Genomic DNA, 57671 nt, shown 5'->3' on the forward strand with positions numbered 1-57671 from the left:
ACCTCTGTTCGCTCGAAACACTGAACCCTTTTCTCAAGCCCACGGGTTGACGCATCGGCCAGCCGCGCCATCTTCCCGACCATCGGTTATCGTGGAGGAGATCCGAAATGCCCTATGTCGATGGTTTCATCGTTGCCGTCCCGAAGGACAATATCGAGGCCTACAAGGATATGGCCCGCACGGCGGGCGCGGTCTGGAAGGAACATGGCGCGCTGTCCTATGTCGAATGCATTGGCGACGACGTGCCCTATGGCGAGCTCACCTCCTTCCCGCGCGCCGTCAAGGCGACGGACGACGAACTGGTGATCTTTTCCTGGATCACCTATCCCTCCCGCGAGGAACGCGACGCGATCAACGCCAAGGTCATGGCCGATCCGCGCCTCAGCATGGACAACTGGGCCATGCCCTTCGATGGCAAGCGGATGATCTATGGAGGCTTCAAAAGCTTCCTCGAATTGTGACATGGTTGGGCGGCATAAATCGCTGAAGGAACCCCATGCCCCAGACGATCATCAACCTGTCCACCCGTGGTGCCGGCATCTATGAATTCACCGATCAGGCCGCGCATTTCGTCGCCAGAACCGGCATGGAGGAGGGGCTCTTGACGGTCTTCGTGCGCCACACGTCCTGTTCGCTGCTCATTCAGGAAAATGCCGATCCGGATGTAAAGCGCGATCTCGACCAGTTCTTCAAGCGCCTGGTGCCGCACTCGGACGATCCGTCGATGCGCTGGATCGTCCATACGGCGGAGGGGCCGGACGACATGCCCGCCCATATCAAGGCGGCGCTGACGCAGGTCTCGATCGGCATTCCCGTCGGCGAGGGCCGCCTGATGCTCGGCACCTGGCAGGGGCTCTATCTGTTCGAGCATCGCGACCGCCCGCATCGCCGCGAGATCGTCCTGCATCTCGGAGGCTGAGCCATCGGCAAAACCTTTGCTCTGGACAAGCGGGCATTGCGGGGTGCAGTCTCGTCGAGGTTGAACTGCGCCAGCGCTTCGACCGTCATTCGGGGAACAAAATCAGAGCTTTGGCGTTATGGTTCACCGGTGCGCTTGGTTGCCGGTTCGACAGGCAGGGGGGAAGATCATTGACCGACGCGCAGACCATTGCCAGCCGCTTCATCGAAGCTCTGAACGAGCGGGATTTCGAGACGATCGGCTCGTTTCTCGACGAGGACGTGGCGCTTGATACGCTGACCGGCCAGCGGACCATCGGCGCCGGCCCGTTGCGCATGAACGTCATGAGCTATTTCCGCCATTTCGACGAACGCTTCAGCGACATGGTGCTGATGCACGACGCCTTTGGCCAGCGGGTCGCCGTCGATGTCACCGCGCGCGGCCATTACCGCGAGACCATGCCGGGATTCCCGGAAGCGAGCGGCCAATCCTATTCGATCCCCAGCATCTTCGTCTTCGAGTTCGAAAACGGCTCCGTCACAAGGCTCAGCCACTACCGCAACATCCGCGTCTTCGAAAAGGCGCTCGCTCCCTGAAGCGATTCCGGATCGCCGTGAACCTCGGATGAACGACGGATTCCGTTTCCGTTCAGCCACCCGGATCTAGTGTGATCTCAATGCCCGGCAGACTTGAACGGGCGGATGCTGAGATCAACGGGAGAAACAGTCATGAGACATATCCTTTCAAAACTGATGCTGGCCGGTTTCATCGGCCTCACGGGCTTTGGCGCCACGCTGGCACCGGCCGCCGCCGACACGCTGACCTTCGGCATCCATTCCGGTGGTCTGGTCGATGTCCAGTACCGCGACGGCAAGCGCTACGGCGACGAACGCGACTGGAACCGCGAACGCCATTACAATTCCGGTCGTCGCCACGGCGGTTGGGGCCATGAACGTCGCGGCCGCTGCGATCCCTGGCTCGCCCAGGACAAAGCCCGCGCCCATGGTCTGCGCCGCGCCCGTGTCGTCGATGTCTCGCCGCGTCGCGTCGTCGTCGAAGGCCGCCGCTGGGGTGACTACCGCCGGGTCGTCTTCGCCAATGCACGCGGCTGCCCGCTGATTGGCCGCTGATCCGGTTTCGTCATCCGGAATACCTTCCGTCTTGTCTCCCCCGGCCGACGGAAAGTGTCGCCCCTCGTGATCCTGTCGCGGGGGGCGTTTCGTATGTCGTGGATGGATGGAGCGCTGTGTTACCGTCTCCCGACAAAAGAAAACCCGCCGAAGCGGGTTTCAATTTTTCATTCCGCAGCATCCACGGCGATCCGTGGTGCGCTATTATTGCTTGATCGCGAAGGTCACGTTGACGGTGACGTTATAGCTGTTCTCTCCCGTCGCGATCGGTACGGCATCGGCGGCATATTCCTTGGCCATGCTGCGCATCATCGGCATCGGTTCCGGCCGGGATGAGTTCTCTGAAATTTCGACGATACGGCCGAGCGAAACGCCGGCGGCTTCCGAAAGCACCTTGGCCTTGGCGACGGCATCGGTCACCGCCGACTTGCGGGCCTCGGTGATGACAGCTTCGGGCTTGTCGTTGGTAAACTGGATGGAGCCACCCTGGTTGACGCCGAGTGTCACCGACTGGTCGATGATGTCGCCGAGCCTGGCAAGGTCGCGAACGGTGATCGTCAGCGAATTGGCGACCTGGTAGCCGGTCAGCACGGCCGGACGATTGCCGCCGTCGCTGTTGTCCGGATACTGGTATTGCGGATTGACCGCAAAGCCGGACGTTTGAAGGTCGCGGTCGGCGATGCCACCGCTCTTCAGCGCGTTCAGCACGTCCGCCATGGCCTTGTTGTTGGCATCGAGCGCTTCCCTGGCGGTCTTGGCATCCTTGACGACGCTGAAGGACAGGATCGCCATGTCGGGCGCGATGCTGGAACGGCCTTCGCCCGAGACGGTGATCACGGCTTCACGCGGCGCATTGTCCTGCGCCAGCGCCGAAGCACCGGCCATACCCGCAAAAGCAGCCGCAAGAACGGCGGTCCTGAGGCTGCGGGGAAAGGAGTAGGATATCATGGATTAAGTTCTCTCCGGTTGTGTTCTGTCCCTGGCTCTCTTCTTGGGCATTGATTGTGTAGGGATTGCGGCGGTGTCTTGTGGGAAAAACAGTTTTCCGCTAGAGCCAATCCACCCGCCGTCTGCCATTGGCCGGCGGGCACCGGACATGTTCCGTTGCGGGCCTGTAGCTCAATGGTTAGAGCCGGCGGCTCATAACCGCTTGGTTGGGGGTTCGAGTCCCTCCGGGCCCACCACTCACTTTTTATCCGCTTGATTTCAATGAGTTTTTCGTCTTATTTCCCTCACCGGAAATTAGGTGCGGGGAAAATTTAGTCCTGATTTGTTCCTCGACAAGTCGCGAAGACGCCTTCCCGAGGACCTCCCTATCGGCTCCCTTGGTGTAGACTTCGGCTTGCTTAACATTGACCCAGCCGAACTGCGCCATGAGCTGGTGGCTCGTTGCACCTGCTTCTGCCGCGAGTGTGGCGCTAAATTTTCGCAGTCCATGGGCACTTTTTTCGACTCCGGCGGCTCGGCAAGTGTCGCGAAACCAGTTCCCAAAGGACTCCTTTGTCAGGGGAAGGCCTTTCTTACCAACAATGAACGCAAAATCCCCAGTTTGGGTCTGCTCAATTAGGTCCAGAATTCGTGGTGAGAACTCGACCGTCACCTGAGTGTTCGTTTTCTGCGTTTTGATCTTCAAGACGTCGTCGGTCAGATGCTGACGGCCGGCGCGGACGGCGTCGGATCGCCGTAGACCCGACGCCACGATAAGCTCGAATGCCAAACGCTCACGGGTTCCCAACGGCCAGTGCTTCGTGAAATTATTGATGTCTTCGAGTGTCCAAATGGGAAAGCCGTCGGTGTTTAGCGTTTTCAGCCGCTTCACACCCGCCGTGGGGTCAACGCTAACGTGGCTGTGATCCATGCCCCATTTGAACAGAGCCGACAGCGACTTCTTGAAATTGTTTGCGAGTGCTGGCGTCGACTTCCTTCGTTCCATGGCATTCTGAACGTCGGCCTTTGTGACCGCCCTGCAATCCACTTTTCCACTGGCGTCAGTAACTTGTCTGTAGAAGAGACCGCGCTGCTTCCGAGTGGCAACACTCAGCCCACTCCACTCGGCGCTCTCCATGTACTGCTGAACGAGCCATTGTAGTGACCGGGCGATGGTCGTCGTCTCGACGTGTTCGATCCTCTGGCCGATCAGAGCTGCCTGATATGCCTTCTTAAATTCCTTAGAACCGGGAATTCCGGGCAGCCGAATACGCTCGCCCTTTCCGATTCGGAAATAGAAGACGATCTTGCCGTGCCTTGTGACTTCTTTAGCGACATGGAGAGGTAGTTTTCTGGGCATGGATACGCTCATAGCACAACTCCTCCGCGTCTGGTATGCAAAACACCACCATAGTCGCCCAGCGGCATCGGAGACACTCGAACAATACGTCCGCCGAACTCCATCTCCACCACGACCTGCTCACGCTTCGCAATATCTGCCAGACGTGCAATGTCGGCCTTGCTGATCTGGTTTCGCGCCCCCCCGGGACGGGACGAGTTCTTGCCAGTCCCCGTGTCTTCATTTTTTATCGAGTCAATTTCCATGTTCTCTGCCGCCATGCGGGTTCATGAGAAAATGGTGAGTCCAAAGCCAGTGTGTTGCAACAAATAATTCATTGAAAAATCAAAAACTTAAAAATCAGCAGGAGATTACTGACGCACTTTACTACGACTAGGAGGTAACCATAGGAAACTGTGGTCACCGTTCTAGTGAACAACGCACTGTCAGCCGGCGCGGCACCTTACTCACGGCCGCTTGGCGGACACGGGGTCTGTAAATTGCTCCGGTGATGTCCACCTTCCCAGCTTCATTTCCGCGACCGACATGAGATGAGCGACACCCTTGTCGGCCAACGCCGGGTCTTCGCTGATCATGGTTCGAATTCGGTCGATGCGCTCTAGGATTTCACGAGCGCTATTATGCCTCCGGCTCACAACTCGGACCTGCTCGGCATGAAGCTCCTTGGCCCGCGTTTCTTCTCGGTTTAGCGCTGACTCCCTTCCTGAGACGCTTATTTGCAGCCGCTGCTTTTCCTTCTCGGCGACGACCAATGCCCGTTCGAGGTCTTGTATTCTCCGGCGGCGGCGGGCCGCCAATCCGATGGCATAACACCACCATTGCACACGGGGCGCTTTCGAGAGCTGTTCGTGGATGTCCCAACGACGGTCCCGTGTAGCCTTCAGCTTCCCGTTCGCATCTCTAAGTTCTTCCTTTATCCGTTTAACCGCCGGCGTAGGTTTGAAAACCGGAAACGACGTCAATAGGTCATTAGATGCCTTGTTTTCCATAACGGTGAGTTCCTCTGCTATTTGGGCAAACGAGGACCTCGCACTGGCAGGCCGCTCAGGCTGCGCCGGATGCAGCGGAACAATGAAATTTAGAGCCCTGCTTTCTTTGAGTTCCTGTGAAATCGAATGGTCCTTGCTGGTCGGCGGCTTCTGGACCGGCAAAGTCGAAACATCGGGTTCCATCAGCATATTGACCTCTGACTTCCGTCGGCTTGCCAGCCTATGCAGTGCGCCTACCAGGATGCCGTCGGCAGTGTTTACGACGATCCAAGTTCCCGGCTTGTCCCCTGGCTTGACCTCCAATCCCGCAGCCGATAGCGCCTCTACAAGACCGGCTCGCGAAGTCGCGTCACTCACAGCGTCTCTTACGATCTGACGCAGTGCGGGCAGGTCTAATCCAAGACGCTTTTTCTCCTGATGTTGAGCATGAGTGAACGCCTCCGCTTGGATAGGGGGCATTAGAAGCAATGTCCGCTCCAGAGCATCGGCAGCACAAGTCATTCCTCGCTTGCGTAGACCCTTGATGACCGTATGGGTGTGTTTGCCTGCGAGGAACGGATGGCCAAATGCATATTCGCTCGCTCTTGCCACCAGCTCGTGCACCACCCGATCAAACGAAGATTTCAGGACACAACTGGTCACCGGGTCCACTTCGCCGACGAGCACATGCCAATGAAGGTCGGTAGCGTCTTGGGTGGAGCGTCTCTTGCGATGTTCAACCACGACAGCACGGTCTACGTCGAACTCGAACTCCTTGGCGATCATATCGAGGACTTGTCGCATCTGCGGCCTGTCGATGGTCGTGTGCGGCGCAACAATCCAGTGCCGCACGGAATAGGCCGCCCCCTTGGCGAGGGCGTCGCTGTGCATGTCCTGAATATCCGACGCAGTGCCTCGGAGAAACGCGATCGACTCGTTGTCGTCGCCATTCCTGAGGTGCCGAATAAGGCGATTGATGCCCGATTTTGAACGAATGCGCAGCCCTTTGATTATCATTTGCATTGGACCAGCTCTTGCGCTGCTGTCCGTAAAGCCGCGACTTCGCCACGGAGATGGCGAACATCGATCGGCGTTGAATTCATGACGTCGAGCAGACGATTCGCGGAACGGCGGACATCAGCGCAGGCTCGTCGAAGTCTGTTGCCCGGGACCTCGCCGCGAACGGCGTCGGCTGCAGCTCGGCGCAGAATTTCAGAAACAGGACTGCCGATCCGTTGACTTAATTCTTCAATGCGGCCCTTCTCTGCCTCCGAAATCCTGAACCGTATCGATGAATCTTTCATCGCTGTGCCTCTCCTGGGGGTTCCACAGGGGGCCTCGCCCCCTTGGCCTGCTGCGCGTGTTCACACGCGCATGGCTGGCAACCGAAGGTCACTCGGAATTAAGTGACTACAAGAGAAGAGTTGAGCCGAATTTCACCGGCGGCAAGTCTGTAGTAGTGCCTACCAGTCATCGCCTGCATTCACCGGTCCCGCTTGTGCGAAGCGTTGCTGATGACGCTCTTTCCAATGAGACTGAAATTGGGGTCCCTTCGAATCCGGCGGTGATTTGGGGCGTAGAATGCGCAATGGCAAAGGTGTGGGCAAATCCGGGCCGATGATGATCGCTTCGCCGGGAGCTAGCATTGGAATGAACTGAGTGGCGGCACGGTCGAGGTCGCCACAGGCATGTTCGACTGTGCTGCGGTCCTGTTCGTTCGTCAGGCGATGAACGATCAGCGTGCCGAGCTGGCTCAATACATCTTGGGGAATGTCGCGCGGGCGCTGCGTGGCCAGCACGGTTGTCAGGCCATATTTGCGCCCCTCTTTGGCGATCAAGCCAAATGAATCGAGACGGACGCTCCCGTACTCATCGCCGATCGTCCGGCCAAGGAATTGATGCGCTTCGTCCAGAAAAACGATGATCGGGGTATCCCTAAAGCGGCCTTCGCGAGCGAGGCCGAGAAGATATCGCCCAATAATGTTTAACAGCAGTTCGCGCGTACTGTGCTCGAACCTGACTTCCTTAAACGATATCAGGGCGACATCGCGTTCGTTGTCATCCAGAAAGCTATCGACTTCATCGACAAGTGAGGTGCCATGCGTTTGGAACAGGCATTCCAGCTCACGAGAATTGATCAGCGTCGCTATACGAGAGGAAAGCGATTCACAGTAGCTGGCGGCGTTGTTGTCTGTCCCGCCAAAGTTCGCCGGATTGTTCGTGGCATTGCCCCACACGCACTCCTGCTTGATCTGCTCGGACAAATTCGTGATGTCAAAATCGCATTTCGTAGTGTGGAGAGCGGCGGCGTTGGCCTGGAGTGCGCCGAAGAATGGGCCACGCGGCCGATTGGCCTTCTCCAGAACGCCATTCTGGACATGCAATCCGGCGGGAATTGCATGTTCGACAGCACGTACGAGTTTCAGACTCTTAATGGCGTCGCGGAGCTTCGGCCCTTGGCTCTGCCCTGACGGTCGAAATAACGAAAAAAGGTCGTCCTCGGTGGTTTCGGTATAGGGGAAATGAACATGCTGCGTGTGAGGGACATCGGCTTCGAACGCGAAGACCGTGTCTACACTCGCCATGTCGCAAAACTCGCCGGTCGGATCAAAGATGATCGCTTTCCCGCTCTGTGCCTTAATCTGCTCTATAAGGCCGGCGATCGTCCAACTCTTTCCACCGCCTGTGGCACCGAAGATGCCACAGTGACGACCGAATAGTTTTTCCGGTGGCAATTCGATTGTGACTCCTTGGCCACCGGCCTCGATCATGCCGACAGGAACGTTGATTTCACCCGCTTTGGTGGCGCTCTTACCGATCATTTGTGCGAGAATGTCGGCACTCGCGAGGAAGACCCCGTCTCCAATCTTGGGATAGGTGTTGATGCCGCGCGCAAGCTTTGTATCGCCATCGGTAACAGTTGAGAGCAACTGAATGCGTCCGATAGGATTTGGCGTGACCGGAGCGCCGAGGCGGGGTTCGACAGACAGGCGCTCGGCGTCTGGAATTCTAACTTCCGTAATCCGCCCCAATAGTTTGACACGTTCGCAATCGATGAACACGAAATCGCCGACTGCTCCCCGAGAAAGAGCGCGTCTTTCTGGCTGGGCACTTGCAAGAGGAAGATTGGCCTGGACCTGGCTGGCATTTACCAGAGTGACAGTGCCTATGTATTTGTCAGGATCAACTGGGCTCCTCGTTACCATTGTCATAGCCCCGGATCGCGTAGCGCCTTGACGCGCTCTGCGTGCCGCTCTCTATCGGTCTCTCCAATCAGGTCTGGCATCGCTGCCGCGAGGTCTTCAAATCGTCCGTTGATGAGGTGGACGCGGGGGTCGCCGCTAACGGCAAGCGACATAATCTTCGACAAGAACGAATTGCTATGGGGATCACCGGTCGGAATGGCACGAGTCGGGCCTTCGGGACGTGCCCCACGTAGATCGGCCTCAGAGAGAATGAAGCCAGGATCGCAAATGATCAGTCGCAGCGACAGATTGGATTCGAGGGCGGAAAGGATGGGGCGGCTGATGTGGTCATCGTTGAAACCAAAGCCTGCAACCACGAGCGCGGTGTCGGGTTCGCGCAGCGCTGTCTGAAAGGCACCCATCATGTCGAGATAGGGCGGCTCGAATGCCTCTTGGTATTTGCTGGATCGCGGGTAGATGAGGACCGGCCTGCCTTTGGTATTGTCTCGGGATCGCAAAACCTCGACGTCGACGCGACGCCAGTCTGTCGAACCGTGTAGCTTGTAAAGTTGGAAGACGTTGGGAATGTAGTCGGGGGCGTCCTTGGTCGCGTCGCGCCGAACAATGTCCAGTTCAAAGTGCTGCCGATCATAGACCTGGTCCAGTGAATGCGAGAAGCCGTCTATGATGGTGAAGCGCAGCCGGCGCGCCGCCTCCTCAATTGTCAGGTCATAATTTGTCGTAAAGAGCTTCGCCCGGGTCTTGCGAAAGCCACGACGACCGATCTTCCTGACGTAGGCTTCATGCGCTACCAAAGTGGTGCTCTGGCTGACGAAATCGACTTTCTCAAGAATGCAAGACTCCGCTTGAGCAACGAAGTCCTTGACTGCGGTGACGTCCTGATTGTTGTCGTCCGCAGCATCATTGAGTTCCAGATAAACCTTGCAAAGGCTCAGGAGCTTCTCGATATTCTGACCGATGGTGGCATTCGGAAATCGCGCACAGACGGCGGCAAATACCAGCTGTCCCACGGCCGCCTCGACTGCGTCCCACAAATCTCGCATCGAAGGAGCCTGTGGCTGCCCGGCAGCGTTGCGCGCGCACAGAGAAGCACCTGCTCCGGTCAACGTGGAGAAATTTGACGCAGATAAGGCATTGATGAGTGCGCTGTCTATTCCTTCCTTGCTGCCGCGTTCAACGACCTTTCCATCGTTATCCTCGCGATTTCCATAGGTAACCCATCCCCTACCGGGAACCAGTAGCCGGAGATTGTCTTTCGCTGCAGCGGTCTCATTCCAATAATCCCAAACGGTCACTTGGCATCCCCCCGGTCCCCTGACCAGGTCGAGCGACCTATAGGGTCAACAGTTTCGGCGTACCCGAGCTTACCTTTGTTCAAATCGAAGTCTTTCATTTAGTTCTTCTCACTTCCGAGTTCTTCACCCGGTACGGTGTGTCTTTGTCAGGCGATAGAAAGACGGGCCGCGATTATAGGCTCAACCCTTAGACGTTGCCCGTCGTCAGTCAGCCAGACCAGATCATTTCCCTTCGACAGGATTGCATCGTGCCGAAAGATGTAAGCCTTCGGCTTCACCGACAGGGCCTCGGGAACGACGTAGATAATGTAGTCCATCCGGTGTTCAGGCGAGCGCATTTTCGCGTACTCGTTCGGCGTCAGCTCGACGATGAGGTCTTTCCCAGAAAGTCCTTTGACCTCGACTTTGAGGCAGCCTCCGCCTTCAGCGAATGCTTCAAGGTCCCAACCGACGCCGTCTTTCTCGACGGAATCCACCCGATGAGCGCCTCCTTCGTCTGACTCGAAGTACGCGATCGCATGGTTGATCGCGGCCTGCTCCACCTTGCGGCGTAACTCGGGGTCTGTCTGCCTTGGGGATTTGGCCGGTCGTTTAGCACGTCGCCCGCCTCGGGCGATGTATTCAGCGACGTCCGCGTTGAAGGCCTCTCCTTTGCCGTACCAGACCGGGCTTTGCCCCAAGTTACCAGGCTCTTTCGCCGTCGGAATGACGTATGCTCTGGCGTCGATTGGCAACAGTACCGCGTCGGCAGCTGGCGCTTCTATCTGATACCCGACTTCGAAGCCCGACGAGCGTTCGAGACGACGATGCTCGGCGTTCCGGTGGATACGCGCGTTCCGATACCATCCGATGATGACTGTCTTCTTGGTGCGGGGGTTGCGAGCAATCCAGACCACAGTGACGCCGTCGATCGCAGCTTCGCTTCTTTGCGCTCCAAGTCTCGAAATCTCGATCTCGGCAGAACGAGGGACATAACCATAGACCTTGCCCTTGATCGGATCGAAGTTCCAAGACTCGTGCGCGATGTCATTCGTCTTTAGGAAACCGAAGTTCCCTTCGGCCTTGTCTCCCTTCGGTCCCCGGTATTGGGTCATCCAGGCGTGGTTTATGTAGATCAGTCTCTCGGTCGCCATTGTCCCCCCTTGTCGCGTCTGCTGGATTTGTCCGCTTAGATTTCCAGCTTCGGAAGCGCTCGGACTGTCTTCATGGTTTCCAGGCTCACGGTAATGACGCGTTGGAACAGGTTCAGCGGATACGCCGGGTCGCCGACCGTCTCGATGGCATAGCGGTTGGCGTCATTGACGATATCACTCCCTCGCTTCGTTTCCGGGTTGTGGCGATCCACACTCACGCTCTGTCGCTCCATCACCCATTCAAGCGCCGGCCTGCCATTGACGATGTAATCGTATGCCTCGATCGGAATGCCGGTTATCGTAATGTTGCTATTGTAAATGACCGTTGTCTTGTCGATGTGCGGGCGTTTGCTGCCAAATTTCATCTTGTCTACGCGGTAAAATTTGTGAGGATCATCGATCGTCGCAAGCTCCAGGCTGCCCTGCTTGAATGTCACCGGATACGGCTCGACCTGCTCATAGTCACAGTGAAGATTCCCCAAAGCCCGACCAGCCTCGACAAAACGCCAGAAATCGGCTGCTCTCTTTACCGCCGGAATGCGCGGCAACTGCTTGGAAAGGTTGTCTGCAAAGCGGCTGACGTATTCGTCAGAATGAAAGAGCCCGTAAACATAGTAGAACAGGTCGTCTTTGGTGATGATTTCTCCTGGGTACGCAGCTTGGAAATGGGTCAGCCCCTCATCGGTGATCGCGTCACGACGCCGCTGCCCGCCCCCGCCAGTTGTGCTGACCATCAGGAGGTCACCTTGATCGCTGTCGGTCGAATCCTGTTCGTCATCGAAACAGTAGCGAGGGAAACACTGGGTTCCCGCCTTTGCAGCCATCATTGATAAATCAACAACTGTGCTGGACATTAAAGGGGAGAAAGCCGTTACGTTGCCCGGTGCAGGAATACAGATCACCCTATTTTCCGCCAACCTATCTCCCATCGGGAAGATGCGCGGCATTTGGTAGACCATTTCATTGAATGTCCGGCTGTAATAGAGCCATTGCCGGGTAAAGGGACGATAGAGATTTCTGGTGATGCAGGCATCGTCATAGAGGAACCGTTTGCCTTTGACCAAGTCACCTTTCAACGCTCGCGTCCAACTGATCTTCCGTGGGTCTGTATTAATGTTCTGGTCTACAGAAGCGTAACGCGCCTTGCGGTCGACATTTACATGGCAATCGTCGAAGCGATCAGCCTCATAGTTGTAGAAGTCGATCATGCGGCGCATGTTCAGCGCAAGCTCGGCGCTACTGGCGTTGTACGCCCATGCATCGCGGTTCGTCCCTATGCCAAGCGAAAAGGTTTCGAACAACTTTCTTTCCGAACCTCTCTTGTCACCTATAGCAATGAATGCCTCAAAACTACTGTCGCGTTGTGTGAGCCAATCGCCATGGTCATCTGGAAGAATCGTTCTCCAGCCTGTCGCGCTCCCGATTCCAGCAATGCTGCCGAGCTGCGACACAGACGCTAGCTTCTCCTTTTGGGTTAGGTAATCACCGACGTCGTGAAAGAATATTTTCCCATACGTGTCCGCGTTAGGGTTTTTCACCATCACCGTGATAGCTACGGGCGTGCGAGTACCTTGACCGAAGACGTTGTCTTTTTCCTTGCGGCGTCTCTCACCCAACGTGTTTGCGTTGCCACGCAAATGGAAGACGTGCATGGTCGCGAACTCTTCGGCCAAACATTTTCTCAGTCCATCGGCTGAATTGCTGTCAAGCCAGCCCGCATTTGAAACATAGGCGATGACCCCAGCGTCCCCAATGCGGTCACTTGCCCACCGGATGGCGCGGATATAACTATTGTACAATCCTTTCATCAGCTTGGCATTTGATCTGGCGGCATAGGTGGAACGAATTCGACCATCCAGCTTGGGGTAGATCAGGTTATCTGCATTGTCGTTTTCACTCTTCTGTCCTTCTGAATAGGGCGGGTTGCCAACGATAACGCGGATGTCCAATTGCTTTTGTCGAGTTCGGCGACTGCTGTTGTCTGCCATCAGATCGCTAATTAGGTCGCGTTCCTGCTCGTAAAGCTGAAAGGTATCGGTAAGGCAGATGCCCTCGAAAGGGACATAGTCACCGCCAGCCAGAGCGTGATAAGTGGCTTCGATATTGATGGCTGCGATATAGTAGGCGAGCAGCACAATCTCGTTGGCATGAATTTCGTTCCGATACTTGTGTTCAAGCTCGTCCGGCTTGATCAGGCCGGATTGCAAAAGCCGGGTGATGAACGTGCCCGTTCCAGTGAAAGGATCAAGGATATGGACGCCCCGACTGCCAAGGGTCTGGCCGAACTCTGATTGCAGGACTTCGTTGACCGAGTGAATGATGAAGTCCACCACTTCGACCGGTGTATAGACAATCCCAAGCCGCTCCGTCATTTTGGGGAATGCGTTCCGGAAAAACTTGTCGTATAGCTCGACTACGATCTTCTGTTTGCCTTCGGCGTTGTTAACTCCGGATGCTCGGATTTTGACGTCCGCATAGAATTTCTGGAGGCTTGTGGATTCCTTTTCCAGATTGTGTTCGTGCAAGGCGTCCAGAACGCCCTGCATAGCGCGGGAAACCGGATTTTCCTTGGTGAAGTTGTATCCCTCGAACAGTGCCTCGAAAACCGGCCGGGTGATGAGGTGCTGCGCCAGCATCTCGACCGCCTCGTCTTCGGTAATGCTATCGTTGAGATCATCGCGGAGTTCTGACAGGAATTCTTCGAAAGCTTTTCTCTCGCCACTATCAGGTTGCTCCACCAACGCCTTGATCCGGGTGATATGGGTTTGGGCCACCTTTGCGATATCGGTTGCCCAATCCTCCCAATAGGAACGACGTCCACATTTCTTCACGATTTTCGCCAGTATCGCCTTCGAGATTTCATCGAACACGAAGGATTTTTGGACCGGTTCAGATATGATTGCGCCGGTGAAGTCTTCCCGCTCGTCGGCACTGCCGCCCTGACCAATGCCTAGCCCGGTTCTTTCGGGTTTGTCCCTCGTTGGCAAATCTGTGCTGACTGCGACGATCTCGATGTGGCTCGAGACGTCAACGCCCAAATCCATCTTGTTGATGGTGGCGTCAAATCGGTCATCGTGAGCGCGAAGCGCGTTCAAGATTTGCCAGACGACCCGATATTTTTCGTTGTTGTTCAGCGCTTCCTCGGGCTCGACTCCGGCCGGAATACCGACGGGCAGGATGACATAACCCATCTTCTTGCCTGGAGCGCGGCGCATGACGCGACCGACCGATTGAACAACATCGATCTGGGACTTGCGCGGGTGAAGGAACATGATGGCGTCCAGCGCCGGGACGTCGACACCTTCCGACAGGCAGCGAGCATTGCTCAGGATGCGGCAGGTGCTCTCATCGGTCTCTTCCTTCAGCCATATGAGTCGCTCGTTCCGGGACTTCGCGTTGAACGTACCGTCAACGTGCTCAAGCTCACATTGAAGTCTGTATTGTTCGGCCGGGAACCCATCCATGACATTGCCGCCGGTGAGATATTCGTCGATCACCTTGCCGAATTCGTTTGTGATCAGCTTCGAGCTGCGGATGTCTTTGCAAAATGCCAATGCCCTCTTCATCGGCAAAATGTCGGTGGCAACGTCCTGCTTGAGGTCTTCCTTTGTCAGTGCCTTGTAGCAGCCAATAATCTTCGTGGCGTCGTCAAGAACCAGTTCACTGTGTTCATCGGCAAGTCTACGCTGGACGCCAGCCGAAACGACGGCTTCATCCACGGCAAGCACGATAACCTTGTAATCGGTCAGCAGTCCGTTCTGGACGGCCCATGAGAACCCACGCTGGAACAAGACTTCACCGTAAAGCGAGACGTCATCCATGGAGCAAAGTTCGACTGAGGCTTCGCTGGCCTTCGTCTTGACGCCGTCGCCGTAGATGCGCGGCGTCGCTGTCATGTACAGGCGCTTCTTTCCTTGAATGAAGTCCTGACTGTGGACTTTGATGAAATTCGACTCTTCCTCATCCTCGAATCTGGCACCGGTCGTCCGGTGGGCCTCGTCGCAGATGATGAGATCGAATTCCGGCAGGCCGAACTTCCTCTGAGCGTCAGATATGGTCTGGATGGATTGGTAGGTTGAGAATACCACCGTCATCCTGAGATCAGCGTGCGAAGTGACTTTGGCAGCCAGCACCTTCGCGTCTGTTGTTGCAGGGTACGCAAGGTCGTGAATATCGATATCGCCGAGATCGTCGCCGCTCTTGCGTTTGCCGACCTGGACGTCGGAACAGACGGCGAAGCAGCGTAGTGGCGTTTCAGTGTCTATGGACCACTCGCGTACTGACTGAGACATGAGCGCGAGCGACGGAACGAGATAAAGGACCATTTTGCCGACGCCCGCGTAGTCTTCCGCGATCTTCAGACTTGTGAAGGTCTTACCTGTTCCACAGGCCATGATCAGCTTGCCGCGGTCCGCACTAGCGAAGCCGTCCTTCACGGCAACAAGCGCTTCCTTCTGGTGAGGTCTGAGTTCTTTCTTTTGGGCGAGGACAACTTTCGAGTCCTTGATATAGGTCGTCCAGTCGATTGGGCTTTGCTCGATGTCGGAAAGGCCGATCCGCTGCGTGCCGATGTTCTGGTCCCGCAACGCGCCTTCGGCGTGTTCGCTCCAATTGGTATTCGTGGTGTCGATGATCAGTCGCTCGGTGAACGGCTTCTTGCCCGACGCTGTGAAGAAGGAGTCGATGTCGCTCTTCTGGATGCGGTGACCTTCGCGGTAGAACTTGCACTGGATGGCACAGAAGCCGCCATCCTCATGCACCCGGGCTACCAGATCGATGCCTGTATCCTGACCGCTTATGCTTCTTTCAGACGCGAATTCCGCATAGGTCCAGACCTTGTCAAAGCGCTGCGCATATTGCGGATCATTCTCGAAGAAAACCTTGGCGAGATTTTCGAAATACGTTCCCTTCTCACGTTCGCTCTTGGAACCGTTACGGTAGCGGTCGAAAAGTTCTTTGAGTGCACTGGACATCGAATCTCTCGAAATACGGGAACTTGCGGCGTCTTGTATCGCATTGGGATTTCATGGTGTCCATGAAGTCCTCACTTCCTGCTATTGCAGGCCACAGAAAGAGTTGATGAGCATATCGGAGCCGGGAGCATAGCGCCCCGACAGGACCCGGCGGGAATTCGCGCATGTGAAATCGGAAACAAAGGTAGCCGTAGGAGCGACAGATGTCGCGGGACCGACTGCCGCCGATTTGGCATTCCTTAATCTGTCGGTCTGCTTGGGCGGTCGGAGTTTAGTGCGGCATCACTACGAACCGTCATCGCGCTACCGGAGCTTGCATTGAGGTGACAACAATGCTCTGTGTACAATTATATCAACCTAAGAGCGTCAGCATGACATGTCTCTGACTGGCATTTTCAGATCATCCCATCAGCGCCGATTGTTCTTATTAACATCGGCACTCATTATAGCAATTTCCGTCGTCGTTATATGGGCGATATACTATTTCGCACCTGACACGAGGGGTTGGAACACTCTCAACAGCCTTCTGGTTTCAGTTGTTGCGAGCGCCGTTTTCGCAGTCGTATCTGCTCTCTACCTTTCGTATTTTTTCATAGACACCGAGCATGTGGAGGCACGGACGAGGCTGATCCCTCAGGATATTGGTGGCGCGCTTCGCAGCATTGCATCTGAAGCGACTGACTATAAAATCTTTGTCCGTACCGGCCGCCATTTCAGAGCGGAGATACTCCCAATATTGCGAGAGAACGCGGTCCGAAGGCGGCGTGCTATCAATGTCGAAGTAGTCCTTTTGGATTTTCGGGACGACGAAGTCTGTGAAAAATATGCCAATTACCGACGCACTGCCTCATTTGACCGCATACTTTGGGACACCAGCTACGTTCGCAAGGAAGTAATGGCGACTATTCTCGATCTCGCCGCAGCCTCCTCAGAATATAAGAGCTTCTTGAATATCTCGTTGTTTCTGAGCGATCGCCTCTCCACGTTTCGGATCGAAGGATCGTCGCAGGAGATCATAGTGACGCGTGAAGACCCCAAGGATATGGCCTTCCGCTATCCGCGTTCTGACAGCGACCACGCAGCATTCTTGACCGAATTCAGCTGGATAAGGGACTTTGCTGACCCTGTGGTTCTCTCGTCAGGACCGCACGCCCTAGAAGAGATGTTAGGTAAACTGGACGTGATTGTTGGCCTTGAACAGCAAGCACAAGAATCACGTGCCTCCAGGTCTCCATATGCGCGCTGAGCTCACTTTTCCTCTCGCGCTGGAGTATGTGCATTCGGTACCAACCGAGCACCTGATGGCTGCACTCAAGAACTGGTTATGCAGCACGAATCCAGTTTGCTTGGTGCATCCTCATGGATTTTTTGTTGTTCCGGTTGACCGAACGGAGGCTGGCGATTGGCGGTTCCATTTCTGGCCGAAGGGGGAAAGGCCAATTCGAGGCATGCCTGCTTTCATTCATACCCATGATCGGCACGTTGATAGCCGAATACTGACCGGCCAACTGACTAACATCACCTATGATGTTGCTTCGGCGGAAAGTGACGGTTTGCCTCTTTATGAGGTGGGGTACGGTGGCGATAGGTATGAAAAATCGACGCCAAACTTTCTCGTCAAGACTTCAACACGAGTTGGAGTACGCCCCATGAACACCGAGACGCTCGTAACCGGTCAGCATTATCGCGTTGACCGGCACGCCTTCCACGAGGCTCAGGTGTCCGAGAGCCTGTGTACCGCAACCCTTGTTTGGATGCATAGCAGGACGCCCGGTTCTGTGAAGGTAATTGGCTGTGATGGTTATCCTGATCGGATAGAGTTCACCAGGACAGACTTCGCGGGAGCAGACCTGGCGAAACTTCTGCCTGCGTAGCTGAGGAATGTCGACCTGTGGCCGACACCATTGACAACAGGTTTTCCATACATTGAATAAGTAACGCCAAAAGTTACAGCTTGCAGCCGACAATAACCGAAGTCACCATTTGTCTCAGAAACGGTCGTTTGTGTCACAGATGGGAAGGTTGGCCATGGGGGAGTTGGTCGGTTACGTCCGTGTTTCGAAGTCAGACGGCAGCCAGGTACTAGACCTGCAAAAAGACGCGCTGCTGGGAACGGGCGTTGGGCCTCAGATGATCTATGAAGACCTAGCCTCGGGAAAAAATGACGACCGCCTGGGTCTCCAAGGATGCCTCAAGGCTCTGCGATCCGGCGACACGCTGGTAGTCTGGAAGCTGGATCGTCTGGGTCGTGATCTTCGGCATTTGGTCAACACTGTAGATGACCTGTCGAAACGCGGTGTCGGATTGAGGGTGCTATCAGGGCAGACGCCAATCGACACCACCACCGCACAGGGCAAGCTGATGTTTGGCATTTTCGCATCTCTCGCGGAATTCGAACGTGAGTTGATCCGAGAGCGGACGATCGCTGGTCTTGCCTCCGCTCGCGCCCGTGGGCGCGTGGGCGGCAGAAAGCCGAAGATGACGCCCACGAAGATAAGGTTGGCGCAGGCTGCTATGGGGCAAGGGGAGACCGTCGTTGCCCATCTATGTGCGGAACTCGGCGTATCCCGTCAAACGTTGTACCGCCACATAAGGCCTGACGGAAAACTTCGAACTGCTGACAATCTAACGTAAGGTTCGGGACCATCATCATCGGCAGGCTGCCATCCCCTTGTCGATGGAGGTCAAAGCGGGAGGTGGTCCATTCTCAAGCCGAAGTATCCCGATGGACCATCGTAGTCCGATATACTTGCATAGCCACAGTAAGCTATCAGAATTGAAGCGGGGCTGCACGGTAGCATCGCCGAGTGCCACCAGGTTAGATGATGTCGAGTGGGGCGAGACCGTAGTGCCATTTCTCGACGTACACCAAGAAGCTCTTTAAGCAAAGATTTGTTGTAAGGGCGGTGCTTGGCCTCGACTCCAATCAATAAGTCCCGAGTTTTGGGGTATCCGTCCGAAATGTTGGGCCTCGTCAGGATCAGATCGAGCTCGTGAGTGTCCCCATATGTCGGGATAGTGAGAGTGTGGTTCTGGTTGGTGGCGCTCAGGGTCTCAAACTCGGTATTAGTCCAAATTTCAGCGATTGGATGGCTGCCTCGGTGCATGATAACACAGGGCCATCGCTGCCGATCAATTGGCCCTCCCTTCGATCTGAACCGGATTTCCGTGCCACTTTGCAAGGTAAACGAAATCCTGGGATCAGCCCGTTTAAATTCAGTCAATAGCGCAACCAGACATCGTAGCTCGTAAGCCTTATCGGCCATAGTTGCGCCTGACAGCAATTGGCCAGCTGTTGTGGCATTGACGCTCAGGTGATTTTGGAAGGCCTTTTGCAGCCGGCGGATGACAGCTACTGAAACTGGTGTTCTCGTCGGTGCCTTCATGGGGTCATCCCGCCATCATTGTTGTTATTGTTATCGTCACCGTACTCGTCCGGGAAAATCAACGTTGGGTCATAGTCACCACTTAATATCTCACCAAACCATTCTAGGTCTTTGATCAATTGATCAGTCGAGGGGCCAGCCAAAATAGAAACGAAGCCTTCTCCTCCTGGCTCATTCATCTCAACAGCCACAGTGAGACGCCTGTCTGGTTCCAGTGAACCCACCAACTCATCAATCGAATAGACTAGCCCTTTTCGGAAAGAGAGTGTTCCAAGCGTTAGGTGGCCCAACAGATCGAAATAGTACACTTTCACACGATCTCTTATCGTGAAATCGAAACTGTCCATCATCGCAGTCGCGTGACGATCCCAATCAGAGTAACCGGCCCGGATTGTTAGAACTCGCAGTTCATTGAAAATCGCTTGCCATTCTTCGGGCGAAACATCTGGAGACGAGGGCACTGCAGGGTCCTTTTCAACGGGGATCAGAATCTATCAATTTGTCACCCTGTGCATCGTATCACCGTAGAGTATGCATTGTGCAGAGGGCTCACCTTTTAGATGCAATCTCTATGTGCGACTTTTGGTTAAACATGCTTTAGCTGCCTCGAAGTAAGAGGCCTCTGGAGCTCGGAGGCCTCTTCGCGGTCGGCTACTTGATTACTAGGAAATCGAGCTGGACCCATCGTCTGAATTCATCCCAGGCAGTGTCATTCAGCGGTCGATAAAAATCGAATTCAGCTCGGCGACCATTGCGTAGCGAATAAGCCGTGAGTGCCGCGACTTCTGACTTCAGTTCGTCTTGCAGGCTCCACGCTTCCGCCTGAAGACTAGGGCTGCGGTCCGAGAAGGATTCGACCAAGGGGATCGACATAGCCATGTAGCCGTCGTTATCCGTCGACACGAAGTGGGTTTGTGCGAACAGACGTATGTATCCATCCTGGCCTTCGTACTCACGACTGACCAAGACGACGTACTCTCCCGGAACCTCATTCTCGATCCGCTCCACAAACCTCACGCCGTGCTCATCGTTTGCAAATTGTCCAGCCGAGAAGATGATGTCTTCTAGTTCACGCATGCTATGTTCCTTCTAGTTCGTAAGACGTCCATCGCGGCGCGTTGGATCGCTGCCTAGAATCTAGCCGGCCCCATTCGGAATACTACAGACGAATGATTGAATTTAGTGCGTAAAATCAGAGTCTTAAATTACTTTTTTTCATCGCGGATACAAGACGCCGGAGTCTTTGAAATGGCCTTTGGGAAGACTCCGAGACCGCTGTCGATGTGGTGTTCTCAGCCCCGCAACTGTCGCAAAAAAAACGAAGGCACTGATCACAATCAACCTTTGATTGTTTCAGCCCCCCCTTTCGTCGAGCTGATTCGATCCTTCTTGGTTTTCTGCTCCCACTTACAAATTGTATGGCGCGTACTGCCGTCGCGAACACGGCAACAGATTTGATCCGAACGCCGATAATGCGGACGGTTTCGGCTGCCTTAGCCAAAAATTTCGAAGTTCGGCTTTTCGTGTGTCCTGGAGCCGTTGTGGCGGCCTTCTGAGTGGTCCCAGATCGTCTCTCGCGCCGCTCGCCAAAGGCGTCATCGTTCGCGGACGTCACTTCCTGAGTTGCGACAATAGTCGCTGAAGAATACTCTGGAACTGCGCCTTTACGAACCTCTTCTGCGTTTAAGGAGGCGCTCGACTGGGTTTCGAAAAGAAGCGCAGCGATCTTCTTGCCGCCACGGCACACCTTTACTCTGGACAACAACCTGTCGCATGTTTGAACCGGTTGCCGCGAATACGCGGTCTCACGACGATTGCGTTGTATTGTCGCCATATCTAGGCCAGGCACTATCTGTGCAGCAGATGCTGGACGAGATGACCTCCATTTGGCGAAAACACCTCCGGTGCGAAAAAAGCGAAACCGATGCTGGGTGAGGCTCCAAGCAGCGTGCAGGGCATGATCAGGCCACGTCAACATGTCTTTGTTTCGCCAGATACCCCATAGCATGTAGGTCGATACCGCTGCCGCGTTTTTTATCGGGGCCGTCCTCAAGTCGATCTTGGAGAATTTGGTCATCAATCTGCGATGAACCGCTTCACGGTGATCAGGCGGTACCCGGCACACAAAATGAGCGTGCAAGTCGAAAAGGCCGGTTTGGTGATCAAAACGGGGATGAATGGCAATTAGCAAGACTTCGAACGAATGCCTTTTTCGAAGTTCACTGAACTCGTTGTTTATTGTGCAATTGAAGGTTTTCATCGCGGTCGTTAGATCATCCGGCGTCGCTTTGTGGCCTGGGAGGCCGATGCACCAGAACATGCAATCTGCGAGCCCATCAGCACGCGCGAAGGCCGTGAAGTCGGCGACTATGGGTATATTCTTCCGGGTAGCGTGGGTGCCGAAAATTCGGGTCCCCCGAAGCGGTTTGCCGAGATCGATAACTTCCCCGGGGCTATCCTGAAGAAGAACAAGGTAACGCTCGTTCTTGGAGGCAAAGGCGTCAATGCCTATCCCTTCGAACCGTCTTGCCAATTCGCGGGCGTAGACGCCCAGGCTCTCAGTTCCTGACGCGGAATTTAGCATTTTGAAGTGCTCTTTCGGTCAAGAGCGGTGCGGGGTGCATTCCAATTTAGGAAATCAATTCAATGGCCATTTTTTCGCAGGTGCGGGGCTCTAAGTAACTGCTTTTCCTATATTATGTGACAACCTCCGGGCCCACCATTTCTTTCTAGACTCTCGCTATTGCCGCCGAACGGATCGTATCGCCGGCCGGAATATCCTGCACTTCGGCTTTCATGAGCGGAGCGGCATCCTTCATTCGAAGACCGGAACTCAGGATGAGCATGAGCGTAAAGGCCGCGTTGGTGTAGAGCAGGCCGATCGCTTCGGCCAAGCCGCCCACGAGATGGAGCGTTGCGACGGCAGCCAGCATCGTCTTTTCTGTGCGCATCCTTGATGGATCGACGACCATGATCATCGGAACCACCCAGAGCAGCATCAGCGCAACGCCGATCCAGCCGACGTCCAAGGCGCGGGAAATATAGATGTTGTGAGTCGAGTTGGCATAATCCCAGCCTGAAAGCGCCTTCATGGCGTTCACGATATCGGTGCCACCGGCCGTGGCGAAACCGTATCCGAACGGCGCCTGATACGTGAATGGCAATGCCGCCTGCCAAAGGCTCGTGCGTCCTGTCAGCGTGATATCGCGACCGGCAAGAGCCGCGAAATCGTCGAGGTTGGCGATCACGATCGACGCCACGCCGATCGTTGCCAATATCCCCAGGCCGTAGATTGTGGTGCGCACGGCGACCGACTTGAGGCGTATATTCGCCAGCATGCCAACGCCCAAAGCGGCGGCCGTTGCAACGGTCGTCGCAGACGAGGAGGCCATGTGGAGGCAGAGCAGACATAGGAGGCTGACGGCCGCTCGCGCCAATTTGCCCCTTTGGAGAATCTCGCCGCCGAAGATCGTCATCAAAAGAATGACGCTCACGAACGGCGCGAAGGTATTCTTATGATTCATCAGCCCGCGCCAGAGGCCGGCGTGAGTGGAGAACATCATGACGTGCGGATCGCCGATGACAGCCAGAGCCACCGAGACCAGCATGACCAGCACGCTCAATGCCCAGAAGCGACGGACAGTTTCCTGGACACCATACATCCGTACGGCCATCGCGCTCATCAGCACGGTCAGGGTCAAGACGATCAAGGCGTTGAACGTGCGCAGCGGATCGATCGACCAAATGAGCGACATGTAAGGCAGGGCGGCGGCGGCGAAAAAGCCTCGCGGGATGATTTGCAGTGCTCTCGGGATGAAGGGAAGGACGACGAGCAGAAAAAGAGCCAGCAGGGCGGCGCCGATCTGCTTGCCGATCAGTTCTCCGCCATAGGTCGCGGAACTGATCTTTTCGAAGGCCTGATTGTCGATGTCGATCCAGCGCAGGGGCATGGCGTAAGCGAAAAACAGCACGAAGCCGATGCTGAATATCAACGATCGCTTGATGATCATGGGGGTCCCTACGCGAAGCCTGTGGATGTCGCATCTTATGCACAGATCGAGGTTCTCAACGCAACCATGAGACGGAAACTGCGTTAAGGCGCAGCATGCACTGGTGGTGATCGATCATGCGCCGGTGCCGTCTTTCTTGACGGCTTCTGAAAATTCCCGACGGATATTGGCCATACGCCATTTGGAGGGGGACGAATTTGTCAGCGCGTACCATTCACATTCCTGGACTTTCGGCTCATTCCGCTGGAACCAAAGTATCAGATCGGCGGGGTAAAGGTCCCGATTTCCGTCGCCCGAGTTGACCTTCGGATTGCCCGGTGAGCACATGTAAGCGGAGGTGCCGGAAGGGATCCGCCGGCGCTTGTTCGGCGTATGAAGCCTGCGGTTCGGCGATGCGGGAGAATGCCATGATCAGATTTTCGACGATTCTGACGGCCGTTTTTGCCGCAACGGCGGGCGTTTCCCTGGTGGCCTGGCCCTACGGGCTTGACGTTTCCGGTTCCAAGATCGTCGTTTCCCCATCGTCCGCGCTGGCGAAGGATGGCAACAATGGGAATGGGGGGAGGAACGGCAATGGCGGTGGCAGGGAGAACCGCGGCTCGAACGAGGGGAAGTCGAGCCAGGGGAAGTCGGGCCAGGGGAAATCGGGCCAAGGGAAATCGGATGCCGGCGCTGTCGGCACGGGACCGAAAGACGGCAAGGCCAAGGGCTCGATCTCTCACGGCAGGACCGGCGGCATGGGAATCCGTCATTCCGACGGGATCAGTGAGCAAATCCGCAAGGGCCGTTACATCATGAAGGACAATCGGGGCCGAACGATCGTCAACCGGCGCGCGACATTCGCGGATACGATACGGCTTCGCTTCCTGTTCCGCTGAAGACGACGTGTGCGGACGCGTCGGGTTTTTGTTGCGCGTGCCGTCAGTAGATCAGCCGTGGTGCGCTGTCTTGCGGGCCGACGCCATCGGGAACCGGAACCAGGGTTTCGCCATAATTGGTGTTGAGCACGAGGTTCGGGGCTTTCGACAGCTGCAACCGGCGCACGACGATGGCGGTGTAGGCCGAACCGTCGGCCACCTTGTTGTTGGCGGCGACGATCAGGTTGCCGTTCGGCAGATAGATCGTGCCGATCAGCTTTCGCGCCTTGTTGCTGGTGATGACGAAATCGGCTTCGGGCGATTCGCGGTCCTGGAAGGCGACGAGGCCGGCGAGGGGGCCTGAGACCGGCGCCTCGATATCCACCTGGCTGCTGCTTTCGAACATGAAGCTGGCATTGGCGCCGGTGAAATAGAACCCGACGCCCTTGGCATCGACGACGGAACTCGATTCGATCACCAGCGGGCCGTCCTTGATGACGTAGACGCCGGGCTTCAGGGTGACTTCGGAGGACGCCTTGATCGTCAGGCCGCCGCAATAGACGCCGGGCTGAAGCGTGCCGATGTAATGGCTGTAGACAGCATCCTTCTCCTTGCAAGCGCCGACAGGAGGCGCCGGCCGCGAGACCAGCGGGTCGGTGACAACAGGGCAATCGGTCAGCGGCAGTTGCTGGTTGTAGTTCTTCGGCACGCCGGCATAGCCGCCGGCGGTGCAGGTCAGCTGCGCGATCAGGTTGGAATTTCCGGTGGCCGTCAGGCCGGTCGTGCTGTCCGAGTTGGCGTAGACGGCGCATTTGGGGGCGGAGATCACCGCGTTGGTCTGCAGCGACACCGTGCCCGAATCCGATTCATCGAGCCCGATCACGCAGATATTCGAGCTGTTGTTGGTGCGCGCCGTCGAGGAGACGACGATCTGCGGGGTACCGACGAAATAGCCGGCGACGAAATAGGGATGATTGTCTTCGGCCAGTGTCACCTTGACCTGACGGCGGACGGAATCGACTTCGACCTTGGCATCCACCGTGCCGTTGATCCCCGACCCCTTGTGTGCTTCGAGATAGCCTTCGACGATCGCGCTCGCGGCTTTCGCCGACCAGCCGTTGAGGGACGCTTCCTTGGCGGAGGCGAGCGCGGATGCGTCCGCGATGTCCTGCAGATTGCTCTTGTGGCTGATCAGCGAGTTGAAATCGACGGCAGCTCCCGCAAGCCCGATGAAGACCGGTGCGACGATGGCCGACATCAGGGCGAAATTGCCAGTCCGGCTTTGCACAAGATCACTCAGGCGCCCGAACGGGGTGTGCGGATGGAGTTTCATTTTCCCGCCATCCATGACTGGTCCAGTATGGCGGGAATGGCGGATGGCGGAAGCGGGCGGGAGAAGAGAAATCCCTGGACGAGATCGACGCCGGCTGCCCGGACCTCCGCGAGCTCCTGTTCCGTCTCGATACCTTCCGCAACCGAGGTGAGTTCGAGATCGCGGGCGAGATGCGCGAAGGCATGCAGGAATTTGCGGGTCACGTTGTCGCTGATGCAGGCTTCGACGATCGATCGGTCAACCTTGATTTCCGAGAACGGACAGAGCCTGAGCAGTTCGAAACTGGATGCGCCCATACCGTAATCGTCAAGCGACAGCCGGAAACCGACCATGCGCAGGCGGATCAGCGCCTCGACCAGCCGCGAGGCTTCCTTGGGCAGCGATTTTTCCGTGACCTCAAGACAGATCATGGCGGGATCGATACCGAAATCCGCGGCCATGGTCTGAATGGAGGTGACGATTTCCGGCTGTTCGAGGACGCAGGCATCCAGATTGATCGAAACGCTCGGCCTGTCTGGGCGGCCGCTCCAGGCCTTTGCGTCGGACAGGACCACCTTGGCGATCGTCTGCGAAACGTCGGCGAGTTCGACGGGAGAGGTCAGCGAGTCAAACAGTTGCTGTGGGCCATGGACAAGGCCGTCCTTCGCGGTCAGCCGAACCAGAGATTCCAGGCCGACGATCTTGCGGGAATGCAGACTGTATTGCGGCTGGTAATAGGGGGTCAGCTCGAAATCGTCGCGGACGATATTGCCGACAAGGCGCAGGGACGAGCGCCGTCCGCGCCGAGAGGCTTCCTGGAGGGCTGCCGCGACCGCATCGATCTTCAGGGGTTTGGGAAGGGCGCCGAGAACCGAAATGCCCAGCATCTTGCCCATGGCTTCGGCAGAGCGCAGGACCGCAGGCGTCTCGCCGCTGGATATGATGATATTGCCATCGAAGCCGACTTCGGACGCCGCGCGCATGAAGCCGAGGCCGTCGATATCGGGCATGTTGAGATCGAGCAGAACGACATCGAGCTTCGAGCCGCCGGCGCGCAAGGCCTCCAGTCCCAGGCTGCCATTGGACGCCTTGGAGACAGACCCAGATGTCAGCGACGACAGGATACTGTCGGCGACCATGACATACATGGGATCGTCGTCGACGATGAGGCAATTCAGCTGATGAAGCATGCAGGGCTCTCCTAGGATTGAAGAGACGCGACAACGAATAAGAATCCCTTACTTTCTGATGCCAGGATTCTTCGTATCGCGACATAAGGTTAACCTTTGTTTGCGGGCCGGTTGATTAAGAAATTCATGCGATCCTTGGGACCGAGGGGATTTTCGCATGTATCTCGACACACCCATTTCCACGCGTATTTCGCGGATCGTCGTTGCGGCCGTCGGCTTCGGCATTACTGTCAGCGTCGGGCTGTTCCTGCTTTCGGACTTTCAGCAGGCGATGAAGGCCGAGACGCTTCGTTACCAGAGTGCGGCCTATGCATTTGCGGCCGCGGCCAGCGACGGCGTGTCGGAACAGGATACGCGGCAGGTTCTGGAAGTTATCCGGGGTGTGCGGGAACTGCCTGATGTCGTCTATGTCGCGGCGCTCGACGGCAAGGGAGCAGTGATTGCCGAAATCGGTGCCGGCGCGAGCCTTATCGGCAATGAGGCCACGTCCGGTTCGATCCTGCCGACCTCGATCGAGGTTCAGGCCGAGGTTCGCAAGGCCGGCAAGACGGTCGGGTCGATCGAGATGCATGCGGAAGTAGAAAGTCTCTGGGAGCGGTATCTCAAGGCCTTTGCCTATTCCGGCTTGCTCGGCTTGGTGCTGGTGATCGTCACGGCACTCCTGGCGCGCATGCATATCTCGCGCGTGGTGCGCCCCTTACGGTCGCTGGCCGACGAATTCCTGGATATCGGCGTCCGGTCCGATCTGACGCGACGGCTTCAGAAGGAGCGCAACGACGAGGTCGGCGTGCTGGTCGAGGCCTTCAACGCGATGTTCGGCCAAATCGACGAGCGCGACAGGCTGCTGCGCAAGCATAGCGAGACGCTGGAGGAGACGGTCGAGCAGCGGACAGCGGAACTGCGCCTGGCGAAGGACGAGGCCGACAATGCCAACCAGGCCAAGTCGACCTTCCTTGCGACCATGAGCCATGAAATCCGCACGCCGATGAACGGCATGATGGTCATGGCGGAAATGCTGGCGGCGGCGCATCTGGCGCCTCGGCACCAGCGTTATGCTGAGATCATTACACGCTCGGGCAAGAACCTGCTTCACATCATCAACGACATTCTCGACTTCTCGAAGATCGAGTCCGGCAAGATCGAATTGGAGGAAATCGAGTTCTCGCTGGACGCGATCGTCGAGGATGTCACCTGCCTGTTTGCAGAACGGGCGCGAGAGAAGAACCTGTCCATGGCGATCGGCGTCTCGCCTGCCGTTCCTGTCAAGGTGATCGGCGATCCCGTTCGCCTGACGCAAATTGTCAGCAACCTCGTCAACAACGGGTTGAAGTTCACGGAACGGGGCGGGGTGACGATCTCGGTTGGACTGTCCCCGGGCCACCCGGGTGAAATCCGCCTGGCCGTGGAGGATACGGGCGTCGGCATTGCGCAGGAGAATATCGGCCGCATCTTCACCAAGTTCAGCCAAGCCGATTCCAGCATTACCCGCAAGTTTGGCGGCACGGGTCTCGGTCTGTCGATTTCCAAGCAGCTAACGGAACTGATGGGCGGCCGCATCCATGTGGAAAGCCGCATCGGCTTCGGCTCGACATTCGTCGTCACCATTCCGTTCACGGCAACGGAAGAGGCCACGCCGCTCATGGTGTCGCGTGAATTGACGGTCGCTGTCATCGACAGCGATGCCCTGTCGCGCCGGGCGATCGCCACCGCGCTCAAGGATCGCGGCCTGCGGGTCATCGATCATGTCGATGTTGACCATGACGCCGTCTTCGTTCGTGCTGGCGATGCGGCAAATGCCGCGCTTGAGGGTACGGACCGTCCGATCATCCTGCTTCGCTCCTTCGCCGCCAATTCGGCGGCGTTGCCGGGCGGGAAATCGCCGGTGCTCGACGTGCCCATGCCGGTTGCCAGGGGCTTCTTCGACCGGTTATGCGAAGCGCTCGATCAGGGCCAGCTCTCGTCGCTGAAGCTACAGCCGGAACAGGCGGAGCGGTCCGAGATCCCCGATCTCAAGAACCTGCGCGTTCTTGCGGTGGATGATGTCGCGGTCAACCGGGAAGTGCTGGGCGAGGCGCTCAGGACCTTCAACATCGATTGCGATGTCGCCGACAGCGGCCGGGCGGCGCTGCGTGCGCTTGGCGACATGGACTATGACGTCGTCTTCATGGATTGCTCGATGCCGGACATGGACGGTTTCGAGGCGACGCAGGAAATTCGGATGCTGGAAGCAGCCAAGGGGCGTCGACCGAGTCTGGTCGTGGCGCTGACCGGACATGTGATGGGCAAGGACGCCAGCCGCTGGAGGGAAGTCGGCATGGACGGCTATCTGGCAAAGCCGTTCAACATCGCCCAGCTGCTGCAGGTTTTCCGCGATCTCGGCGTATTGGCGACCGCAACGGGTTCGACGGATGTGGTGGAAGACATGCCGGCCGAGGCTGACGATTTTTCGGATCAGCCATTGCTGTCGCCGGAGACGCTGGACATGTTCGAGGTGATCCGGGCAAGCACGGGTACGGACATTCGCGGCAAGATTTTTGGTCTGTTTCGCGAAAATGCCTTTTCCGCCTATGAGGTCGCTGCCGCAGAAGTCCGCGCCGGAAGCGAGGATGCGCGTCGGCTGATCCACGCGCTCAAATCCAATTGCTCGAGCGCCGGGGCGGGCACGGCGATGGCGATTTGCCAGAAGATCGAGATGATGCTGGTTGAGGGACAATTACCGGAGGCGCAACTGGAAACACTGGGCGCCGTGCTGATGGAAACATTCGAGGCGATGGCGGAACTTGCGGCACGCGACGCATCACACGCAGCCTGAGCAGGTTTGAAACGTCAAAGATCGACTTGGGACTGAATATAAGCGATCGGCTCCTTGATCACGATTTCGCCGCCCGCCGTAACGAGCCGCGTGTGCTTGTTTTCCGCGGCTTGGCGGATCGCAATGACCTGACCGAGGTTGACGTAGATCTTTTCTTCGTCCTCGGACGTCAGTTCAAGCCACATGGCCGCATGTCCTTCAAATTCGAGATCTCGCCGGTTCCCTGTGCGGGGGACCGGAGTGACGAAAGTGCGTTGCTGATGTCTCGACATGCCGCAGCTATTTCTTCGCAGCGAGCGTATCGCCGGTGACTGGGACGAAGACTTTCGCCTGTCGTTCCGGCGTGGTGATCATGCCCGTTGAAACGATGGTGGCCGAGATGCCGATCATGACGAGCAGAAGAAAAAGGACCATGCCTCCGAGTGAGGACGATGGTTTGGCGGAATAGTAGGACATTGTCGTATCTCGTTTGTATTGGCACGGTTCGGTTCGCGTTTGTCGGGGCGGCGCTTCCGCGTCGCCCCTTCCGTAGCAGCTCATGCGAGCCTTACGTGCCGATGATGAAAATGACGCCAACGAGACAGACAGACGGGTTCGGCTCTCTCGTTGGCGTCAGCTGCGTCCTCAGACGCAGAAGCCGTCGTCTACTGAAGCACCTGAACGACAGTGCGCGTCTGGGGATCAACGATGACGCGCTGTTCGTTGACGACGGTATAGGAATAGCGCGGATCTTCCGCGATCGGCGTCAGGACCACTTCCTGCGGAACAGGCTTGCCGACCACGATCGGCTGCTTGACCACCACCGACTGCTGGACAGGCTGTTGCTGGACATAGGTCACGACGCGCTCCGGCGGCGGATCGATGGCCGTGCCGGCGATCGCGCCGGCGACACCACCGACTGCAGCTCCCACAGGGCCGCCGACGATTGCGCCGGTGACGGCACCGCCTGCGGCGCCGGTGACAGTGCCTTCCTGGGCGAACGCTACGGATCCGAGCGTACCCGAAACAAGTGCCGCTGCGAGAATAAGTTTCGTTTTCATAATAAGCTCCTTTGATCATTCACACGACCAACAACGTCATACTCGACAAGCCGTTCCATCGCGGGACCTCAGTCCGCAGAGCGCAGGACCATTGTCGCGCCGAGGCAGGGCTAAAGTCCCGTATGGGTGTGTCATCGGTCTTTTTCGTAGTAAAAACGGTAACTTGAGAATGGAGGCTTGGTTGAACCCGCGGTTATGAAGGAGACTGTAAATGGATAACAGCCTGCATGAAGCCCGCTGGCTTCTCATCCCGGTGATCACGATTGTTTTCGCAATGTTAACGTTGGGACTGGCGGCGGGATAATCACCGCTCCTGAGCCGATCGGCATGAGAACCTGAGCCGAAACCCTTTGCTTCTAGGCCGTCATGACGTTGCGCAACACCATGGCGGCCTCGGTCCGATTGCTGGTGCCGAGCTTGGCGAAGATATGCGTCATATGCTGCTTGATGGTCTTCTCGTGGACGCCGAGCCTCAGCGCAATTCTTTTGTTGCTCAGCCCTTCCGCCACGAGATTGAGGACTTCCTGCTCGCGGCTCGTGAGGTCCGCGAGCGGATTGGGCTGTGGGCTCGCGGTCGCGGATGATGACATGTCGGAAAGCAGACGCGCCGACAGGGTGGGGGACACATAGGTCTCTCCGGCTGCGACCGACCGCACGATGTCGGCCAGCGCCCGCGACCCCACGCCTTTCAGCACATAGGCCTTGGCGCCCTTTGATAGCGCCCCCATGACGTCGTCGCTTCCTTCGGAGACCGTCAGCATGACGATTTTCTGCGCCGGGTTTGTCTCCAGGATCGGCTGGATGGCGTTCAGTCCGCCGCCCGGCATGGATATATCCATCAGCAGGACATCGGGCCGCAGGGTTGCGCAGATCTTGAGGGCGTCGTCGCGCGTGCCGCCTTCTGCGACGATCTCGAAGCCCGGAACCTCCGACAGGATGCGCATGACGCCTTCCCGGAAAAGCGGATGGTCATCGATAACAGCGATGGATATGCGTGCCATTATACCGGCTCCATTTCATTGAGGGTCAGGGACATGGTGATCACAGTGCCTTGGCTGGATGTCTCCAACGAGAAGCGTCCGCCAAGGCTTTCGACCCGCTCGCGCAGACCGGACAGGCCGAGGCTGGACGGCTGGATTGTGGCCGGGTCGAAGCCCGGACCTGTGTCGCCGACGGTGATCGAGACACCGACGCCGTCGAAGGTCTGGACGACATGTTGGCCGACCCCGCCGCCATGGCGAAAACTGTTGTTGAGCGCCTCCTGCAGGAAGCGGAAGACGCAGATCTTGGCCGAGAGCGAGAGAGACGGGACGGTCGGAGACAGGGTAAGGTCGACCTTCGTGCCGGTGCGCTGCATGTGGGCTTTCAGGGCGCGCTCGATGATTTCCCGCAGATTGGCGCCTTCGATCTGCGGCAGGACGAGACCGCTGCAGATCGTCCGGATTTCCTGCATCGCCTCGTCAAGACTGGACTTGATCGAGGTGATCTCGGTGTCCCGGGTTTTGCGCGGGGTTCTCGGATTGGAGATGATATCGCTATCGATCTTCAGCGCCGCGAGCGCCACGAGTTGCGCCGGTCCATCATGAAGCTCAGCACCCAGCCGTCGCAGATATCGTTCGTTGAGCGCCGTCGTGCGCTGCGCGGCGCGCTGGACACGGGCGTGAAGCTCGCCGTTCTGCGACAGGAGTTCCGAAAGTTCATCGACGCGCTGCCTCAGCGCCCGGCGCTGGCTGTCGATCGTCCGGCTGCCGCGAAAGACCAGCACGGACAGGATGGCGAAGAAGGTGATGGTGAAGGCGCTGACGGCGAGCCAGCTCTGCAGGCGGGCATGGTTGAGGCTGTGCTGGAAATCGGTGGCGATTTCATAAAATTCGAGAACGCCGACGACCTCACCAGACCAGGGCTGCAGCACCGGATTGTAGATTTCGAGAAGCGGCAATCCGCTGTCGCGCTCGGCCTCGCTGCCGACATCATCGACATGATCGAATTCGGCCACCATGGTGCCGGTCAACGCCGTGCGCAGGCCATCACTGATTTCTAGCTTTTGACCGATCAGGTTTTTCTCGTTCGAATACAGGATAGTCCCATCCGGCCGCCAGAGCCGGAAGGACATCAGGCGTTTGCCGAGTGCGCCTTGGCCGAGCGTCTCGTCCAGCGCGCGTTGCACCGAATCGCGCAGCGTATCGCTGGTCTGCATGTCCGGCAGAAGCGGGGCGATGACGCTATCGACATAGAGGGCCGTGGCCGCGGCGGAATTGCGGGTGACGGCGGTCTCGATCAGGCTGCTCACGAAGGCTCCGACGACGATCATTGCGCCCAGCGAAACCAGGCCTCCAAGAAGAAGGAACTGCTGGGCAAGCGACGGCGACGTCCAGCGGTCGGATTTGGCGAACAACCGTTTCATGCATCCTCATCCCGCGGCCATGATCAGCCGGCCACGATCGACCGTTAAGTACGGCTCGGTTCCGAGACGTCAATAACAGGCCCTGAAATGGAAATTGGACGCCAGTTATGAATTATAATTCATTATATGAATTAAATTGACATCCGGTTCCGGTTTCGATTAGGTGCCCATACCGGACTTCGAGGAGGAACTCCGGACTTCACTGGATCATCGGACGCTCGAAGTGGCGCCACGGGACATTTTGGAGGGGCTTCGGCCTCGAGGAGGAATCTTGCGCAATTTTCTAAGCACGACCGCATTGGCGGTCCTCGCATCCACGCTTTTTGCCGGCGTCGCCAGCGCCGAAACGGAAAATCCGTTCCGCTGCAAACCGGGCGAAAAATACGTGATGAACGTGATGGTGTCGGGCGTCGAATACTGGTTCCCGGTCTATGAAATGTTCAAGCAGGCCGGCCAGCAACTCGGCTGCGAAACGGCCTATACCGGCACGCCGGAATATGACGTCAACAAGCAGATCGCCACCTTCGATCAGGCGCTGGCCCAGAACCCGGCCGGTATCCTCGTTCACCCGATGAACTCGGACCCGTTCATCGAGCCGATCAACCGGGCGATCGATCAGGGCACGGCCGTCGTCACCTTCGCCGCCGATGCACCGCTCTCCAAGCGCATCTCCTTCATCACCTCGGACAATACCCGCGAAGGCACCTATGCTGCTGATGCGATTGCCGGAAAGATGGGTGGCAAGGGCGAATACGCGGTTCTGGAAAATCCCGGCCAGGACAATCATGACAAGCGCATCGCCGCCTTCATCGCCCGCATGGAGGAAAAATATCCGGACATGAAGCTGGTCGGCCGCGCCGCGTCCAACCAGGATCCGAACAAGGCCTATCAAGGTTTGATGAGCCTCAAGCAGGCGCATCCGGACCTGGGTGCCGTGTTCATGCCGGAAGCGAACTCCGCCATCGGCGCTTCGCAGGCAAACCAGGAAACCGGCGGCAAGATTCTGGTCATGTGCGCCGACGTCAACGCCAACATCCTCGACATGATCAAGGCCGGCCAGGTCTTCGGCTCGATCAACCCGAACCAAGGCATGCAGGGTTACATGGGCTTCATGCTGCTGTGGCTGGCCAAGCATCCTGAACTGATCGATCCGATGAACGACGCCAAGCGCGCCGGCTTCAATCCGATGAGCATTCCCTTCGTCGACAACGGCCTGTCGATCGTGACTGCCGACAATGCCGATGACTTCTACTGGGACAAGTACCTGAAGCGGCGGGGCACGAAGGGGATCGACGAGTAACCCTTTGATGTCGGCTGTCCGGGGCAACTCCGGGCAGCCACCGTTAGCCTTGAAGAGGATCATGTGATGGCGTTCCAGCCGGTTCTGGAAATCCGCAATGTCAGCAAGCACTTCGGTGCGGTGAAGGCCTTGACGGATGTGAGCTTCAGCCTCGAGCGGGGCGAGGTCCACGCGCTCTGCGGCGAAAACGGCGCCGGCAAGTCGACGCTGATGAACATCATCGCCGGCGTGCTGCAGCCGAGCGAGGGCGAGGTTCTGGTGGATGGCGCGGTCGTCAAGGTGACGTCGCCGGCCGTAGCGCAATCGCTGGGGCTCGGTCTGGTGCATCAGGAAATCGCGCTTTGCCCGGATGCGACGGTGGCCGAAAACATGTTCATGGCCGCGACCAACCGGCGGCGCTCGCCGTTCATGAATTACCGCAAGCTGGAGCGCGATGCCCAGGCCGTGATGAACCGGCTGGCGCCGATCGATGTGCGCCGCAAGGTAAGTGAACTTTCCATTTCCAGCCAGCAACTGGTTGAGATCGCCAAGGCGCTGACGCTCGATTGCCGCGTGCTGATCTTCGACGAGCCGACGGCGGCGCTGACCGAAGCCGAGGCGCAGGTGCTGTTCGGCATCATCCGCGACCTGAAGGCACACGGCATCTCGATCATCTATATTAGCCACCGGATGGCGGAAATCTTCAGCCTCTGCGACCGCGTGACGGTATTCCGAGATGGGCGGTATGTCTCGACTGAGCGCGTGGCCGACGTAACGCCGGACGACGTCGTGCGCCGGATGGTCGGACGTGAGATCACGCAGCTCTATCCGGAAAAACAGGCGGCGGACGAACAGTCCACGCAAACCATTCTCGACGTGCGCGGCCTGAGCGATGGTGCGCGGTTCCGCAATGTGAGCTTTGCGGTGCGCGAGGGCGAAATCCTGGGCGTCGGCGGATTGATCGGCTCCGGTCGAACGGAGATCGCCGAGGGTATCTGTGGATTGCGGCCGGTTACGCAGGGTGATGTATCGTTGAACGGGAAGCGATTGGAGGCCCGATCCTATGCGCAAGCTGTGAGCGCGGGCCTCGTCTATCTTTCTGAGGACCGCAAGGGCAGCGGCGTCTTTCTCGAACTGTCGATCGCGCAGAACATCGCCGTGCTCGATCTGAAGTCGCTGACCGGCCCGCTCGGGCTGCTGAACGCGAGGGCGGAAGCCGCGCGCGCCACGGACCTCGTCCGGCGGCTCGGCGTGCGCATGGGCGGCATCGGCATGCCGGTTTCGTCGCTCTCAGGCGGCAATCAGCAGAAGGTGGCGATTGCCAAGCAGTTGGCGGTCAATCCCAAGGTCATCCTGATGGACGAGCCGACGCGCGGCATCGATGTCGGCGCGAAATCGGAAATCCACCGGCTGCTGCGCGATCTCGCGCGCTCCGGCATCGGCATCGTCGTCATTTCCTCGGAGCTGCCGGAACTGCTCGGACTTTGCGACCGGGTCCTGGTGATCCGCGAAGGGGAGATCGCCGGCGAGGTCGGGGAGGGAGAGATGAGCGAAGAGGCCATCATGCGGCTCGCATCCGGCGTCGGCGGGCACGACAATTCGAAAGTATCAGAGCATGCCGCGTGAAGAAAAAACAGGGGCAGGAGACAGGACCATGGCGAACGCGACTTTGACAACGGCGCAGCAGGCGCGCGCGCCAAGCTGGAAACGGCTGGGGACCATGCGGGAAGCGGGGCTGATCGCGATCATTCTGACCCTTTGCGTCATCATGACCTTTGCCTCGCCGCACTTCCTGACGCTCGGCAATCTGCGGGCGATGCTGATGTCGTTTTCGGTGGAAGGGGTCGTCGTCGTCGGCATGACCATCCTGCTGATCGTCGGCGGCATCGACCTGTCGGTCGGCTCGGTGGTCTGCTTTTCCATGGTCGTGTCGGGATCGCTGTTCTTGCTAGGCCTCGATCCTTGGAGTGCCTCATTGATCGGCATCATCGCCAGCGGGCTGATCGGCTGCATCATGGGCTTCTTCGTAACGGTCGTGGGGCTCAACCATTTCATCACCTCGCTTGCCGCCATGGTGATCGTGCGCGGGGTCTGCCTGATCATCACCAAGGGCACGCCGCTGTCGCTGTTCACCCTGCCGCCCGCGTTCAAGGCTGTCGGGCAGGGCACGTTCTACGGCGTCCCCTTCGTGATCCTGATCTTCGTCGCCGTCGTCGTGCTGTTCGATTTCCTGCTGCGCCGGGCAACGGCTTTCCGCAAGGTCTTCTACACCGGCAGCAACGAAAAGGCGGCGCTCTATTCCGGCATCAAGACCAATCAGGTGAAGTTCTGGGTGACGGTGCTCTGCGCCACGCTCTCCGGTGTCGCCGGCGTCATCTACATGTCCCGCTTCGGCGCGGCCACGCCCACCTTCGGTGTCGGCATGGAGCTGAATATCATCGCAGCCGCCGTGATCGGCGGGGCGTCGCTGAACGGCGGCTCGGGCACCATCCTCGGCGCAATTCTCGGTATCGCTCTGCTCTCGGTCGTGACAAGCTCGCTGATCCTGCTTGATGTCTCCGTCTATTGGCAGGATATGATCAAGGGCTGCATCCTGCTTGCGGCTGTTTCCATCGACCATTTCCTGCACAAGCGGAAGGCTGCCTGACATGTCGCCCAACCGGCCCATCGCCAAACTCAAGACCGCAACGGCGCCGCGCGAGGAAATCGTCATCGCCCGGCAGATGCACCAGGCGCTCGTCCTGCACTTTCTCGAAGGCCTGACGCAGGCGCAGATCGCCGACCAGCTCGGCATTTCCCAGCCGACCGTCAACCGGCTGATCAAGCGCGGTCGCCAGCTCGGCCTCGTCGAAATCAAGATCAAGTCGCCGGTCGAGCCGCTGGTCGACATGGAAGAACAGCTTCTGGCGCTCGGCGGCATTAGCCGCGCGGTTGTCGTGCCGACGGTTTCCGACAATCCGCAGACGGCGCTTCAGGCGGTCGGCGAGGCAGCGGCCCGGCTGCTGCTGGAGGAGATTTCCGATGGCGATACGATCTGCATCACCGGCGGCAAGGGCGTGGGAGCCGTCGTCGCCGGTCTGCAGGCGCCGCGCCGCTTCGATGTCGAGGTGATCCCGGCAACGGGCTGTGTCCAAGGCAAGCACTATACCGACGTCAATCACGTCTCGACACTGATGGCGGACCGGCTGGGCGGGCACTCCTACCAGATACACGCGCCTCTGTTTGCTGACAGTGCCGCCGAGCGCGGCATGCTGATGAACATGCGCTCGGTCGCCGATGTCTTCCAGCGTGCGCGGGAGGCGAAGGTGGCGATCGTCGGCATCGGCTCGATCCTGTCGGACGATTCCAGCTATTACGACCTGCATCCCTCATCGAGCACCGACCGCGCCGCAATCGAACGATCGGGTGCGTCCTGCGAACTGCTGGCGCATCTGCTCGATGAGCGCGGCCAGGTCTGCGACTACAGTCTCAATCGGTCGCTGGTGTCGCTGACATTGCCGGAATTCGCGTCGATCCCGATGAAGATCGGGGTGGCGAGCGGCCCGAACAAGGCGAGCCCGATCCTCAGCGTTATCCGTGGCCACCATCTCGATACGCTGGTGACGGACGAGGCGACGGGCGCGCGGGTACTGGAACTGGCAGGCGAAGGGAAATGGGCATGAGTGGGCAGCAATTAGTACGTGAGATCGGCACGTCCGGCGTACACGCTTCGGCGGTCGGGCTCGGTACTTGGGCGATCGGTGGCTGGATGTGGGGCGGGACCGACGAAACGGAATCCATCGCCGCCATCCAGGCCTCGCTCGATGCCGGTGTGACGCTGATCGATACGGCTCCTGCCTATGGGCTTGGGCGCTCGGAAGAAATCGTCGGCAAGGCGCTGACTGGCCGCCGCGACAAGGCGGTGATCGCCACGAAATGCGGGCTGGTCTGGCATACGCAGAAGGGGCGGCATTTCTTCGATCAGGATGGCAAGCCGGTTCACCGTTATCTCGGCCGGGATGCGATCCTGCATGAAGTCGAGCAGAGCCTGAAGCGGCTCGGTACCGATTATATCGATCTCTACATCACCCATTGGCAGGACCCGACGACGCCGATCGAGGAGACGATGCGGGCACTGGAAGACCTGCGCGCCGCCGGCAAGATCCGGGCGATCGGCGCCAGCAATGTCAGCCGTGCCGATCTCGAAACCTACATTGCGACGGGTGGTCTCGACGCGATCCAGGAGCGGTTCAGCATGATGGACCGCGAGATCGAGGCGGAGCTTCTGCCCCCGACCAGGACCAACACCATCGCCACGCTCAGCTATTCCTCGCTGGCGCTGGGTCTGTTGTCTGGAACCGTCGGGCCTACCCGCGTCTTTTCCGGCGACGACCAGCGCAAGGACAATCCGCGCTTTTCGGTCGGCAACCGGCAGAAGGCCGCGGCCTTTGCGGAAGTGATCCGGCCGGTGGCGGACAAGCATGGGGCGAGCATCGCGCAAGTGGTCATTGCCTGGACGCTGGCACAGCCCGGCGTAACCTTTGCGCTCTGTGGCGCGCGCAATCCGGCCCAGGCGCTCGACAATGCGAGGGCGGGAACGACCAGACTGGATACGGCCGATCTTTCGGCCATCGATGCAGCCATATCGGCGAAACTGACTGATATGGACAGGTAGCGGATCACCAAGATGAAACGTGAAGAGATATTGGACGGGCTCCGCGAAGGCCCGAAGGTGGATGTGTGCGTTATCGGCGGCGGCATCAACGGCATCAGCGTCTTTCGGGAACTGGCGCTGCAAGGGCTGAGCGTGCTGCTCGTCGAGAAGCACGACTATTGCTCCGGCGCGAGTTCAGCCCTGTCGCGCATGGTGCATGGCGGCCTGCGCTATCTGGAAAACGGCGAGTTCAAGCTGGTGAAGGAATCGCTTGTCGAACGCGATCGGCTGCTGCGCAACGCCCCGCACTATGTCGCGCCGCTGCCGACGACGGTGCCGGTGTTCGATATCTTCTCCGGTCTCGGCAACGGCATTGTCCGGTTCCTGGGCTTAAGCCGCCGGCCGAGCAGACGCGGCGCGATCGCGATCAAGGCGGGGCTCGGCATCTATGATTTCCTGACGCGCAAACGCGCCCTGATGCCACGTCACCAGTTTCGCGGCCGGCGCAAGACGCTGGAAAAGTGGCCGGCGCTCAATCCGGCCATCAAGAGTTCCGCCACCTATTTCGATGCCTGGGTCAGCCATCCGGAACGGCTGGGCATCGAGCTATTGCAGGATGGATTGTCCGCGAATGGCGAGGCAAGGGCGCTGAACTATGCGGAACTGCGCCGGGATACCGGCGGGGGTTATGTTCTGGAGGACCGGATCGGCGGCGCATCCGTCGCTGTCGAACCGGCGCTGATCATCAACGCCACCGGCGGCTGGATCGATATTGCCAATGAAACGCTGTTGTCGCCTCAAGCGCGCCCCGCGCCGCTAGTGGGCGGCACCAAGGGCTCGCATCTGATCGTCGATAATGCAGATCTTTACGACGCACTGGCCGGTCACATGATCTATTACGAGAACGAGGATGGGCGCATCTGCATCCTTTTTCCGTATTTCGGCAAGGTTCTGGTCGGTTCGACCGATATTCGGGTGGATGATCCGGAAACGGTGCGCTGCGAGGCCGATGAGCGGGACTATATTCTGCAGTCGCTCGCTTTCGTGTTGCCGGATATCGCCATCCGGCGCGAAGACATCGTTTTCCAGTTTTCCGGTGTGCGGCCGTTGCCGGCCAGCAATGACAGCTTTACCGGACGCATCCCGCGCGACCATTTCTGCACGGTGGTGGAACCCGGCGATGGTAATCCGCCAGTGCTCTGCATGATCGGCGGCAAGTGGACAACGTTCCGCTCCTTCGGGGAAATGGCGGCCGACATGGCGCTGGAGAGGCTGGGCAAGACACGCAGTGTCGAGACTGTCGATCGGCCGATTGGTGGCGGGCGAGGATTTCCGGAGAATGCAACGATCTGGTTGTCGCAGCTTGCCGCACGGACAGGCCTTTCCGGCGAGCGCATCGCCGCGCTGTTTTCCCGCTACGGCACCGATGCAGCCGATGTCGCGACGTTCATCGTGGCCGGTGCGGACACGCCACTGCCGCATGACGGCTACTCGACGCGCGAACTGCAATTCCTGATCAACGCAGAAGCCGTCGACCATCTCGACGACCTGCTGTTGCGGCGCACGACGCTCGCCGTCTCCGGCGAACTCTCGCTCGACATGGTCGACGCATCCCTTGATGTCCTGGCGCGGGAAAAGCGTTGGACGCCTGCGAGATGCGCCAGCGAACGTAGCCGATTTCTCACCCTTCTCAGCGAACGGCATGGTGTTGATGAATCCATGCTGGCCGCACGCAACGAACCAAGGAGCACAGAATGCGACATAACAGCAAAGTCCGGATGAACCGGCTGTTCGGCGGCGGTTGCTGCCTCGACGTGGCGATTGATCACGGCGTCTGCAACGAACCATCCTTTCTCGACGGGTTGGAAGATGTGCAGTCGGTCGTCGCCTCGCTGGTCGCCGCCGGTCCCGATGCGATCCAGATGAATTTCGGTCAGGCGGATTTGCTGCAGGACATCTCGGGCAAGGACAAGCCGGCGCTGGTCATGCGCCTCGACATGGGCAATCCCTATAACCGCATCCGCCACCGCGACATGTGGGCGGTGCTGCAGAACGAGGCGGAACCGCTGATCGGTGCTCTCCAGATGGATGCGGCCTGTGTCGTCGTCAACCTGTTCATGCTGCCGGACGAGCCGGACCTGTTTCGTCAATGCGTCGAAAACATTTCCCGTGTGCGGGCCGATTGCGACAAGTACGGCATGCCGCTGATGATCGAGCCACTGGTGATGCAGCCGGTCACCGAACGCGGCGGCTACATGGTCGATGGCAATGCCGAGAAGATCGTGACTCTCACGCGGCTTGCCCGCGAGATGGGTGCCGATATCGTCAAGGCCGATCCGACCGACAATCCGGAGGATTTCCACAGGGTCGTGGAGGCGGCGCGATGCCCGGTCCTGGTGCGCGGCGGCGGCAAGGAGGATCTGCGGGCCGTTTTCGACAAGTCTGCGGCCTTGATGCGGCAGGGTGCAATGGGCATGGTCTATGGACGCAATATCTACCAGCATGCCAATCCGGGGGCTGTCGTGCGCGGTCTGATGGCCATCATTCACGAGGATGCGAGCGGCGAGCACGCCTTTGCATTGTATCAGCAGGGCTGATTGCGGTTTTCGAACCTTGGGAGGGGTTCTGCATGGGTGATTATCTTTTGGGGCTCGACGCCGGAAACACCGTTATCAAGGCGGTGATCTTCGACAGGGCGGGCAACGAGATCGCGATGGCCGCGCAGGAGGGGCACAGCCGCATGCCGTGCCCCGGCCATGTCGAGCGCGGGCTGGACGAATTGTGGACGAATGCGCGGCAGGTCATCCGCGCCTGTATCGATCAGGCCCGCATTCAGTCGGACGAGATCGCGGCGATCGGCTGCGCCGGACATGGCAACGGGCTTTATGCACTGGATCGTGACGGTAATCCGCTGCTCGGTATCCAGTCGCTCGACACGCGTGCCTCCGGCCTTGTCGAGGAATGGCGGGCATCCGGCGTCGGGGAGCGGACCTATCCGATCGCCCGGCAACGTCCTTGGCCATCACAGACGCCGACGCTGCTCGCGTGGCTGAAGCGTCACCGGACGGATCTGTTCAACCGCATCGGCACGGTGTTCTTCTCCAAGGATTTCGTCGTCAATCGGCTGACCGGCAGTCGTGTCAGCGAAGTCTCGGATATGTCCGGCGCCGGCTTGCTCGATCTTGCCGCGCGCCGCTATGACAATACATTGATGGAGGCCTATGGTCTCGGTGATTGCATGGACATTTTGCCGACCCTCATCGAAAGCGCCGATATCGCAGGGACCGTGACGGAGGAGGTTGCGAGGGAAACCGGGCTTGCCGCCGGCACGCCGGTGGTGGGCGGGCTGTTCGATGTCGTTGCATCCGCGCTCGGCTCGGGCGTTTCGAAAACCGGCAGCGCCTCGATCATTGCCGGCACCTGGAGCATCAACCAGGTGATCATCGACGGTCCCGATCTCGACGGACCGGTCTTCATGTCATCGACCTTCGACCGCAACCGGTACATGGCGATGGAAAACAGCGCCACTTCCGGCGCCAATCTCGAATGGCTGGTCAAGGAGTTTTTCGAGGGTGAGCATGAGGAGGGCATATCGCCTTTCGATGCCTGCTGCGCGCTGGCAGGCGCGATCGAACCGGGCGCCGACGATCCGCTTTATCATCCCTATCTCTACGGTTCCCAGCAGGACGGCCATGCCCGCGCGGGCTTCTATGGCATCGCCGGCTGGCACACGAGGGGACATCTGGTGCGTGCGCTTCTCGAAGGCGTGGCTTTCGGTCATCGCGCCCATATCGAAACGATGCGCAGGGCAGGGGCCACGTTTAACGAAGCGGTTCTGTCCGGCGGTGGGTCGCGCAGCCTGATCTGGCCGCAGATTTTTGCCGATGTCCTCGGCGTACCCGTCACCGTGGCCCGTTCGCGCGAAACCGGCGCGCTCGGGGCGGCGATTGCGGCCGGCACAGGGGTCGGCATGTTCAGGAATTTCGAAGAAGGAGCGGCGGCGATGGTGCGGACAGATCGGTGTTATCGTCCGAACGTCGCGCTTGAGAGGCATTATGCGCGGCGCTACGCTCTTTTCCAAGATATCGCCGATGCCATGGCGCCGCTGTGGCGGCGCCTGACGGCGGTGCAGCCGATGGCAGCGGGAGTGGCGGCGTGAACATGCCTATGAATGATCAGGTGATCGATGCGGGCACCTACGATTTCATCATCGTTGGCGCGGGATCGGCGGGCTGTGTGTTGGCCAACCGCCTGTCGGCCGACCCGAAGACGCGTGTACTGCTTCTCGAGGCCGGCGGCAGCGACCGGTATCACTGGGTGCATGTGCCGATCGGCTATCTCTACTGCATGGGCAATCCGCGCACCGACTGGATGATGAAGACGGCGGCGGAGGCAGGCTTGAATGGCCGCTCGCTCAACTATCCGCGCGGCAAGGTTCTGGGCGGATGTTCGTCGATCAACGGCATGATCTACATGCGCGGGCAGGCGGCCGATTATGATGGCTGGCGGCAGGCGGGCAATACCGGTTGGGGCTGGGACGACGTCCTGCCGTATTTCCTCAAGTCCGAGGACAATTATCGCGGCAGGTCGGACATGCATGGCGAGGGCGGCGAATGGCGGGTGGAGCGCCAACGCCTGTCCTGGCCGATCCTCGATGCCTTCCGCGATGCGGCCGAGGAACTCGGCATTCGCAAGACCGACGATTTCAACGATGGCGACAATGAGGGTTCAGGCTATTTCGAGGTCAACCAGCGCGGCGGCCTGCGCTGGAACACGACCAAGGCTTTTCTGCGCCCAGCGATGAAGCGGCAGAACCTGCGTGTTCTAACCGGCGCGGAAACGGAACGATTGCTTTTCGACGGCAAGGTCGCGACGGGCGTCCGGTTCCGGCTGAACGGTCAGGTCCATGTCGCCCGCGCCGGCCGCGAGGTCATCCTTTGTGCCGGAGCGATCAACTCTCCGAAAATCCTGGAGCTGTCCGGAATCGGCCGGCCAAAGGTTCTGTCGGATGCCGGGATAGACGTGACCCACGAATTGTCCGGTGTCGGCGAAAACCTGCAGGATCATCTGCAAATCCGTACCGTCTTCCGCATCGAGGGCGCAAAGACGCTGAACCAGCTCTATCACAACCTGTTCACCCGCGCCGGCATGGGGCTCGAATACGCACTGCGCCGTTCGGGGCCTTTGTCGATGGCACCGAGCCAGCTCGGCATCTTTGCCAAGAGCGATCCGGCCGTGGCGACGGCCGATCTTGAATATCATGTACAGCCGCTCAGCACCGACCGGCTCGGCGAACCGCTGCACACATATCCCGCAGTTACGGTCTCTGTCTGTAATCTCAGGCCCGAAAGCCGGGGGACGGTGCATATCTCCGGCCGCGATGTCGCGGCACCACCGCAAATCCAGCCGAACTACCTGTCGACAGCCGGGGACCGGATCGTGGCGACGACGTCGGTGCGGCATGCGCGCCGGCTGATGCAGGCGGATGCCATCCGCAAGTACAGGCCGCAGGAAATGCTGCCGGGTACGGAATTCCAGAGCGACGAGGACCTGATCCGTCGGGTCGGCGATATCGCCACGACGATCTTTCATCCGGTAGGGACCTGCAAGATGGGCGATGACGGTTTGGCTGTCGTGGATACGCAGTTGCGCGTCCATGGGGTGTCGAGGTTACGGGTCGTCGATGCCTCGATCATGCCGTCGATCGTTTCGGGCAATACCAATTCGCCCGTCATCATGATCGCCGAAAAGGCGGCCGATCTGATCTTATCCTCACGGTAAGCGGCCACCGTGGAAACCGCCGGATACGACGGTGGCGCGGCATTCGCGTTACAGGCGTCCACACACTGTTGCTGCAGTCTCGGGTTGTCCTATTCAAGGGATTCCGGAAGCGGCCTTGGCGATTGGCCAAAGAGAATCTCGTTCGGCATCGTCCGATCGAGGCGTCGATTGAATGTGATGTCTCAAGATTCGAAAAGCGGCGACATGGTTCTGGACCATTTCGCCGCTGCTGTTTTCCTGAGCAACCGAGGCGTCGTGCTTGAGCGATGTTTTCGCGATGCTTTGCGAAGGCGGCGCGAAACGAGGTCTGTGCAGGTGCTGAGCCGATGTTTAATTGAGGCGGATAGCCGTTTCGAAATCGGGAATCGAAACGCCGATCTCCTCGCGGCTCTTCAATTCGTTCGAGACAGCCTTCATCGCCATTTCGATGCAATATTCCAGCGCGGATGCGTCCAACTGGCGGGCGCTGTCGCGGATATAGGTCAGCATGCGGGCGATCATATTGAAATCTTCAGTTTCCGTCGAAATGGTGTCGAGAGTGTCCATGGCCAAAAATCCTGCGGGGTTGGAGGCTTGGCCGATACTATAATCGAGATTTTCGGTCCCGGGCGTTGCACGAGCGTTGCACACGTCTCAAGCGAATGTGTCGCCATTTTCCAAAAACGGCTGGTTGAGCCGCCAAATGGGAAACTCCGAGGCGAGGCTGTCGGGAGCGTTTTTCATCGCATTCATCAACAGCAGCGCATCCCGGCGTTTCACGTCCACGAAATGCGCCTTCAGCAAGGGCAGGACATGCGTTTCGCAACCACATTCATCAACGACCCGGCTCCAGGTTCGGTCCTTGAAGAAGACGGATCCGGCCGCCAGTTCCAGTTGATCGCATATATCGAGGGGGATTTCGCCGCTCAGGCGCAGCGCCTCGATCGTTGCACGGACATTGACCATGGGGACGGTCAGGGCCGGATAGCCGAGTTCGGCCGGACCGTGAAGCAGGGCGACGTCGGCGTCATCGACAAGGGTTCCGGAACTGTACGCCTCGAAGATCGTGCCGATGCCGATCATACCGAAATCCGCGCATTCGGCGGCGCGCAGGGCGCCCATGCTGGAGGCGCCGAAAATCCGCACTCCGATCGACAGACCGCGAAGGATTTCCTTGTGCCAGACTGGCGGCTGATATTCGAAACCGCCATCGATCAGGCCGATGGCGGTTGCACCGGCATCGATGGCACGGTCGATATCGCCCTGAAGAGCCGGCGGGCGGATCGTGATGCCATCGGCAAAACGATGGGCATCCAGCAGGCTCGGGCCGACGAAAACAATCTTCATGACCACAATGTCCGGGCAATGGCACGCGCGCCGAACCGCCGGAGACGATTGCCTTGCGGGTTTTCCAGCGCCGGCACGAGCACTTTGACGACGGAGAAGGGCCACTCGTCCTTCGACAGCGTAACGGCGATGGCGGCGGAAATGTTCGCCCTTCGCAAATGATCGAGCACGTGCTCGGTCATCGAAGCGATCGTCTTGGCGGCAGGGCGCCGGCGAATGGTCGCGTCCTGCGGTTCGCAGGCGAAAAGACGGCGTGTCTCGTCGCCGAGTGGCTGGCGGTAGGTCCGCGCGGAAACATCGTCGCGAGCGCCGCTGATATAGGTGAGGCGCGATTGCGCTGCCTCGGTGACGGCGCGCACCGCCGCAAGCGAGGGCGACGGATGCCCGCCCGATCCATGCGTAACCTCGACATAGCGCAGCGATTTGTCCGTCAGCGCATCGCGCGGGCCGAGAAGGGCGGTGAAGCAGGGGATGCCGATATCCGAGGTGATGTCGAACAGGCGCAGGATCAGGCCGGCCTTTTCGATGCGGGCCAGTATATCGGCCATTTCGATGCCGCCATAAAGAGCTGCGTCGACACAGCGCGCCTGCCGGTCGGTGGCAGGCGAGACCTGCCAGAGCGTATAGGCGTCGCGTTCGATCCGCTCCAGCAGGCCATGCAGGATAGCTTCTTCCCGGTTGTTGCCCGATGCGAGGCCATCCGAAGACATCCAGTAGCGGCTGTTCGGGCGGGTGCGATCGAGAATCACGGCTTCCAGCGGCACGAAGATTTCCTCGCCGGTCAGGAGATTGGTACCAGTGACCCATTCGATTGGTTCATCCGGAGAGATGTCGCCCTGTCCGCGTGCGATCAGCCCGGGCAGGGGATCGAAAGATCGGCCGCGATCGGAGAGACCATTCATCGTAGCGGTGATGATGTCCACGTGCGGTTCGCCCGCAACGGCGCGTTCCAAGGCCTCCATGACGGCCGAGGCCTTCGCGTCCGTATCGGTGACGCCCTTGCCCTGCGCCACGACGATCGAGCGGGAATTGGGCGTATAGGCGCACCAGACCGGGATCCCGAGATTATCGAGGCCGGTGTGGCGCGCAACGCGTGTGATGCCGAAGTTTCTTAAGTGAGGTTCGACGCGGGAGAGCGTCTGTGATGCCGTGCAGATACGATGCGCCGGCGCGCCCCCCGCGGCCGGTTGGTCGTCAGCCGTCATAATGTCCGGCAAAGACCCGCTCGGCGGACGACACGGCGACGGCGAAATCGACACCCTTGACGATGGCGCCGCCCGAGGCGCGGATGGCGGTAGCCTTCGCAAGGCTGCCATCCGCCGGTGTCGGAAGGGCGGTGACGGTGCCGGCCGTCAGGTCCGCCAGCCAAAGGCCCTTTTCACCCGGAATTCCAATTACAACCACTTTCGCCATGCTCATTCCCCTCCTTGTTCAGAAGCCTGCCTTGATCAGGCCTTCCCGGTAAAGTTCTCGCTGCCAGTTTTCTCTGTTCGGCACGACTTCGAGCCAGCGCTCGAGGTCGAAGCTCGGATTGTCGCGCAGTACGCGCTGGCGGCAGGCACGCGCTTTGCTCTTTTCTCCGAGCATGCCCCAACTCGCCGCCAGCAGACGGTCGGCGGGGCGCCTGTCGCGCATCTTGCCGACATAGGTGACGGCATCATCGAATTCGCCAAGAAAATAGCTCGCCCCGGCCGCCGTCCAGTAATAGGTGTCGGGGCAGAGCGGGTTGAGCCCGATGGCCTTCTCGATCTTGTTCAGTCCGTCCTTCGGCCGTGCCGCATGCACGAGACTGTCGGCGTGGCTATAGAGAACGTCGGCGTAGTGCGGACTGATGGTTTCGGCGACAGACAAGGCCTCGAGGCTCTCGTCGAGCTTGCCCAGATAGAGTCGCACGACGCCGAGTTCGCGGTATCCTCCGGCCAGATCGCCATCCTGGCGAACCGCGGCCATGGCCTTTTCCTCGGCCATCTTCAAAAGGTCCTGGTCGCCACGGGCTGTCAGGAGCCATTCGGTCGTCAGGGTTCGTGCCACGCCGGCAAGCGCCGGGGCGAAATCCGGATCGTCCCGCAAGGTATCGCGAAACACGCGGCGGGCCCGGCGAACGCTGGGCAGCGAAAGACCGGAGAGGTGCTGGACGCCCTGGAGATAGTTGAAATACATCTGCGGCCGGCTGTCGAAATCGAGTTTCGCCGCTGCGGTCTCCTCCACCTGACGGGCAATGGTCTGCGTGATCGTGCGGGAGATTTCGGCGCGCTGCGTGGTCAACCCTTCGGCCGTCAGCGGAAAGCGTTCGGCCCAGATGATTTCGTCGGTGGGCAGGAACACCAACTGAGTGAACAGGCCGTCGCCCGATCGCTTGGTGTCCAGCGCGTATATGACGCCGTGCTTTTCGAGGACAGCCGCCTTGTCACTGGATTCGCGGATTCGTTCCGAGGTGAAGGGCGCGACGACGGAGACGGTTCGGAGCGAACACAGTCCGATCGTCACGTCCTCGATCAGTGCATTGGCGACAGAGCCGTTAAGACGGGTATCTTCGGCCGTATCCGGCGGCAACAGGGCGACGCGCGGCAGATGGGCGCGCTCGGGCTTGTCTGGTGTCGGCGCCTCCGCGTGGACCTGTGCGACTGCGGTGGATGGCGCGGGGCGGTCATCCCGCACGGTGGCGAACACCTTATCGGTCTCATCCGTCCCGGTCAGCCGCGCCCGGTCCATGATGGCGCGGATATCGGCGTCGTTCGGCGAGCGCTGCAGGAACTGGACGCAGCCGATCTTGAGAGCACGCAGATCGTTCCGTTCGGTTGCAAGCGACGATGCTTCGATCACCGCTGCCCGCAGCAGTTCGCCGCAGGCCCGTCTATGCCCCTCGATCCAGCGTTTCAGTGCGCCGTTCGCGGTGCGGGTGGTGGCGAGGAATTCATCCTGCATCGTTTCGATGATACGGCGCAGACGAGCGAGTTTGTCTTTCGCAGGCAGGAAGCAATCGAGGTCCGAGCCGAGTTGGTCGGCGGCGAGCCGGATCATCCGGCCATCGGCGGTGAGCGGGATGGTTTGCGCCAAGTCGGTGGTGCGCATTCGAAGCAGGGTCGAACGGAGGTTCTGGAAGGCGACGCTGCGATCGGCATCCGGCCAGAGCAGGTTGGCCAGGGTTTCGCGTGAGACTTCCTCGCGTTGGCTGGCGCGCATATAGGCGAGGATCAGCAGGCCGCGTTCGGGCACGAACGCCTGCCGGCCATCCGGTCCAAGCAATCGCAATTCTCCAAACGTATGGAGATGATACCCTGCTCGCCCCACGAAAATTACTCCGCCGCGCTCTTGCCGCTTTCGTTCCGGGCGACGGATTTCGCCAGTTTGACGATGCTCTGGCGAATCGCCGGATCGGTGATCGCCATGAAGGCGTGGTTGAGAGCCAGTCCCTCGGAACTCGAAACGAAGGTCGAGATATCGGAAATCTCCTCCGGGCCGTCGCCGGCAGAGCGCGGCGATTCCTCGAAGAAGAAGGCGATCGGAACGTTCAGAACGGTGGCGATGTTCTGCAGACGACTTGCGCCGACGCGATTGATGCCTTTTTCGTATTTCTGGACCTGCTGGAAGGTGATTCCAAGACTGTCACCCAGTTTCTCCTGGCTCATGCCCAAGGCTACCCGGCGAAGGCGGATACGACTTCCGACATGAACGTCAATGGAATTTGCAACCTTTTTCATCATGACCTCCACGACGACTTTGAATTGAATGACCATACTTTGCGTCATTCACATTCGCGTTGCAATCGTGGTCGGTTATTATTCCATCTTAAGATGCGGCGCCCTGTGGAGCGCGCCGCATCGTCCTGCGTTTCAGTGTGGAAAATTGCCTGCAGTAGCTGTAGACGCGGCAGGCTGTTTACCCTTTATGAAATGCCGGTTTATCTCAGACTGGAGGGGCGTCCAGCGCATGCAAAATGCCGCGCAGTTCGGCCAGTCCCCGCAGGCGGCCGATCGACGGATAGCCGGGCGTGACGGTCTTTTCGAGATCGTCGAGCATGCGGTGGCCATGGTCGGAGCGGAAGACGATCGTATGCTCAGGCGCCCGGCGGCGGTCCTCGGCGACGAGTTCCTTCAGCACAGCGACCATGTCGACATCCCCTTCCAGATGCGCGCTTTCGTGGAAACTGCGGCCGTCGCCCTCGCGGGTGGTGGCGCGCAGATGGGCGAAATGGATGCGTTCGGCAAATCGCCTGGCGATCTGCGGAAGGTCGTTGTCGGCGCGCACGCCGAGACTGCCGGTACAGAAGCACATGCCATTGGCCGGCGACGGTACCGCGTCGAACAGCGCGGCATAATCCTGCGCGGTCGAGGCGATGCGCGGCAGGCCGAAGAGCGGGCGCGGCGGATCGTCGGGATGCAGCGTCAGCTTGACGCCGCGCGCCTCGGCGACCGGCGTGACAGCTTGCAGGAACTCGATCAGGTGCTGGCGGAACCGTTTCGCGTCGATGCCATCATAGGCCGCAAGCTTTTCGCGGAAGCCGGGCACTGTCATCGGTTCGGTGGTGGAGCCGGGCAGGGCGGAGGTGATGATCCGGGTGATCTCTGCCATCTCCTCCTCGGACATGGCCTCGAAGACGGCTTTGGCCCGCACGCGGTCTTCTTCGGAATAGTCGTTTTCGGCACCCTTGCGCTGAAGCTGAAAAAGATCGAAGGCGGCGAAACGCTCATGATCGAAGCGCATCGCCGTGGCGCCCGTCGGCGTGACGAAGTCCAGTTCGGTGCGGGTCCAATCGACGACCGGCATGAAATTGTAGCAGATGATATCGATGCCGCAGGCGGCCACGGCTTCGAGGCTGGCGATCCAGGCTTCGATTTCCGCCTTGGCCTTTGCGCCGGTGCGCTTCACCGCATCGGGAATGGGAATGCTTTCGACGACCGACCACGTGAGCGATGAGCGGCCCGCAGGCGTGGTTTCGATCAGGGCCTTGCGTTCACGCACCTCGCTTTCGGTCCATGCGCGGCCAATCGGCACCTGATGCAGCGCCGAGACGATATTGGTCGCTCCCGCCTGGCGCACGTCGTCCAGTGTGACCGGTGCGTCTGGCCCGAACCATCTCCATCCCTGCCGCATGCCTGGTGTTCCTTCCGTGGTGATCTGTTGAAAATTCAGCTGAAATAATCGGGATGAAGCAGCCGGAGTTCGGCAACGTCCGGGATGACCGCATTCAGGTGGTGCATCATCGCCGCATGGGCTCGCGCCACGTCATGGGCGGCTATGGCATCGCGGATCGTCACATGTTCCTCGATCACGCTGTCCATGCGCCCAAGCCCTGGCAGCGTCAGTCGGCGCGCCCGGTCGATCTGGATTTTCACCGTTTTGAGAATATTCCAGATGCCGGGATAGCCGGCGATAACGGCAATAGCTTCATGGAACGCTTCGTCCTGCTCATGGAAAAGCGAGGTTTCGTTGTGCGCCGCATGCAGACGCTGGCGGGCGACGATCGCATCCAGCCGGGCAATGTCCGCAGGCGTCGCGGTGACCGTCGCGGTCTCCACCGTCGTTCCCTCCAACGATTTGCGGATCACCACCGCCTCGGGAATTGCGCCGACGGGAACCAGGGACACGAAGGTCCCGGACTGCGGGAAGATGTCGACAAGCCCAGCCTCGGACAAGCGCAAGAGCGCTTCGCGCACCGGTGTGCGGCTGACGCCGAATTCCTCGGCAATGCGCTTTTCCTGTAGCGGCATACCCGGCGGCATCTGCAACGAGACGATGGCCGCGTGCAGACGGTCGTAGATCGCCGACCCCGCCGTCACGCGTCTCAGTTTGGCGGCCGCCGGTTCCACGACGAGGGGGACGACGACGTCGCGACGCGATGATGGTGGCATTTGAGAATCTCGAAGCGTTGACACTGTTGCGAATACTAGTATATCAGTTGAACCACGTTGCCAAGAGATGAAGCGGGAGGGCAGACAAGGAATGGCATTGCATCCAGACAGGCTCTTTCCTGCTGATCCCGGCACGCGGTCGATCGCGAGACGGCTCTATGCCAGTGTCGAGAAGCTGCCGATCATATCGCCGCATGGGCATACGGATCCGTCGTGGTATGCCGAAGACAGGGCGTTTCCGGATCCGGCCGCGCTGTTCATCACGCCGGATCACTACGCGACGCGCATGCTCTATTCGCAGGGTGTGAAACTGCAGGATCTCGGGGTTGCCATGCGCAATGGAGAGACTGTCGAGACCGATCCGCGCAAGATCTGGCGGCTGTTTGCCTCGCATTTCCACCTATTCGCCGGCACGCCGACGCGGCTGTGGTTCGAGCATTCGCTGGAGACGGTGTTCGGCATCACCGAGCGGCTGTCCATCGATACGGCGGACGACTTGTTCGACCGGATCGAGGCGGCCATTCCCACGCCTGAGATGCGGCCGCGGGCACTGTTCGACCGTTTCGGCATCGAGGTCATCGCCACCACGGATGGCGCGCTCGAAGATCTCGCCCATCACGATGCTGTTCGCAAATCCGGCTGGTATGGCCGGGTGGTTCCGACCTATCGTCCGGACGCGGTGGTCGATCCCAACGTTCTGGGTTTCGCCGACAATGTCGCGCGGCTTTTCGCCATGACCGGTGAACCGGCAACCTGGGCCGGATATCTCAACGCCCATCGCGCGCGCCGTGCCTTCTTCAAGGCCCGTGGCGCAACCGCGACCGACCATGGCCATGCGACGGCGCGAACGGAAAATCTTCCGCAGGCGGACGCTGCCAAGCTTTTCGAGGTCGTTATGGCAGGGCGCGCGGATGCGGCACAGGCGGAGGCCTTCCGGGGTCAGATGTTGACCGAGATGGCGCGCATGAGCCAGGACGATGGGCTGGTAATGCAGATCCATCCCGGTTCCTATCGCAACCACAACCCGTCGCTGTTTGCCGATTTTGGCCCCGACAAGGGCGCCGATATCCCCAAGGCGACCGATTACGTGCATGCGCTGAAGCCATTGCTCGATGCCGTCGGCAACGATTCTCGGCTGACGGTGATCCTCTTCACGCTGGACGAAACCGCCTATTCGCGCGAACTGGCGCCGCTTGCCGGCCACTATCCGGCCCTCAAGCTCGGCCCGGCATGGTGGTTCTTCGATAGTCCCGAGGGCATGCGGCGTTTCCGCGAGACGACGACCGAGACCGCCGGCTTCTACAATACGGTCGGCTTCAACGACGATACCCGCGCCTATCTGTCTATCCCCGCCCGCCATGACATGGCTCGCCGGGTCGATTGCGCCTATCTCGCGCGGCTCATCGCGGACCATCGCCTCGATGAGGAGGAGGCTTTCGGGCTTGCCGGAGAACTTGCCTACGGGCTCGCGAAGCGGGCCTATCGATTGTGACGAAATCATGCGGACGGGCGGCGCAGGAGGCGCCCGCCGCTTAACAAGGGAGGAAACGACATGAACGTGACACGCAGGACTTTCGTTGCCGGGGTTGCCGGCATATCCGGCCTCGGTCTTTTGCCCGGCCGTCTTTTTGCCCAGCTCAAGGCGCCCGCAAGCCCCGTGACCATCACCGTGGTCGACGTCGCGGGCAATCTGGCTCTGACGCAAGGCATGTTCGAGGCCTACGCAGCGGCCAAGCCGGAATGGGTCTCGAGTTTTGCCTTCACCAAGGCACCGGCACCGGAGCTGCCCTCTAAGATCAAGGCGCAGCAGGCCGCCGGCAAGGTCGATATCGATCTCGTGCTGACCGGCACCGACGCGCTCGCCGCCGGCCTGAGCCAGGATTTGTGGGTGGATCTCGCCGCACACAAGGGCGACCTTCCCAATCTCGAAGAGATCCTGTTGCCGCAGGCCTTCAAGATGCAGGCGCTGGCCGAGGACAAGGGTGTCGTCGTCACCTACTATCCGTCCGGCCCATTGATCGAATACATGCCCGACCGTGTCCCAACGCCGCCGAAAACGGCTGCCGAACTGCTGGAATGGACGAAGGCCAACCCGAACAAGTTCATGTATGCCCGTCCGGCCAATTCCGGTCCAGGCCGCACGTTCCTGATGGGCCTTCCCTACCTTCTCGGTGACAGCGATCCGCTTGATCCGGTCAACGGTTGGACGAAGACCTGGGAATATCTCAAGGCTCTCGGCGAAAACATCGAATATTACGGCACCGGCACGACGCAGACGATGAAGGAACTGGGCGAGGGCACCCGCGACATCGTCGTCTCGACGACCGGTTGGGACATCAACCCGCGCGCGCTTGGAATCGTTCCGGCGGAGGCCAAGGTCGGCAAGCTCGACGGATTCCATTGGGTGACGGATGCGCACTATGCCGTCATCCCCAAGGGGGTATCGGACGAGAAAATTTCCGTCCTGCTCGACATCATCAACTTCGTCCTCCAGCCGCAGCAGCAGGCGATCGCCTATGACCAGGGCTATTTCTATCCGGGTCCGGCGGTGAAGGACGTGACGATCGAGATGGCGCCGCAGGAAAGCCAGGACGCCATCAAGGAGTTCGGCCGGCCGGAATATGCGGACTGGATCGCCAACAACCCGCTGGAAGTGCCGCTCGATCCCGCCAAGATCGTCGATGCATTCCGCATCTGGGACGAACAAATCGGCGCGTCCAAGGGCTGAGTTGATCAAAACCGGAGTGGCGGCATGTCCGCCGCTCCGGATCTATTATTGTAGAGGAGACGACCTTGAATTTGCCGGTTCAAAACGGAGCGACAGTGCTTTCGCCGAAACAGACCTCCCGTCTTGAGCTGGACGGTTTGCGCCGTTCGTTCGGCAGCTATACCGCGCTCGATGGTATCGACCTGTCGATCGAGCCGGGAGAATTCATCGCGCTTCTCGGACCTTCCGGCTGCGGCAAGTCGACGGCGCTCAATTGCGTGGCGGGGCTTCTGTCCTTGTCGGGAGGCGAAATCCGGCTGGGCGGCAATCGCATCGACCAGTTGGAGCCGGAAAAACGCGGCTTCGGCATGGTCTTCCAGAGCTACGCTCTGTTTCCGCATATGAGCGTGCGCCGCAATGTCGGCTTCGGGCTGACCATGCAGGGCATTCGCGGCAGCGAGGCGGACAGGCGCATCGAGCAGGCCTTGGCGCTGGTGCGGCTGGAAAGCCAGATCGACAAGCTGCCGGGGCAGCTTTCCGGCGGCCAGCAGCAGCGCGTGGCGATCGCCCGCGCCATCGTCATCCGTCCGCCGGTTGTCCTGATGGACGAACCGCTCTCCAATCTCGATGCCAAGCTGCGGCTTGAGATGCGCGCTGAAATTCGCGGCATTCACGACCAGATCGGCTCGACCACAATCTATGTCACCCATGACCAGGACGAGGCGCTGTCGCTGGCCGACCGGATCGTCGTGATGAGCCAGGGCCGTATCATGCAGATCGGTTCGCCGCAGGACCTATACCAGAGGCCGGTTCATATCGAGGTCGCCGACTTCATGGGTTTCCGTACTCGCATTCCCGGCCGGGTCGTCGGCGTGTCGGGAGACGAAGCCGAGATCGAAGTTGCAGGTGCGCGGCTGACGGGCACAATGCGCGAGTCATTGCGGGCCGGAGACGCGGCGGTGCTTTCGGTACGGCCGGAAGACCTTGTCGCCGTCGAGGGGGCGGACGGTATCCCAGCATCGGTGGTCAACATGGAATATCGCGGCCGCGCCTTTTTCGGCATGGCCAAGTCGAGCGACGGTTCCGACCTTTATTTCCGCGCCGAACAGGCCATGCCGCGCGGCGCATCGGCAACGCTGCAGCCGGTTGCCGGCCGGGCGCTGCTGTTCAAGGGAGATGGGCTTTTCAAGGGAGCCGGCGCATGAGCACGGCATCGCTTCGCACCCGGCTTGCCGCGCGCGGTTTCGATGGAACGACGCTGCTGGTTCTGCCGGGTCTCGCCGTCATGCTCGGGCTGTTCATCTATCCGTTCTTCTACGGTCTCGCGGATTCCCTGATGCCGAAGGAAGGTGCGTGGTACGCCAATTATGCCGCCTTCTTCAGCGATCCCTTCCAATACCGCACCATTGCCGCGACGCTCTGGCTGGCCTTGCCGGTGACGATTGTCAATCTGGCGTTTGCGGTGCCGATTGCGTTTCGCGTTCGGCTGATGACACGGCAGCGCCTGTTGACCACGATCCTCGTCCTGCCGATCACGCTCGGCACAGTCTTCGTCGCCGACGGTCTCCTGACGTTTCTCGGACCGCAGGGCTGGTTCAACCGCACGCTGATCCTCGTCGGCCTGCTCGACGGGCCGGTGAAGCTCACCAACAATTACTGGGGCGTGTTCGCGTCGCTGGTCATCACTGGCTTCCCGTTCGCCTTCCTGCTGACCCTGTCCTATGTCACGGGTATCGATCCGGCGATCGAGCAAGCGGCCGCCACGCTTGGCGCCAATGCGCGGCAGCGGTTCACGAAAGTCTTTTTGCCTTTGCTGGTTCCGGGGCTTGCCGTCACCTTCTGCCTTGCCTTCGTGCAGGCCTTTGCGGTGTTCCCTTCGGCTGTTCTGCTCGGCGCGCCGGCCGGGCCGACGCGGGTGATCTCGATCGCGGCCTATCAGGCGGCCTTCGAGCAATATGATCATTCGCTGGGCTCGGCGATTGCCATGATCATGGGGGCGGTCGAACTGATTGTCGTGCTGGTCGTGCTCGGCGGACGCTCGCTGTTTTATCGGGGCCCGACCGGCGGTACGAAGGGATGACGACGATGACCCACCGCACCCTCCATTTTACCTCCACAGGGGAGACCGCGCTGTGATCCGGGACCAAGGCCTTACCTCGAAAATCTGGCGCTTCGCCGTTTGGGCCGTGGCCGGCCTGTTCGTGCTCAATCTGATCGCGGTCATTGCTGCCGTGATCGTCAATTCCTTCGCCACCCGTTGGCTCGGCACCTGGCTGCCGGTCGGATTAACGACGAAATGGTATTTCAGCGCCTGGAAGGAGTTTCAGCTTTCGAGCGTGGTTCTCGTCACCTTCCAGGTCGTCTTCATGGTGGTCATCATTTCCGGCCTGCTCGGCGTCACCACGGCCTATGCGCTGGCGCGGCGGGATTTTCCCGGCAAGCGCATCGTCGTTCTGCTTTTCCTGCTGCCGCTGCTGATCCCGCCGCTGACCTACGGCATTCCGCTGGCGACGGTGCTCTATCAACTGGGCCTTGGCGGCTCCTTCTGGGGCGTGGTGCTGATCAACCTCGTGCCGTCGCTGCCTTTCGTGGTGCTGGTGATGATCCCGTTCATCGAGCAGATCGACCCGCGCATCGAGGCGGCGGCGCGCGTGTTCGGTGCCGGGACCGGCAGCCTGTTCCTGCGCATCCTCCTGCCGTTGCTGCTGCCGGGCATGCTGGCGGCGCTGCTGCTCGTGCTGGTGCGCACCATCGCCATGTTTGAACTGACCTTCCTGGTCGCCGGGCCGACAAGTCAGACGCTGGTGGTCTCGCTCTACTACGCGGTCTTTGCCTCCGGCGTGCGCGCGGCCCAGTCGATTGATGCCATGGCGGTGATCTACATGGTGACGACGCTCTTCTGGCTGATCCTTGCGCTTCAGTTCGTCAACCCATCGCAGATCGTCGCACGCGCCAAACAGCAGCCCGCCACATGAGCAGACTATCCCGACAAGCACTTTCGCAACTGCCCCCCGGTTTCGGCAAGCCAGCCTACGATCTCGCCGGGCTCACGGTCGGCATCGTCCATCTCGGCATCGGTGCTTTCCATCGCGCGCATCAGGCGGTGTTCACCGACGAGGTGCTTGCGGGGGATCCGTCCTGGGGAATTTGCGGCGTATCGCTGCGCAGTGCCGACACGCGCGATGCGCTGGC

The 57671-nt window shown here is 59.3% G+C and carries 53 protein-coding genes and 1 tRNA gene (2 of these 54 only partly in view); 26 read left to right on the plus strand and 28 right to left on the minus strand.

The window, feature by feature from the left end:
- From ACST81_RS09915 to ACST81_RS09935, 5 genes are all read left to right on the plus strand, one after another.
- Window positions 1–50 carry the 3' portion of a hypothetical protein gene (locus tag ACST81_RS09915; protein ID WP_438752872.1) on the plus strand. It extends 400 nt beyond the left edge of the window, so 50 of the gene's 450 nt are visible here — the last part of the coding sequence; the start codon falls outside the window, past its left edge; it ends in the stop codon at window positions 48–50.
- Between the two features lie 57 nt (window positions 51–107).
- The gene (locus ACST81_RS09920) at window positions 108–461 is read left to right on the plus strand and encodes a DUF1428 domain-containing protein (RefSeq protein ID WP_438752875.1); all 354 of its coding nucleotides are present in this window, start codon (window positions 108–110) and stop codon (window positions 459–461) included.
- A 35-nt stretch (window positions 462–496) separates the two neighbouring features.
- Window positions 497–919 carry a secondary thiamine-phosphate synthase enzyme YjbQ gene (locus ACST81_RS09925; protein ID WP_438752877.1) on the plus strand — a complete coding sequence of 141 codons (423 nt, stop codon included), beginning with the start codon at window positions 497–499 and terminating at the stop codon, window positions 917–919.
- A gap of 170 nt (window positions 920–1089) precedes the next feature.
- On the plus strand, window positions 1090–1494 hold the full coding sequence (locus ACST81_RS09930) for a ketosteroid isomerase-related protein (RefSeq protein ID WP_438752880.1): 405 nt from the start codon (window positions 1090–1092) through the stop codon (window positions 1492–1494).
- A 132-nt stretch (window positions 1495–1626) separates the two neighbouring features.
- Window positions 1627–2028 (plus strand): hypothetical protein, encoded by a 402-nt coding sequence (locus ACST81_RS09935; RefSeq protein WP_438752882.1) that lies wholly within the window; start codon window positions 1627–1629, stop codon window positions 2026–2028.
- Between the two features lie 204 nt (window positions 2029–2232).
- Here ACST81_RS09935 and ACST81_RS09940 read toward each other — a convergent pair whose 3' ends face one another.
- Window positions 2233–2976: an SIMPL domain-containing protein gene (locus ACST81_RS09940; protein WP_438752883.1), complete on the minus strand. Its 744-nt coding sequence runs from the start codon at window positions 2974–2976 to the stop codon at window positions 2233–2235.
- 160 nt (window positions 2977–3136) lie between these two features.
- Here ACST81_RS09940 and ACST81_RS09945 point away from each other — a divergent pair.
- Window positions 3137–3212, plus strand: a tRNA-Ile gene (locus tag ACST81_RS09945).
- A gap of 8 nt (window positions 3213–3220) precedes the next feature.
- On the opposite strand, the gene ACST81_RS09950 is transcribed toward ACST81_RS09945, so the two are convergent.
- From ACST81_RS09950 to ACST81_RS09985, 8 genes are all read right to left on the minus strand, one after another.
- Complete coding sequence (locus ACST81_RS09950) at window positions 3221–4327, minus strand: tyrosine-type recombinase/integrase (protein WP_438752885.1); 1107 nt, start codon at window positions 4325–4327, stop codon at window positions 3221–3223.
- Window positions 4324–4575, minus strand: coding sequence for a hypothetical protein (locus ACST81_RS09955; RefSeq protein WP_438752887.1), 252 nt, complete (start codon window positions 4573–4575; stop codon window positions 4324–4326). Before ACST81_RS09955 ends, ACST81_RS09950 begins: the two co-directional genes overlap by 4 nt.
- Window positions 4576–4761: 186 nt before the next feature.
- The gene (locus ACST81_RS09960; RefSeq protein ID WP_438752888.1) at window positions 4762–6306 is read right to left on the minus strand and encodes a hypothetical protein; all 1545 of its coding nucleotides are present in this window, start codon (window positions 6304–6306) and stop codon (window positions 4762–4764) included.
- A complete protein-coding gene (locus tag ACST81_RS09965) occupies window positions 6297–6587 on the minus strand; it encodes a ribbon-helix-helix protein, CopG family (protein WP_438752890.1) in 291 nt (96 codons plus the stop codon). Before ACST81_RS09965 ends, ACST81_RS09960 begins: the two co-directional genes overlap by 10 nt.
- 159 nt (window positions 6588–6746) lie before the next feature.
- Window positions 6747–8489: an ATP-binding protein gene (locus ACST81_RS09970; RefSeq protein WP_438752892.1), complete on the minus strand. Its 1743-nt coding sequence runs from the start codon at window positions 8487–8489 to the stop codon at window positions 6747–6749.
- A 2-nt stretch (window positions 8490–8491) separates the two neighbouring features.
- Window positions 8492–9784 carry an SIR2 family protein gene (locus ACST81_RS09975; RefSeq protein WP_438752893.1) on the minus strand — a complete coding sequence of 431 codons (1293 nt, stop codon included), beginning with the start codon at window positions 9782–9784 and terminating at the stop codon, window positions 8492–8494.
- Window positions 9785–9930: 146 nt separating this feature from the next.
- Window positions 9931–10917 (minus strand): DUF3883 domain-containing protein, encoded by a 987-nt coding sequence (locus ACST81_RS09980; protein ID WP_438752895.1) that lies wholly within the window; start codon window positions 10915–10917, stop codon window positions 9931–9933.
- 35 nt (window positions 10918–10952) lie between these two features.
- Window positions 10953–15890: a DEAD/DEAH box helicase gene (locus tag ACST81_RS09985; protein ID WP_438752896.1), complete on the minus strand. Its 4938-nt coding sequence runs from the start codon at window positions 15888–15890 to the stop codon at window positions 10953–10955.
- A 376-nt stretch (window positions 15891–16266) separates the two neighbouring features.
- Here ACST81_RS09985 and ACST81_RS09990 point away from each other — a divergent pair, with 376 nt between their 5' ends.
- The 3 genes from ACST81_RS09990 (at window position 16267) to ACST81_RS10000 (ending at window position 18524) form a co-directional block, all read left to right on the plus strand.
- A complete protein-coding gene (locus ACST81_RS09990) occupies window positions 16267–17136 on the plus strand; it encodes a hypothetical protein (RefSeq protein WP_438752898.1) in 870 nt (289 codons plus the stop codon).
- Window positions 17137–17191: 55 nt separating this feature from the next.
- Window positions 17192–17764 carry a hypothetical protein gene (locus ACST81_RS09995; protein ID WP_438752899.1) on the plus strand — a complete coding sequence of 191 codons (573 nt, stop codon included), beginning with the start codon at window positions 17192–17194 and terminating at the stop codon, window positions 17762–17764.
- 154 nt (window positions 17765–17918) lie between these two features.
- Entirely contained in the window at window positions 17919–18524 is a 606-nt protein-coding gene (locus ACST81_RS10000) for a recombinase family protein (protein ID WP_438752901.1), read from the plus strand.
- A 748-nt stretch (window positions 18525–19272) separates the two neighbouring features.
- Here ACST81_RS10000 and ACST81_RS10005 read toward each other — a convergent pair.
- The 4 genes from ACST81_RS10005 to ACST81_RS10020 form a co-directional block, all read right to left on the minus strand.
- A complete protein-coding gene (locus ACST81_RS10005; protein ID WP_438752903.1) occupies window positions 19273–19737 on the minus strand; it encodes a hypothetical protein in 465 nt (154 codons plus the stop codon).
- A 190-nt stretch (window positions 19738–19927) separates the two neighbouring features.
- A complete protein-coding gene (locus tag ACST81_RS10010) occupies window positions 19928–20353 on the minus strand; it encodes a hypothetical protein (protein WP_438752905.1) in 426 nt (141 codons plus the stop codon).
- 115 nt (window positions 20354–20468) lie between these two features.
- A complete protein-coding gene (locus ACST81_RS10015) occupies window positions 20469–21860 on the minus strand; it encodes a hypothetical protein (protein WP_438752908.1) in 1392 nt (463 codons plus the stop codon).
- Window positions 21861–22005: 145 nt separating this feature from the next.
- Window positions 22006–23286 (minus strand): O-antigen ligase family protein, encoded by a 1281-nt coding sequence (locus tag ACST81_RS10020; protein ID WP_438752911.1) that lies wholly within the window; start codon window positions 23284–23286, stop codon window positions 22006–22008.
- 407 nt (window positions 23287–23693) lie between these two features.
- On the opposite strand from ACST81_RS10020, the gene ACST81_RS10025 reads away from it, so the two are divergent.
- Complete coding sequence (locus ACST81_RS10025; protein WP_438752913.1) at window positions 23694–24164, plus strand: hypothetical protein; 471 nt, start codon at window positions 23694–23696, stop codon at window positions 24162–24164.
- 43 nt (window positions 24165–24207) lie between these two features.
- On the opposite strand, the gene ACST81_RS10030 is transcribed toward ACST81_RS10025, so the two are convergent.
- Together ACST81_RS10030 and ACST81_RS10035 are read right to left on the minus strand one after the other, a co-directional pair.
- Entirely contained in the window at window positions 24208–25476 is a 1269-nt protein-coding gene (locus tag ACST81_RS10030) for a TadE/TadG family type IV pilus assembly protein (protein WP_438752916.1), read from the minus strand.
- Window positions 25473–26645, minus strand: coding sequence for an EAL domain-containing response regulator (locus ACST81_RS10035; RefSeq protein ID WP_438752918.1), 1173 nt, complete (start codon window positions 26643–26645; stop codon window positions 25473–25475). Before ACST81_RS10035 ends, ACST81_RS10030 begins: the two co-directional genes overlap by 4 nt.
- 157 nt (window positions 26646–26802) lie before the next feature.
- On the opposite strand from ACST81_RS10035, the gene ACST81_RS10040 reads away from it, so the two are divergent.
- On the plus strand, window positions 26803–29457 hold the full coding sequence (locus ACST81_RS10040; RefSeq protein ID WP_438752920.1) for an ATP-binding protein: 2655 nt from the start codon (window positions 26803–26805) through the stop codon (window positions 29455–29457).
- 14 nt (window positions 29458–29471) lie between these two features.
- On the opposite strand, the gene ACST81_RS10045 is transcribed toward ACST81_RS10040, so the two are convergent.
- The 5 genes from ACST81_RS10045 to ACST81_RS10065 all read right to left on the minus strand — a co-directional run bounded on the left by ACST81_RS10045 (window position 29472) and on the right by ACST81_RS10065 (window position 32901).
- Window positions 29472–29642, minus strand: a complete 171-nt coding sequence (locus ACST81_RS10045) for a hypothetical protein (protein ID WP_438752923.1) — start codon at window positions 29640–29642, stop codon at window positions 29472–29474.
- Window positions 29643–29736: 94 nt separating this feature from the next.
- A complete protein-coding gene (locus ACST81_RS10050) occupies window positions 29737–29913 on the minus strand; it encodes a hypothetical protein (protein WP_438752926.1) in 177 nt (58 codons plus the stop codon).
- 188 nt (window positions 29914–30101) lie between these two features.
- The gene (locus tag ACST81_RS10055; RefSeq protein WP_438752928.1) at window positions 30102–30497 is read right to left on the minus strand and encodes a DUF1236 domain-containing protein; all 396 of its coding nucleotides are present in this window, start codon (window positions 30495–30497) and stop codon (window positions 30102–30104) included.
- A 356-nt stretch (window positions 30498–30853) separates the two neighbouring features.
- Window positions 30854–31498, minus strand: a complete 645-nt coding sequence (locus tag ACST81_RS10060; RefSeq protein ID WP_438752931.1) for a response regulator — start codon at window positions 31496–31498, stop codon at window positions 30854–30856.
- On the minus strand, window positions 31498–32901 hold the full coding sequence (locus tag ACST81_RS10065; protein WP_438752933.1) for a sensor histidine kinase: 1404 nt from the start codon (window positions 32899–32901) through the stop codon (window positions 31498–31500). Before ACST81_RS10065 ends, ACST81_RS10060 begins: the two co-directional genes overlap by 1 nt.
- 271 nt (window positions 32902–33172) lie before the next feature.
- Between ACST81_RS10065 and ACST81_RS10070 the strand changes: the two genes are divergently transcribed.
- From ACST81_RS10070 to ACST81_RS10110, 9 genes are all read left to right on the plus strand, one after another.
- Complete coding sequence (locus tag ACST81_RS10070) at window positions 33173–34201, plus strand: substrate-binding domain-containing protein (RefSeq protein ID WP_325466727.1); 1029 nt, start codon at window positions 33173–33175, stop codon at window positions 34199–34201.
- 66 nt (window positions 34202–34267) lie between these two features.
- Complete coding sequence (locus ACST81_RS10075; RefSeq protein WP_438752935.1) at window positions 34268–35806, plus strand: sugar ABC transporter ATP-binding protein; 1539 nt, start codon at window positions 34268–34270, stop codon at window positions 35804–35806.
- Window positions 35807–35834: 28 nt separating this feature from the next.
- Window positions 35835–36827 (plus strand): ABC transporter permease, encoded by a 993-nt coding sequence (locus ACST81_RS10080; protein ID WP_438752937.1) that lies wholly within the window; start codon window positions 35835–35837, stop codon window positions 36825–36827.
- A 1-nt stretch (window position 36828) separates the two neighbouring features.
- Complete coding sequence (locus ACST81_RS10085) at window positions 36829–37842, plus strand: sugar-binding transcriptional regulator (protein WP_438752940.1); 1014 nt, start codon at window positions 36829–36831, stop codon at window positions 37840–37842.
- Window positions 37839–38834: an aldo/keto reductase gene (locus tag ACST81_RS10090; protein WP_438752941.1), complete on the plus strand. Its 996-nt coding sequence runs from the start codon at window positions 37839–37841 to the stop codon at window positions 38832–38834. The genes ACST81_RS10085 and ACST81_RS10090 overlap by 4 nt, the downstream gene beginning before the upstream one ends.
- A gap of 12 nt (window positions 38835–38846) precedes the next feature.
- Entirely contained in the window at window positions 38847–40595 is a 1749-nt protein-coding gene (locus ACST81_RS10095; protein ID WP_438752943.1) for an FAD-dependent oxidoreductase, read from the plus strand.
- On the plus strand, window positions 40568–41410 hold the full coding sequence (locus tag ACST81_RS10100) for a class I fructose-bisphosphate aldolase (RefSeq protein ID WP_438752944.1): 843 nt from the start codon (window positions 40568–40570) through the stop codon (window positions 41408–41410). The genes ACST81_RS10095 and ACST81_RS10100 overlap by 28 nt, the downstream gene beginning before the upstream one ends.
- A gap of 32 nt (window positions 41411–41442) precedes the next feature.
- Window positions 41443–42972: an FGGY-family carbohydrate kinase gene (locus tag ACST81_RS10105; protein ID WP_438752946.1), complete on the plus strand. Its 1530-nt coding sequence runs from the start codon at window positions 41443–41445 to the stop codon at window positions 42970–42972.
- A gap of 8 nt (window positions 42973–42980) precedes the next feature.
- Entirely contained in the window at window positions 42981–44594 is a 1614-nt protein-coding gene (locus ACST81_RS10110) for a GMC family oxidoreductase (RefSeq protein WP_438753471.1), read from the plus strand.
- 330 nt (window positions 44595–44924) lie between these two features.
- Here the strand turns inward: ACST81_RS10110 and ACST81_RS10115 are convergent, their stop codons facing one another.
- From ACST81_RS10115 to ACST81_RS10150, 8 genes are all read right to left on the minus strand, one after another.
- Window positions 44925–45140 (minus strand): hypothetical protein, encoded by a 216-nt coding sequence (locus ACST81_RS10115; protein ID WP_438752947.1) that lies wholly within the window; start codon window positions 45138–45140, stop codon window positions 44925–44927.
- Window positions 45141–45227: 87 nt separating this feature from the next.
- Window positions 45228–45920 carry a TfuA-like protein gene (locus tag ACST81_RS10120; protein WP_438752948.1) on the minus strand — a complete coding sequence of 231 codons (693 nt, stop codon included), beginning with the start codon at window positions 45918–45920 and terminating at the stop codon, window positions 45228–45230.
- Complete coding sequence (locus tag ACST81_RS10125) at window positions 45917–47125, minus strand: YcaO-like family protein (protein ID WP_438752949.1); 1209 nt, start codon at window positions 47123–47125, stop codon at window positions 45917–45919. Before ACST81_RS10125 ends, ACST81_RS10120 begins: the two co-directional genes overlap by 4 nt.
- Entirely contained in the window at window positions 47115–47333 is a 219-nt protein-coding gene (locus ACST81_RS10130; protein ID WP_438752950.1) for a hypothetical protein, read from the minus strand. Before ACST81_RS10130 ends, ACST81_RS10125 begins: the two co-directional genes overlap by 11 nt.
- A gap of 18 nt (window positions 47334–47351) precedes the next feature.
- The gene (locus ACST81_RS10135; protein WP_438752952.1) at window positions 47352–49166 is read right to left on the minus strand and encodes an adenylate cyclase; all 1815 of its coding nucleotides are present in this window, start codon (window positions 49164–49166) and stop codon (window positions 47352–47354) included.
- A gap of 50 nt (window positions 49167–49216) precedes the next feature.
- The gene (locus tag ACST81_RS10140; protein WP_438752953.1) at window positions 49217–49657 is read right to left on the minus strand and encodes a helix-turn-helix domain-containing protein; all 441 of its coding nucleotides are present in this window, start codon (window positions 49655–49657) and stop codon (window positions 49217–49219) included.
- Between the two features lie 169 nt (window positions 49658–49826).
- Window positions 49827–51014 carry a mannonate dehydratase gene (gene uxuA, locus ACST81_RS10145; protein ID WP_438752956.1) on the minus strand — a complete coding sequence of 396 codons (1188 nt, stop codon included), beginning with the start codon at window positions 51012–51014 and terminating at the stop codon, window positions 49827–49829.
- Window positions 51015–51049: 35 nt separating this feature from the next.
- Complete coding sequence (locus ACST81_RS10150; protein ID WP_438752958.1) at window positions 51050–51772, minus strand: GntR family transcriptional regulator; 723 nt, start codon at window positions 51770–51772, stop codon at window positions 51050–51052.
- A gap of 91 nt (window positions 51773–51863) precedes the next feature.
- Here ACST81_RS10150 and uxaC point away from each other — a divergent pair, with 91 nt between their 5' ends.
- From uxaC to ACST81_RS10180, 6 genes are all read left to right on the plus strand, one after another.
- Window positions 51864–53264, plus strand: a complete 1401-nt coding sequence (gene uxaC / locus ACST81_RS10155; protein ID WP_438752960.1) for a glucuronate isomerase — start codon at window positions 51864–51866, stop codon at window positions 53262–53264.
- A 60-nt stretch (window positions 53265–53324) separates the two neighbouring features.
- Window positions 53325–54500 carry an ABC transporter substrate-binding protein gene (locus tag ACST81_RS10160; protein WP_438752963.1) on the plus strand — a complete coding sequence of 392 codons (1176 nt, stop codon included), beginning with the start codon at window positions 53325–53327 and terminating at the stop codon, window positions 54498–54500.
- A gap of 95 nt (window positions 54501–54595) precedes the next feature.
- The gene (locus ACST81_RS10165; RefSeq protein WP_438752966.1) at window positions 54596–55684 is read left to right on the plus strand and encodes an ABC transporter ATP-binding protein; all 1089 of its coding nucleotides are present in this window, start codon (window positions 54596–54598) and stop codon (window positions 55682–55684) included.
- Window positions 55681–56559 (plus strand): ABC transporter permease, encoded by an 879-nt coding sequence (locus tag ACST81_RS10170; protein ID WP_438752968.1) that lies wholly within the window; start codon window positions 55681–55683, stop codon window positions 56557–56559. Before ACST81_RS10165 ends, ACST81_RS10170 begins: the two co-directional genes overlap by 4 nt.
- Window positions 56560–56611: 52 nt before the next feature.
- Window positions 56612–57454 (plus strand): ABC transporter permease, encoded by an 843-nt coding sequence (locus tag ACST81_RS10175; RefSeq protein ID WP_438752970.1) that lies wholly within the window; start codon window positions 56612–56614, stop codon window positions 57452–57454.
- Window positions 57451–57671: the beginning of a mannitol dehydrogenase family protein gene (locus tag ACST81_RS10180; protein WP_438752973.1), read on the plus strand. 1243 nt of this gene lie beyond the right edge of the window; only the first 221 of its 1464 coding nucleotides appear in the window; its start codon is at window positions 57451–57453; the stop codon falls past the right edge of the window. Before ACST81_RS10175 ends, ACST81_RS10180 begins: the two co-directional genes overlap by 4 nt.

This window comes from Pararhizobium sp. O133, assembly GCF_051669845.1.
Classification (GTDB): Bacteria; Pseudomonadota; Alphaproteobacteria; order Rhizobiales; family Rhizobiaceae; genus Pararhizobium.

Coding starts and splice junctions, on each gene's coding strand:
- ACST81_RS09970 (WP_438752892.1), bottom strand. CDS start 8,489: ATGGTAACGAGGAGCCCAGTTGATCCTGACAAATACATAGGCACTGTC.
- ACST81_RS10125 (WP_438752949.1), bottom strand. CDS start 47,125: ATGACGGCTGACGACCAACCGGCCGCGGGGGGCGCGCCGGCGCATCGT.
- ACST81_RS10025 (WP_438752913.1), top strand. CDS start 23,694: ATGATCAGATTTTCGACGATTCTGACGGCCGTTTTTGCCGCAACGGCG.
- ACST81_RS10100 (WP_438752944.1), top strand. CDS start 40,568: ATGCGACATAACAGCAAAGTCCGGATGAACCGGCTGTTCGGCGGCGGT.
- ACST81_RS09990 (WP_438752898.1), top strand. CDS start 16,267: ATGTCTCTGACTGGCATTTTCAGATCATCCCATCAGCGCCGATTGTTC.
- ACST81_RS09980 (WP_438752895.1), bottom strand. CDS start 10,917: ATGGCGACCGAGAGACTGATCTACATAAACCACGCCTGGATGACCCAA.
- ACST81_RS10020 (WP_438752911.1), bottom strand. CDS start 23,286: ATGATCATCAAGCGATCGTTGATATTCAGCATCGGCTTCGTGCTGTTT.
- ACST81_RS10040 (WP_438752920.1), top strand. CDS start 26,803: ATGTATCTCGACACACCCATTTCCACGCGTATTTCGCGGATCGTCGTT.
- ACST81_RS10075 (WP_438752935.1), top strand. CDS start 34,268: ATGGCGTTCCAGCCGGTTCTGGAAATCCGCAATGTCAGCAAGCACTTC.
- ACST81_RS10045 (WP_438752923.1), bottom strand. CDS start 29,642: ATGTGGCTTGAACTGACGTCCGAGGACGAAGAAAAGATCTACGTCAAC.
- ACST81_RS10120 (WP_438752948.1), bottom strand. CDS start 45,920: ATGAAGATTGTTTTCGTCGGCCCGAGCCTGCTGGATGCCCATCGTTTT.
- ACST81_RS09940 (WP_438752883.1), bottom strand. CDS start 2,976: ATGATATCCTACTCCTTTCCCCGCAGCCTCAGGACCGCCGTTCTTGCG.
- ACST81_RS09965 (WP_438752890.1), bottom strand. CDS start 6,587: ATGAAAGATTCATCGATACGGTTCAGGATTTCGGAGGCAGAGAAGGGC.
- ACST81_RS10035 (WP_438752918.1), bottom strand. CDS start 26,645: ATGCTTCATCAGCTGAATTGCCTCATCGTCGACGACGATCCCATGTAT.
- ACST81_RS10085 (WP_438752940.1), top strand. CDS start 36,829: ATGTCGCCCAACCGGCCCATCGCCAAACTCAAGACCGCAACGGCGCCG.
- ACST81_RS09935 (WP_438752882.1), top strand. CDS start 1,627: ATGAGACATATCCTTTCAAAACTGATGCTGGCCGGTTTCATCGGCCTC.
- ACST81_RS10080 (WP_438752937.1), top strand. CDS start 35,835: ATGGCGAACGCGACTTTGACAACGGCGCAGCAGGCGCGCGCGCCAAGC.
- ACST81_RS09955 (WP_438752887.1), bottom strand. CDS start 4,575: ATGGCGGCAGAGAACATGGAAATTGACTCGATAAAAAATGAAGACACG.
- ACST81_RS10060 (WP_438752931.1), bottom strand. CDS start 31,498: ATGGCACGCATATCCATCGCTGTTATCGATGACCATCCGCTTTTCCGG.
- ACST81_RS10050 (WP_438752926.1), bottom strand. CDS start 29,913: ATGTCCTACTATTCCGCCAAACCATCGTCCTCACTCGGAGGCATGGTC.
- ACST81_RS10015 (WP_438752908.1), bottom strand. CDS start 21,860: ATGCTAAATTCCGCGTCAGGAACTGAGAGCCTGGGCGTCTACGCCCGC.
- ACST81_RS10110 (WP_438753471.1), top strand. CDS start 42,981: ATGAATGATCAGGTGATCGATGCGGGCACCTACGATTTCATCATCGTT.
- ACST81_RS10150 (WP_438752958.1), bottom strand. CDS start 51,772: ATGCCACCATCATCGCGTCGCGACGTCGTCGTCCCCCTCGTCGTGGAA.
- ACST81_RS09960 (WP_438752888.1), bottom strand. CDS start 6,306: ATGCAAATGATAATCAAAGGGCTGCGCATTCGTTCAAAATCGGGCATC.
- ACST81_RS10105 (WP_438752946.1), top strand. CDS start 41,443: ATGGGTGATTATCTTTTGGGGCTCGACGCCGGAAACACCGTTATCAAG.
- ACST81_RS09950 (WP_438752885.1), bottom strand. CDS start 4,327: ATGAGCGTATCCATGCCCAGAAAACTACCTCTCCATGTCGCTAAAGAA.
- ACST81_RS09920 (WP_438752875.1), top strand. CDS start 108: ATGCCCTATGTCGATGGTTTCATCGTTGCCGTCCCGAAGGACAATATC.
- ACST81_RS10170 (WP_438752968.1), top strand. CDS start 55,681: ATGAGCACGGCATCGCTTCGCACCCGGCTTGCCGCGCGCGGTTTCGAT.
- ACST81_RS09995 (WP_438752899.1), top strand. CDS start 17,192: ATGGCTGCACTCAAGAACTGGTTATGCAGCACGAATCCAGTTTGCTTG.
- ACST81_RS10055 (WP_438752928.1), bottom strand. CDS start 30,497: ATGAAAACGAAACTTATTCTCGCAGCGGCACTTGTTTCGGGTACGCTC.
- ACST81_RS10160 (WP_438752963.1), top strand. CDS start 53,325: ATGAACGTGACACGCAGGACTTTCGTTGCCGGGGTTGCCGGCATATCC.
- ACST81_RS10130 (WP_438752950.1), bottom strand. CDS start 47,333: ATGGCGAAAGTGGTTGTAATTGGAATTCCGGGTGAAAAGGGCCTTTGG.
- ACST81_RS10095 (WP_438752943.1), top strand. CDS start 38,847: ATGAAACGTGAAGAGATATTGGACGGGCTCCGCGAAGGCCCGAAGGTG.
- ACST81_RS10000 (WP_438752901.1), top strand. CDS start 17,919: ATGGGGGAGTTGGTCGGTTACGTCCGTGTTTCGAAGTCAGACGGCAGC.
- ACST81_RS10030 (WP_438752916.1), bottom strand. CDS start 25,476: ATGAAACTCCATCCGCACACCCCGTTCGGGCGCCTGAGTGATCTTGTG.
- ACST81_RS10115 (WP_438752947.1), bottom strand. CDS start 45,140: ATGGACACTCTCGACACCATTTCGACGGAAACTGAAGATTTCAATATG.
- ACST81_RS10090 (WP_438752941.1), top strand. CDS start 37,839: ATGAGTGGGCAGCAATTAGTACGTGAGATCGGCACGTCCGGCGTACAC.
- ACST81_RS10140 (WP_438752953.1), bottom strand. CDS start 49,657: ATGGTCATTCAATTCAAAGTCGTCGTGGAGGTCATGATGAAAAAGGTT.
- ACST81_RS10065 (WP_438752933.1), bottom strand. CDS start 32,901: ATGAAACGGTTGTTCGCCAAATCCGACCGCTGGACGTCGCCGTCGCTT.
- ACST81_RS09925 (WP_438752877.1), top strand. CDS start 497: ATGCCCCAGACGATCATCAACCTGTCCACCCGTGGTGCCGGCATCTAT.
- uxuA (WP_438752956.1), bottom strand. CDS start 51,014: ATGCGGCAGGGATGGAGATGGTTCGGGCCAGACGCACCGGTCACACTG.
- uxaC (WP_438752960.1), top strand. CDS start 51,864: ATGGCATTGCATCCAGACAGGCTCTTTCCTGCTGATCCCGGCACGCGG.
- ACST81_RS09985 (WP_438752896.1), bottom strand. CDS start 15,890: ATGTCCAGTGCACTCAAAGAACTTTTCGACCGCTACCGTAACGGTTCC.
- ACST81_RS10010 (WP_438752905.1), bottom strand. CDS start 20,353: ATGCGTGAACTAGAAGACATCATCTTCTCGGCTGGACAATTTGCAAAC.